Genomic DNA, 57671 nt, shown 5'->3' with positions numbered 1-57671 from the left:
ATATAAGGCAGTAAATAAAAAGCAGCAAAACTGCTGCTTAGCGACGTTTTTTCACAATATTGCTAGCTTGTTGCTCAATACTGTACGGCAAGCTATTAGGGTAACAGGTAATAGCGTTATTATCAGCCAGTCTGTGTAAATCTTCAGAAGTAGTGTCGTTGTTAAGTACGGCGATAAACCATGTTTCGCTCTCTAATGCCGCCACTTTAATAACTTTACCGGCAACGCGCCAATTATCCCCCAGTTGCTTTTCTAGGCTGTCTCCGGGCTTTACAGAGACATGTCCTTTAAGCTTAAAACTGTACGCGGCTCGCTTGTTTTTGCCTAAAAAGCGGGTTCTAGCAACGACCTCTTGACCCATATAGCAGCCTTTATCAAAATCGATACCGTTGAGAGCCTGTACGTTGATCATTTGCGGAACATATTCGCCTATTGCTTCACTATCGAGCATAGGATGCACGCTTTCAATTTGAATTGCGTCGAATACAGTGTGCGAAAAACAAGGAAGTGAGTGGGCACCTATGTTTTCTTCAAACCGGTCAATCGCGTCTTTAATTAGAATCAGTACAAAGCCCTCGCGGCTTGTATTTGCAGTGAATATCACGCCTTGTTCACTTTCTACTTTTTGAAGTGTACTTGCTTTGCTCTGACTTGAACCAAATAGTTTTTCTAGTTCATCAGTTACAAAAAGCTCACTAAGCAATGCTTGCGTATTGCTGTTTTTAGCTGCGTCAGCCGAGAGAAAATAGCCATTATAGCGAGGCGTGTCGTCTACTATATCGACTTTGGAAAAGACGCCATATTTATTGAGTTGCGCCAAAGATTGGTTACCCGCATCGGCATTAGTAAGTAATAACAGCTTGCTTGCATGTCTAGTCACATAGCCTGTCGCCCACGTTTTACCCTTGTTGTCACAATGGGCAAAATGCCTCGCTGTCACCTTGTCCAGCTTGTTAATATTCACTGTGATTTGACCGTGCAGGTAGCTGTCGGCTTGCTCACCTTCAAGAGAAATAATCATTGAGCCGGAAAGCTCAACCATAAATTCGTTAGGTAGGTCGTTTAACGATGCGATAGAGGTCATAGTCACCACTTATAAAATTTCGAGTCTGTTTCCAAAGTATGGCATAACCACCATTATTCAAGGGCAAGGCTACTAATTCTGTATAGATTAAGTTCTATTTAGTTTTCGCATCAGACCAAAAGAGCAGTGATCCCCACACTCTCGCCATGGTATTATTGTCAGTAAATAATAAGTGGTAAGGATGACAAATGTTTGAACCAAAAAGATTAGCGAGATTAAAATGGGCTTGCCGTCGGGGTATGCTGGAACTAGATGTGCTGCTACTACCTTTCGTTGAAGAGGCGTTTGAATCTCTTAGCTACGATGAGCAAGAAACATTTGAGCGGTTACTTACAAGCGATGACCCAGACCTATTTGCATGGATAATGGGTCATCAAAAGTGCGAAGATCCCGAGTTAGCCGCTATGGTCGCGACCATCGTAAATCGTGTCAAAGTATAGAATAAACATAACCTCTAACAAATATAGACCTTTATTGGGGGAGGCATGTGTAGTGCTTGTTTTTTGCGCAGCATTGTTTAGTCTCCCTTACAATATCTCAACCTGGGTTAACCTTACTGCTACTTTTGCAATTACCGCTGTAGCGACGCTTATTTGGTTGTCATGGCGTCTTTGGTATGCGCTTAGTAATAACGATAATCCTGTTCAATACGCTATCTCTCTCACAAACGAAGGCGTTATTCGGGTTATCGATGACGAGAGAACTACATTACCAGGCGCCGCTCACCAAACCTTCGATAACGCGGGAACTGACGGTATTTCGATGAAAATTCATCATACTTCACAGCTTTTTTCTTGGGGGCTCTGTATTAAGGTACTTCGTCGTAAGCGTAAGTGGTTTGAAAAAGACTACAGTCACTTAGGTTGGATATTGAAAGGAGAATGCTGCGAAGCAGATTACAGGCGCTTAGCAAGAGCTATTATTTTTGCTAGAAAAGCAACGAATTCAAGGAATTAATAGATGTTTCGTGAGTATACAAAAGCGTTGTTTAAACGCGTGGATGCACGACAGTTAATGCAATTTAAGCCGCCAACGCTGCCACAGCGTATCTACACCAATACTCTTAAGATAGATAATGCGCATTACTGTGCGTTTTGCCAAGAGGTAGACTGGCCGGCGAGTGAACATCCTCACCCCCTCTACTTGCAGATGTTGTCGCTGCCGTTGCAAATGCAGTGCTTATTAGACAAAAAAAGTCCATTTCCTTTGCTAGGCCTCATTCATGCGGCTAATAAAGTGTCAATTATCGAGTACGTCGATTTAAGCGAGCCTGTTGAATGTCGCGTACGCTTTCATGACGTAAGGCCGCATAATCGCGGATGGGAAGTCGACGTTATGCTTGAGGCGCTCCAATCTGGGCAACTTGTGTATAGGTCCATAAGCAGTTATTTAGTCAAAATAAAAGCTGTTCATGTTGCGCCATTGGTGGCTAGAAAAGAAGTACATGATGACTGTGACATGCAAGATAGAGAGCGTATCGAAGCACTTAGTGTAAATGCGAATACAGGCCGTCGATACGCTAAATTATCAGGTGATTATAATCCCATTCATTTATCCCGTATTTCAGCAAAAGCGTTTGGTTTTAAACAGTCTATAGCACATGGAATGTGGACATTATCCCGTGCAATATCATCGTTCGTTAGTCATCAAGAAAACGTAGAATCTCTACAAGTGGAAGAGGTGACCTGCCGCTTTAAAAAACCTGTTTTCTTACCAAACGAAATTCATATTCATCAACATTGTAGAACCCAAACTCATGCGTTGCTTGATGTTACAGACCGCGATGATAACAACACACATTTATCGGCAAGTGTAAGTTTCTCTGCTAAGTCTTAGCTGTTCGTCGGACAAGGCACTTGGTAAAGCGTGTTGAAGACGTGTGCGTCGCATTTAGAGATACCGACAACCGCCTTTACCATAAAAATAAACGTAAATAGGTTTTATCGGGCGCAAATAAAAAGAGAGCACTATTTTGTGCTCTCTAGGGCATGAATACACTGGCGTGTAGTCTAAGCACCACGTCTTAAACGTGGTGCTACTTTATTCAGCGTCATTAAAGCTGTCTTGGGTAATTAACGAACCTACATCACTGCCTGAAAGCTGCTTTCTTGGAATCAGAACAGTAGGCTTGGGATTATCCAGTTGTTCAGGATGGTCTAGATTGAAGTGTAGTCCACGACTTTCTTTTCTCTCCATGGCGCATCGCACAATGAGCTCTGCGACAGTAACAAGATTGCGCAGCTCTAGTAGGTTATTGCTTACTCTAAAGTGAGAGTAGTATTCGGTAATTTCTTGCTCTAACAGTTTAATTCGTCGCATAGCGCGTTCAAGGCGCTTGTCTGTACGCACAATGCCAACGTAATCCCACATAAATAGCCTTAGTTCGTGCCAGTTATGTTGAATAATGACTTCTTCGTCAGAGTTAGATACCTGACTTTCGTCCCAAGGCGCGATGGATTCTTCGCAGTCAGCGCTTGGTAACTTCTTTAAAATGTCTTCAGCAGCGGCGCTAGCAAACACCACGCACTCTAACAGAGAGTTAGATGCCATGCGGTTTGCTCCGTGCAGCCCTGTGTAGGCTACTTCACCAATTGCATAAACATTGTTTAAGTCTGTTTTAGCGTTAAAGTCTGTCATAACGCCGCCGCAACTATAGTGGGCTGCTGGGACAACGGGGATGGGTTCGCGGGTAATATCTATGCCAAGTGAACGGCACTTCCGATAGATATTGGGGAAATGTTTAACGATAAAGTCAGCGGGCTTATGACTGATATCTAAGTACATGCAGTCAGCGCCCAATCGCTTCATTTCATAATCTATGGCCCGGGCTACTACATCACGAGGGGCAAGGTCGCCGCGCTCATCAAATTTGTGCATAAAGCGCGTGCCATCAGCGTGACAAAGGTTAGCACCTTCGCCCCGTAAGGCCTCGGTAATCAAAAAGTTGCGTGCTTGCGGATGATATAAACATGTAGGATGGAACTGATTGAATTCCATATTGGCAACGCGACAACCTGCGCGCCACGCCATTGCGATGCCATCGCCACTAGAAACATCTGGATTAGACGTATATTGGTAAACCTTACTGCCACCGCCCGTTGCTAATGCAACAAATGGCGCGCGAATAACCTCTACATGCTCTTGTTGCCTGTTCCAAACGTACGCGCCCACAACACTATTTTTCTCTTCTCTGGAAGGGATGAGGTCAATTGCATTATAGCGTTCGAATACATGAATATTTGGATGTGTGGATACCGCATCATTCAAGGTGATTTGAAGTGCTTCACCGGTTGCATCTGCGGCGTGAAGAATTCGTCTGTGGCTATGACCCCCTTCACGGGTTAAGTGAAAGCGCTCTTCACCCGACTCGTTTTTCTCTGTGTCAAACGGTACGCCATAACCAATCAGCCATTCAAGAGAAGACTTGGCTCGCTCTGCGGTAAATCGCACTGCCGGCTCCTCGCAAAGGCCTGCACCGGCTGCTAGGGTATCAGTAACGTGAGCATCGATGGAATCTTGCTCATCAAATACTGCCGCAATGCCACCTTGGGCATAACGTGTAGAGCCTTCGTTTCTGTCACTCTTACTCAGCACGATAACCTGACAATGGTCAGCAAGCTTGAGTGCAAGGCTTAATCCTGCCGCGCCGCTCCCAATAATCAATACGTCACAACGGTGTTCTATTGCATTTGATGTGGAAGTTAGTGAAGACGATACAGATTTCATGTATTTTTATATCAATCCAAACGAGCAAAGGTTCGGCAAGTCTAAAGGATGAAAAGCAAAACACAATCATTCTTGGCCTCTGTCTTAAGCATTTTTTCAAATATTTAATACTTTTACCGAACTTTTAAGAAAAGAACGCGTCTACACCCATGCTTGTTAGAGCTATGTGTAGTTGAAGTAGGGAGTAATGGCTCGAATGAGCGAGCAGATAACCGACCAGCAACTGGTTGAAAAAGTACAGCGTGGCGATAAAAATGCGTTTAATTTGTTGGTAACTCGTTACCAGCACAAAGTAATGCATCTCGTCTCTCGCTATGTAAAAAATACCGGTGACGTGGCAGATGTAACGCAAGAAGCGTTCATTAAAGCCTATCGTGCCTTACCTAACTTTCGTGGCGACAGTGCATTTTACACTTGGCTTTATCGCATCGCGGTAAATAGCGCCAAGAATTATCTTGTATCTCAAGGTCGTAAGCCACCGGCCAGTGATGTTGATGCCGATGAGGCTGACTTCTATGAAGGTAGTGACGCACTTAAAGAGCAGTCGACACCGGAGAGAAGTTTACTCTCTGAAGAATTAGAGGAAACGCTCTTTAAAGTCGTGGAGAAGCTGCCTGACGATTTACGTATGGCAATTACACTTCGCGAAATTGAAGGGCTTAGTTACGAAGAAATTGCAAATGTAATGTCGTGCCCTGTTGGAACCGTGAGATCGCGTATTTTCAGGGCTCGTGAAGCGATAGATAAAGTTATTCAGCCGTTGTTAGAGAATTAAAGAAAAAGAAAATCAAAAAAAGATGAACTTTCTTTTTTACAAGATGACTAACAGCTGTGTTAGGGTAGTTAATGATCAAATTGATCTGGAAATGAATATATGACGCAACAGCAAGAAAAATTGTCCGCATTCATGGATGGTGAGATAGAAGGCAATGAAATCATCGATGCAATAAAGCATGATGAGGCGCTTCAAGCCAAATGGAAACGTTACCATGTATATCGCGGTGCAATGCGTAAAGAAGCAAGCGTTGCTCCACAACTTGATATTACAGCAAGCGTAGCCGCGGCACTTGAAAACGAGCCAGCTATAGTGGCACCAAAACGCTCCCGTTGGGCATCAATACCTTTGATTGGAAACGTTGTTCCATTTGCAAAGCAATCTGGCCAATTTGCGGTAGCGGCTTCGGTAGCTGTAGCGGTTATCTTTGGTGTTCAATACTCCAATCAGGATGCACCAACAGAGCCGTTCATGACGGCGCCGACGATAGCCCCTCAAGGCGGTTTGGCACCAGTCAGCCTGGAGCAAACCCGTGCATTGCCGCGCAACGACATGAATGAAGTCCTTGAGAAAAAGCGTAAGATAAATGCGCTAATTGCTGACCATGAACAGCAAATAAAACTCAAGCAAGCGCAAGAAGACGAGAACGAAAGTAACGCGAGCGGCCCGCAGCGACCTCAATAAGTGAATTTAGTAAGCCAAATCGTGCATCATGTTTTTGATGCCGTTGCTTCTCGACTAGCGAGTCAGTCAGAGTATTTGGAAAAACGCGCTGTTGCGAGAGCTTGACTGACCGCAATACGGTTTTATATTTTAATCATACCAGCATATACTGCTGGTATGTTTGTTTTAAGGCGGGAAAAAATGCGCTTTAGTTCCATCCTTGCACTTTTTTTCATTTCGGGCGTTGTTATTCAACCAGCATTTGCCCAATCGGTTTCTTCCAACCAAGGAACTCAGTCATCTGATACTGTTACTCAACCTTCTCCATCGGAAATACTTGGTGAAGAGCCTAATAAGCAAAGCCTTCAAAACAACGAAGCGGATAACGGACGCGAAGAACGTCAACCTGATGAGCAAAGTGAGGCAGTGAGGCGAACAGACGTGTCACAATCGGCAAGCCAATGGCTCGCTGAGTTGCAGAACATCATCACTAATGCCAATTTTCAGGTGTCGTTTGTTCAAACAGTTGCTGGTAAGGAAACCATTCCTTATCTGTGGCGCCATGGAATTATGGAAGACGGTTCAGAACTAGAACAGTTAAATCTTCAAAATGGTCCGGGTAGAGAGTTAATTCGCGTTAATGACGTGGTAAGCGTGTTTGAACCTGATGTGCAACCATACAGTTTGCGGTCTAAACATATTAACGGCCCCATACCTAGCGCGCTTCTTTATCACCCAGAACAGCTATCAGACGCTTATGAATTTGTGGCGGTGGGAAGAGCAAGGGTCGCAGGTCGTTCGGCTCAGCAAATTCGTATAGTGAGTCGAGACAACACTCGCTTTGGCTATCAACTATGGCTAGACGAATCGTCAGGTATGTTGTTGAAGCTAAATATGCTCGATTTACAGGGTGGGCTTTTGGAGCAAATTCAAGTTACTGCATTTGCTATATCACCGTCTCCCGCAGAGTATTTTTCGCGAATTAATTCTGCGTCTTTACCCCCACCGATGGCCCTAAGCAACACGCCCATGCGTCCACACAGTTGGGATGTGACCTACTTGCCAGCGGGAATGAGAGAGATTAAGCAAGATACAAGACGACTGGCATTAACGGGGCAGGTGGTAGAGTATAAACTTTTCTCAGATGGTCTGGTCGATGTGTCTGTATATGTTCAGCCGGCCGATGACGCATTAGGTGAAACGTTGGCATTACGTAATGAAGTTAGTACGTTTCTAACGCTTACAGATGGCAAGGCGCAAGTGACTGTAGTGGGTGAGATACCACTTCAAACAGCTAACGCTATTGCAAATTCTTTAAGACCAGTCACAAATTAGCACCAGTATTAATGATTAAAGAAACAGCTATGGTAATTGCGGTCGATGGAGATAGTGTTACCGTTGAAGCAGCGATAAAATCTACTTGCAACGCTTGCCAAGCGCAAAGTGACTGTGGCACGGGAGTTATCTCTCGCGCCATTGCGCCGAAAACTCAACAGTTGACATTACGAACCCCGATGACGGTACATGTGGGGCAAAAAGTTATTGTCGGTATACCTGAAGCCGGTATCTTAAGTGCGTCGGCGTGGTTATATTTATTACCATTGATAACTTTTATGGGCGCATATTCAGCCTTTATGTCAGTGCTAAGCAGTACAGCTATCGCTCATGAATTGTGGGCGACTATTCCTAGTGCCTTCACCACCTTCGTAGTTTATAAGCTTATCGCATACAAGCTAAAACGGGTTGAAAGCACCAAGTATCAACCCGTATTGCTTGGAACATCAGACGTTTAATTGTTTATATGCTTTTTTTGTATCAGGGTACATCGGTCTGGAATCTGTGCATTTAGCAAGATGCTTGTTACTAAGAAAATGAGTGTTGTGTAGCGCAGTGTCATGCCTTTTTGGGTAAGTAACGCAGGCAGTTGCTATCTTTGGTGTTTGTTAATTTACGCATTCTTTAACCGTAGCCTACTAATTTTCTACATGGTGATTCGCTTTTCGCTTGAGAAATGGGTAAAATCCGCACGCGCTGCGTATAACCCTTGAAGCAAGGCAAGCAGCATTTTTTGTTTAATGAATTTTTCTGCAGGTAATTTCCAGCATTATGCAACAATCGCACATTCGTAATTTCAGTATTATCGCCCACATTGACCACGGTAAGTCTACGCTGTCAGACCGTTTAATCCAGCACTGTGGAGGGCTAACAGATCGCGAAATGGCTGAGCAGGTCCTCGACTCTATGGACCTGGAAAAAGAGCGCGGTATTACTATCAAAGCGCAAAGCGTGACACTGAACTATGAAGCGCGTGATGGTGAAACTTATCAGCTGAACTTCATCGATACTCCTGGGCACGTCGACTTCACCTATGAAGTTTCTCGTTCACTTGCCGCCTGTGAAGGTGCGCTTTTGGTGGTTGATGCTGGTCAGGGCGTAGAAGCGCAAACATTGGCAAACTGCTATACCGCCATCGAGATGGATATGGAAGTAGTCCCGGTGTTAAATAAAATCGACCTGCCACAGGCCGAGCCAGACCGTGTCGCAGAAGAAATTGAAGATATTGTTGGTATCGATGCTCTTGACGCTGTGCGCTGCTCAGCGAAAACCGGTATCGGTATTGAAGATGTACTTGAAGTTATTGTAAATAAGATCCCACCGCCAGAGGGCGACCGCGAAGCGCCGCTTAAAGCACTTATTATCGATTCTTGGTTTGACAACTATCAGGGTGTTGTCTCGTTGGTACGCATTATGGAAGGACAGCTGACCAAAAAAGATAAGATTCAAATCATGTCGAACGGGCAGACACACCAAGTTGATAAAATTGGTGTATTTACGCCTAAGCCTCTGGATACAGGTGTATTGAGAGCAGGTGAAGTAGGCTTCATTATTGCCGGGATTAAAGATATTCAAGGTGCGCCGGTGGGCGACACCATTACATTGGCTCGCGATCCCGCTGATGCCATGTTACCCGGGTTTAAAAAGGTCAAGCCTCAGGTTTACGCCGGTATTTTCCCAATAAGCTCGGATGACTACGAAGATTTTCGTGACGCCCTCGCGAAGCTTAGCCTAAACGATGCATCGCTTTTTTATGAGCCAGAAAGCTCTGCGGCGCTCGGCTTTGGTTTCCGTATTGGATTCCTTGGCATGCTACACATGGAAATTATTCAAGAACGCTTAGAACGTGAGTATGACTTAGGCCTCATCACTACTGCGCCTACGGTAATCTACGAAGTAGAAACGACAAAAGGCGAAATACTTACCGTTGATAGTCCAGCAAAGCTGCCGCCGGTTAATGATATCGCTGAAATTCGAGAGCCTATGGTTGAAGCTAATATTCTTGTACCGCAAGAATATTTAGGTAACGTCATTACCCTTTGTATTGAAAAGCGCGGTATGCAAACCAACATGACATACCACGGTAAACAAGTAGCAGTAACTTACGAACTGCCTATGGCTGAAGTGGTACTTGATTTCTTTGACCGCTTAAAATCGACCAGCCGTGGCTTCGCGTCATTAGATTACAATTTCAAGCGCTTCCAGACATCAGACATGGTGCGTGTAGATATTCTTATCAACGGTGAGCGCGTAGACGCACTCGCAGTGATTACCCATAGAGAAAACTCTCAAGGCCGTGGACGTGAGTTAGTTGAAAAGCTTCGTGAGCTTATTCCACGTCAGATGTTCGATATCGCTATTCAAGCGGCTATTGGTAACCACATTGTTGCAAGAAGTACAGTAAAGCAGTTGCGTAAGAACGTTATCGCGAAGTGTTATGGCGGTGACGTAAGCCGCAAGAAGAAGCTACTTCAAAAGCAGAAAGAAGGTAAAAAGCGAATGAAGCAAGTGGGTAATGTTGAATTGCCACAAGATGCGTTCCTTGCAGTTCTTAAGGTAGGTAAATAATGGCAAATTACTTCTCTTTGATTTTGGTGGCACTCACCTTAATAACAGGATTAATCTGGCTAGTGGATAGCCTGGTGTTTGCGCCAAAGCGAAAAGCACGTTTACAGGCTGCGGCTACCGCAGAAGGAGCGGGCTATGGAGAAGACCCTCAACTGCCGTACTTAGTTGATACCTCACAACAGATTTTCCCTGTTATCGCGTTCGTTTTGGTATTGCGCTCATTTTTGTATGAACCGTTTCAAATCCCTTCAGGCTCAATGATGCCCACGCTATTGGTGGGTGACTTTATTTTGGTTGAAAAGTTTGCCTACGGCGTGAAAGACCCGGTTTTCAGAAGCAAGCTCATTGAAACCGGTGTGCCAGAACGCGGCGATGTAGTGGTTTTTAAATACCCTGAAGACCCGTCAATTGACTACATCAAGCGAGTAATTGGCCTACCAGGTGATACCGTGGTTTACCAAAATAAACAGGTTTATATCAAACCTAAATGCGAGTCTGGTAACAACTGTGCGAAACTTAAGGCAGTACCGCTTACGTTCCAAGAACGAGGTGAGTTTGTACAAGATATGGCGCAGTTAATGCGTTACACCGAAGATTTAGGCACAGTAGAACACGACATTTTACGCCACCCGGTGCGCGAGATATCACCGGTTAATTTTTACACTCAGCCGGGCACGCGGAGCAACGAGTGGATTGTGCCAGAAGGTCAATATTTCGTGCTGGGTGACAATCGCGACAATAGCCGTGACAGTCGTTTCTGGGGGTTTGTACCCGATGCGAATTTGGTCGGAAAAGCGGTAGCGATCTGGATTTCATTTGAATTTGAGCGTAACCCTGCAGATTTCTTACCGACGTGGGTGCCCACAGGTATTCGATTTGAGCGAGCAGGTGGCATTCATTAATGCAGGGAATTGATAAATATCGTCGTCTATATAAGGCGATAGGCTATACGTTTAACAATGAAGCTTTACTGGAGCAGGCGCTCACTCATCGAAGTGCGGCAAAGCAGCACAACGAACGTTTAGAATTTTTGGGCGATGCCATCCTAGGTATGATTGTTGGGGAAACCTTGTTCAAACGTTTTCCAGCGGTGCCTGAAGGAAAGCTTACCAGAATGCGTTCAACCTTGGTCAAAGGGGAAACGCTAGCGGAGTTAGCTAAAGAAGCGAGCGTGGGAGAGTTGCTGAACCTTGGTCCTGGCGAGCTTAAAAGTGGTGGGCACAGAAGAAGTTCTATCTTAGCTGATGCCGTTGAAGCTATTTTAGGGGCCATTTATCTCGACTCTGGTATGGATGAGGTCCGCAGCGTAATTGACAGACTGTGGGAAAGCCGCATCAACAAATTAGATCCTAACGCGCACCCTAAAGACAGTAAAACACGCCTTCAAGAATTTTTGCAAGGGCGTAAGCAATCGCTACCAACCTATGAGGTTCTGTCTATTTCAGGTAAAGATCACGCGCAAACATTTGAAGTAAGCTGCAAGGTAGAAAGCCTTTCTGAAGCAGTCGTGGCGTCTGGCAATAGCCGTCGTAAAGCAGAACAAGAAGCTGCTCGTTTAACATTGGAGAAGCTTGATGACAACGCATAATGAATCAGATTTGCCAGAAATGCCAGATATCCAAACACGCTGTGGTCTAGTTGCTATTGTTGGTCGCCCAAACGTGGGTAAATCAACCTTGCTTAATCGTTTGCTGGGCCAAAAAGTAAGTATTACTTCTCGCAAACCACAAACTACCCGACATCGTATCCTAGGCATTGACACTGACGGAGAGTATCAAGCGATATATGTTGATACGCCAGGGCTCCACCAAGACGAAAAACGCGCCATTAATCGCTATATGAATCGTGCGGCATCCAGTTCACTTGCCGAAGTTGGTCTTGTATTATTCGTCGTAGAAGGCGACCGTTTTACTGCCGACGATGAAATGGTGTTAAACAAAGTGAAGCAATCAAATCTTCCTTGCTATCTTATCGTAAATAAAATGGACAAGGTGGAAGATAAAGAAAACTTCATGCTCCATCTTAAAAAACTCGGCGAAAAGCACGGGTTTGAGCATATGATCCCGATTAGTGCAAAACAGAATAAAATGGTCGACGAAATAAGAGAGCTTGTTGCCAAATCTCTGCCAAAAAGCGAGTTCTTTTTTCCTGAAGACTACATCACCGACCGTTCTAGTCGCTTTATGGCGGCTGAAATAATCCGTGAAAAACTCATGCGGTTTACGGGCGACGAATTGCCATACTCAACTACCGTTGAGATAGAACAATTTAAGATGGCTGAAAATGGGGTGTACCGCATAAGTGGCCTTATTCTGGTTGAGCGTGAAACGCAAAAACGCATGATTATCGGAAAAGGCGGAAAGCATTTGAAAACCATTGGTGAGCATGCCCGTAAAGACATGGAAAACTTGTTTGACAACAAAGTGTTCCTAGAGCTCTGGGTTAAGGTTAAGCAAGGCTGGGCAGACGATGAACGTGCTTTGCGCTCGCTTGGTTACGGCGACGACAGCAACTTCTAGTTTAAGATTATACTGACTGTATAACGCTAGTCGATTGTAACTGGCGTTGGATTAGAACGTATAGTCAGTCAGCATTTTTGTTTAGCGGAATGGCTTTTGGCAACTACCTTAGTAAAATGCGCTGATGTGAGCATTTACACGGTTATTTACTTATTCGGTTTTAAAAGCACTCGCAGGCGTAATAACCTTTTTTCAGGAGCGGTATATGGCAATTTCAGATATGCGCAGGCAGTACTCAAAGGGCAGTTTGAGTGAGTCAGATATTACTTCAAATCCGTTTACCTTATTCGATAAATGGCTGAAAGATGCTATTGACGCTGGTATTCCCGATCCGACAGCAATGACGGTTGCTACTGTTGATGCAAGTGGTCAGCCCTCTCAACGTATTGTCCTTTTGAAAGATGTGAGCGAAAAAGGTTTTGTATTTTTCACAAATTTAGGTAGCCGCAAAGCACAAGAGTTATCGGCCAATCCGAAAGTATCATGCCATTTTCCATGGTTTTTTATGGAACGGCAGGTAAGAGTATGCGGAAGTGTCGAGAAGCTTTCTGTATCTGAAAACGCAGCGTACTTTTTCTCTCGGCCTAAAGACAGTCAGCTTGCCGCCTATGCTTCAAAACAAAGTAAGCCTATTGGCAGTAGAGAATTACTGCTTACCCAGTTCAAGCAGCTAAAAGATAAATTTGCCAATAAGGAGCTTCCTGTTCCCGATTTTTGGGGCGGCTTCAGAATTGTGCCTCACCAAATTGAATTCTGGCAGGGTGGGGAAGACAGGCTACACGATCGTTTTGAGTACAATAAAACTCAAGAAGGCACGTGGGCTACACAGCGTTTAATGCCATAAGCGAGAGGTGCGCAAGGCTTAAGCGCTATGAGGCTTACCTTGAGGTATTCATGTTATGATAGATAGTCACTGTCACCTAGATCTACTCGCCTCGCGTAAAAATCTAGAAGTGGTGTTGGATAGCGCTGTATCCAATGGTCTATCGAGGATAATGGCGCCAAGTGTTCATCCTGAATCTTGGCGTGAGCTTCAAAACATAGCAGATCAATATCGAAACATTCTCCCAATCGATAGTGCTCTTGGACTTCATCCTTATTTTCTTGACGCAAACGACGCTCTTCCGTCAGACAAGGTTATATCGCATCAACTATCTCTACTTGAAGAAGCAGCGTTAGCTCGTCATGCATCGGTAAAAGCTATTGGTGAAACAGGGGTTGATGGACACGTTGATACACCCGTAAAGCTGCAGCAGCAGGTTTTTAATGCTCACTTGGCTCTTGCCGAGCGAGAGTCCTTACCCGTTATCGTACATCACAGGAAGAGCCATCACTTACTGCTTGAATGCTTCAAGCAATCTAATTATCAAGGTAGTGGCGTAATTCATGCGTTTTCTGGCAGTGTAGAAGTAGCAAAAGGCTATATCGAGCGCGGTTTTTATTTAGGCATTGGTGGCACTATTACCTATGAACGGGCGAAGAAAACGCGCGAAACGTTGGGCTATTTGCTGGAGCACCACATTGACAAACTACTTCTTGAGACAGATGCGCCGGATATGCCAATGTGCGGACGTCAGGGAGAGCCCAACGAACCTGGTTATCTCACAGACGTGGTAGACGCGATAAGCAAACTCTATAGCGTAGAAAAAAGTGAGGTAATAGCAGCCACAACACGCAATTATTTTCGCTTATTTGGATAGCACTTATTTGAAGAACACTTATTCTCTGATTTTCACATGCTTCTTTTTAGATTCTATGACTTGGATAAACCAAGGTCTGGACTTGTAAAAAGCCCTTGTGAGATAAACGCCTAATAGCAGCGCGAGAAACACTAAAATACCTGCGATAAGTGCCAGCTGATATCGCAATGTGAGCGGGCTTTCCAATACGGCCTGAGTATCGATATGGATATTTACATAGCCTAGCAAGTTACCTTCTTTATCTGTAATCATACCAATGTAAGTAAGCGGCGTAACGCGCTGAGATTGGCTTAATTCAACCACGCTGTTTATTTTAGGTAAGGGGGCAATATAACGTCCGTCCTTATCAAAAACAGCCAAGGCCAATATATGCGGCTCATCAACCAACACTGAGGCAACGGCCTCTATATAGTCTCTTTGGTTTTGAGAAGCACCGACAAGAGACGCAGAATTAGCTAGATCTTCAGCAATAAATGCCGGCTGTAAAAGTTTTGCATATTGTCTTGCTATACTTTCACCAGAGTAGCGGGTTTGAACGGTCAACCAGTCGCTTTGATATTGCTGAAACAACAGTAGCAATACAACAATTAGCGCAAACACTGTGCTTACTATCAACGTGTGAAAAAGTCTTTTTAGCGCGGTATATAAAGAATGCGCATCATTTTTCTTGTAAGCTGCCGCCTTATTGAGCACGTCGTCCAATTCATCTTTCCATAAAGTCTTTGCGTTTGCCTAACAGTAGGGGAATTCTAAATAATTTAAAAGATGATATTTTATTACTTAGCCTAATTGGGTAGCATTAGGCCACCATTTGCTTACTATTGCGGTTTCTGTTTTCGCTATGAAAAACACGCTTTTCTCGACGCTCAATGACCAAGACCAGCACATTGCCTCTTCGCTTTCACAGATTGTCGGCTCTTCACACAACAGCACGACGTTTACCCACACACTAACTATTATAGGGCAAGCCGTTACGCCTTATTTAATAGAAGGCGTACTTAGTAAACTAAAAGACGTGTTTACCGCGACAAGTTTAGCTTTTCATCACCTACATCAGAGTTTGGGTGATGACGTCATCGAAATTCGCGGTACGCTCCCTAGCACCGAACATGAAAATATCAATATTAAGCCACTTTTAGGTGACGTGTCCTCTTCCTACAATCTAGATATAGGTCTACAAGCATCTCGTCCATCTCTTTCTATCCCAGGTTTGTTAGTAATGGATATGGACAGCACAGTGATTGCGATTGAGTGTATTGATGAAATAGCGAAACTGGCTGGTGTAGGAGAACAGGTTGCGGAAGTGACCGCGAAAGCCATGCGCGGAGAAATTGCGTTTAATGACAGTTTGACACACCGCGTAGCGTGTTTAGAAGGGGTGGCGGTTTCCCACCTTGATCAAATCCGCGATAGCATTCCAATTATGCCTGGGATCCAAAGCTTGCTGACCGAGCTTAAGAAAAATCATTGGAAACTCGCTATTGCATCAGGAGGATTCACATTTTTCGCAGACCATTTAAAGCAAAGGCTCGGTCTCGACTTTGCAATCTCGAATACGCTTGCCATTGAGAATGAAAAGCTAACGGGTAAAGTAGAAGGCGAAATCGTTAACGCTGACGTAAAAGCCAGGACGGTTAAGACCTTGGCTGAAAAGTGGGAAATTCCAATTTCTCAAACCGTCGCTATGGGTGACGGCGCTAACGATTTAGTCATGATGGCTGAATCAGCGTTAGGTGTGGCTTGCCACGGAAAGCCGCTGGTTAACGAAAAAGCGGATGTGGCTATACGCATTGGCAGTTTACACAGTCTGCTTTACTTCCTAGATAAATAGGGCGCTGGTGATTTTTTGCTGGTTTTGCGTTTTTGTTCTACAGAGCCAGCTGTAGGACAAAATAGCAAACTACGGGTCCTTCAGTTGGAACAACTAGCGAGCACACAGCAGTTAAATAAAATAGCAAGCGTGCCCTTAGGCATTGCTCAAAATAACCTGCTCAGGAGTTACGCTCTTTAAGGTTTTATTTGCGGTAATGTCTTCTCTTGAGAAGCCATATCTAATTAGCACTTCGTCTGTTACATCGACAAGGTGAGAGCAGGCAGCAAAACTCCATAGCTTTTTCTCTAGTTCACGAGCGCGATGCACGGCATACATGGTGACATAGTTAATTTCAGTTTGAAGCAAACTCATATCAGGTTTCCCCGTAGTCGTTAACATCACGTGAATCGCTATGAACTGGCCACGGGTCATAGCATCTCGTATAAATGCCCGACGCTGCTCGTTGCTTTCAAACTTATCAGAGTAGCGAGGAATTATTGCCATGCGAGGGTCTTTTTGGGATGCATCGAAGGAAATAAAAAGCTCCTGGCGTAGCGGCATATTTTCAAGCTTAACGGCTTTAATCCCACTTTGTACGAAAGGCGAGTCTTGTTTTCTATCTCTGAACAAAAACTCTAAATTAACTTTGCCTCGCTCGGCATATTGCGTGGTTAAATTTGTAACCCTCTCATCTTGCTTTCCAATTATGCAAGCCTGAGGTGTATAGCGAACGCCCTCTTTGCTCATCAAAAAAGATAGAGAAGTTGCATTTCTAGCGTTGATGCAGCGAAGAGCTTGACCAATACCTGGGACTATTTCTTCATCACTCTCAACTTTTAAACTGGCTTTGTTCTTTTTAATGAGTTCTTCAAAAAAAGCGCGAGCGGATTTTCCTTCGTCGCCGGGCATGGTTTTTAAATGCAAAATGTTCTTATCTACGTTGTGATAAATAACTTCATATTGCAGGTGCATTACGTCGAAAGAGCTAGCAATTTCTTGGAGGCGAGGGAAGGCCACTTCTACCTTACCTTCTAAGTTTCCTTTATATTCTTTGCTCAGCTCAATTCTTAAACCTAAACCGTGAACTGAAATATCTTCACTGACACCAGTGTGAACCGTATCTTCATCGTTAAAGCGAGCTTCAACTTGGGTTCTTAGTTGATATCGGCTTTCAATGCGTTGTTCTTCGTATTTAAACCGTACTATTTGAATATTAGATGGGGCGCGATTACGTGGATGACCGAAATGACGCAAATGAGTAAGATCGCTACGGTTAAACTTAAACTCATTGTAAGTTTCTTGACCGGTCACCGAAGTCACGTCCGTGATGTGAGCCAAATAACGTAAACTTTTAAGTTTTGACATCAATCTCGCCGAAGGCGGTGAGTTAAGTTTTTTAACTTTACTACCTACCGAATCCGGAATTGAAAGAGGAATATGAGCCTGTTCGGGATTCATGTCGGTCAGTGTAACTTTGAACACTCGCCAGCTCGCTTTCCTTGAGCCAAACCCCAGAAAAACGCGAAAAAGCATATCTTTTTGCATGAGCTCTTCAAAAGAGGCTGAGTAAAAATAAACTTTCTCGCTATGCAAATGGGTAAAGCTGAATATGAAAATTTCACGAGCTTCTTCAGACATGCTGAGAAGTCGAGCAAGGCGCTCTTGCGTTAAAAGAAAATTCAATCTGCAGACGCCTTCTTCATCTTGCCAGTACTGAACGGTTTCTCTATTCACTTCGTTGGCCATGGCAAAGCGTGGTATAAGCGAATTATTTATCGCATCTATGAATACAGGAAGCGTTGGACTGCGCGGAGAGAAAAATTGTTCACACGTTTTACTGGTGATCGCCTCAACGGTATTGTTCATATTCACTTTATATCGGCGTTTATTACCGTGAATAAAGCTTTCTAGAAATTTATCGAAAGCAGGGTTTGGAAGTTCTTTATCTCTTTGTAGCGCTAAATAGTTGATATCGTTTTTGGCTATTATTTTAACGAGCTTATAAGCAATGCCATTTTTCTTATCCATGGCAAACTCGTTTTCCAAACCTCTGAAATAGATAAAAAGCTTTTCGCCTGTTTTGAAAAACGCGTCTTTTGAAAGCTTTATTTGTAGCCCTTCAAGTGAAATATCAACACTCAAGCCTCGCATCGACTGATTTGCAGTGTTGAAAATTTCAACGGCCACAGCAAAGTTCATTCGCTCCGTGTTGCGCTGACTGTAATCTAGAAGATTGACGGTGGGGACTTTAAATTGTTCTAACACGGCAGAGCGTTTTTTGGCTGTAGGGTTATCTTTGTCTGCGATTTCCTGTGCTAACTCTTTTTCCCGCAACAATCGAAAGTTGTTTTCAGTATTCTGGACCGCCTCGTAAACGCCATAAGTGTAGCGACCAAACACGCGCAGTTGCTCTTCGAACTTATCGACAGCAAGATCATCCATGTAGTGGCTTCGACCTTCATGCACATACTTTCTGCACTTGCCATCTACATGCCCTCTCAAATCAATGGTGCGCATACATGGCTTTGCTAAACGCTTCACTTCCATTTTTACTAAAAAACGTTTTTCCTTGGGCACATCTGCGGCAATTTGAAGCAACACTTGGTTAAACTCAGGCTCGTTAACCATGGGCTTTAACTGTTCAATTATATCAGCGTATTGCTTTAAATCTTGACTCATGAAGGCGCAACTTTACTCTTAGTTTTCATTATTTTAGTTTTTATCGGCCAATCAGAAAAACACATTAACCCATAAAGTTATAATACTTTTGGCTAAAATCATGAGTATAGCTAGGGGTTAGGTTTCTGATTAATTCCCTTTTATAGCATGTTAGAATACTCTTTTTAGTCTTTGGATAATACTGGAATATGGCAAAACGTAAAACTGCTTATGTGTGTTCTGATTGCGGGGCAGAGTTTCCTAGATGGCAGGGACAATGTTCCGAGTGTAAAGAGTGGAACACAATAAGTGAGTTTGTGGTCGCAAGTGCGAAAAGTGTCGCTCGACAAACCACGTCTGGTTATGCAGGGCAAACCGCAGCTAAAATTGAAACCCTCAACGCAATTGACTTAGAGTCACTTCCGCGATTTTCTTCAACGTTTAAAGAACTCGATAGAGTACTCGGTGGCGGTATAGTTCCGGGAGCTGCTATGTTGATAGGTGGTTCGCCAGGTGCAGGTAAGAGCACGCTGCTTCTGCAAGTAATGTGTCAGATGGCCAAAAGCGAAACTGCGCTTTATGTCACAGGGGAAGAATCGCTTCAACAAGTTGCTATGCGGGCAAAGCGTTTAAACCTTCCTGATGACAAGTTGATGATGTTAGCTGAAACAAACGTTGAGACAATATGCGACTTAGCGTTGACGAAAAAACCTAAAATCATGGTTATCGACTCGATTCAGGTTATGCATGTTTCAGATGTCCAGTCTGCTCCGGGAAGCGTTTCGCAGGTAAGAGAAAGTGCTGCGTACTTAACGCGTTTTGCGAAACAAAATCACATTGCTATGTTTATTGTGGGTCATGTTACAAAGGATGGAAACTTAGCGGGTCCAAAGGTCCTTGAGCACTGCATCGATAGCTCCATGATGCTTGAAGGAGAAAGTGACGGGCGATATCGCACGTTGCGCAGTCACAAAAACCGTTTCGGAGCGGTCAATGAACTTGGTGTATTTGCTATGACCGAAAGGGGATTAAAGGAAGTCAGCAACCCATCTGCCATTTTCTTAAGCCGAGGTGATAACGAAACGCCCGGGTCTAGTGTGATGGTAATTTGGGAAGGTACGCGGCCTTTGCTGGTAGAAATACAAGCACTAGTAGATTACTCACAAATGTCTAACCCCAGGCGCATTGCGGTTGGTCTTGATCAGAACCGGCTTTCAATGCTGTTAGCTGTGTTGCATCGTCACGGCAATGTACAAATGAACGATCAAGATGTATTTGTTAACGTGGTTGGAGGCGTGCGTGTTTCGGAAACAAGCGCTGACTTAGCGCTATTGTTAGCTATGATTTCCAGCTTTAGAAACCGCTCATTACCTAAAGAACTGATCGTATTTGGAGAAGTGGGGTTGGCGGGTGAAATACGTCCCGTTCCTAATGGAACAGAGCGCATAGTAGAAGCAGCAAAGCATGGTTTTAAACGTGCAATTGTGCCAAAAGCAAACGCACCTAAACAGCCTATTAATGGTATGCAGGTTGTGCCGGTGGCACGACTGTCTGAAGCATTAGATGCGTTAGAGTAAAGTTATTCGCATGGCCTGAAATACTGACGTTCTAGAGCAAACAAGTTATTTTGTTTGGGTAAAGTGCGCTCAATAATATGCATACGAGGCTAACAATGATTTATAAGTCGTCTTTCAGTCTTGTTCATTACAGCCGCAAGCTAATGGGCGTCTTGATAAACCGCATTAACTAGCGCGTTTAAATCTTTTTCCTCAATACTCGCATCTTCGCTGTTTAAAGTAATGAGGCGGCGAAGAGCGCTAATACTCTCTACGTCCATACGCTCAACTTTGCAGCCAAGAGATACACGCTCTTTCCTGCTATCGGCATGGCGGTATAACTGTGAGATATAAAGGGTAATAACAGGGCTATCTTCGTTTGCCTGAAAAGTAGCGACGTAGGGGTCGTGGCTATCGAAAGGTAAGTTTAACAAGGCTGTTTCAGTCGCCTGAAGCTTGATGCCCTGAAGCGACACATCACTGACTATCACGTCGATACTCGTATCGTTATGTGTTAGCGTGCCGTTAACATCTAGTGATACACGTTGAAATTGGCGCTTATCTGTCATTACTTTCTCACTTGGCTTTTGTTTCCGTTGTCAGTATTGGCTAATTTGCGCGCCTTCGCAACGAATGCCACTAAATAAAAAAGGCCTAAATCACTGATTAAGGCCTTTCATATTATTGGGATATAGGTGAAACCTATCTCATTTTTCTATGGATTATTTCGCCATGCGCTTATATTTAAGGCGGTGTGGCTCAACAATATCCTGTCCGAATTCTTGCTTCAGCCAGCCTTCATAGTCTGAATAGTTACCTTCAAAGAAATTGATGTTGCCTTCATCACGATAATCCATAATGTGTGTAGCAACACGGTCAAGGAACCAACGGTCGTGCGAAATAACCATGGCACAGCCTGGGAATTCCAACAACGCATTTTCTAAGGCGCGAAGTGTTTCAACATCAAGGTCGTTGGTTGGCTCATCCAGTAGCAATACGTTACCGCCCGCTTTAAGCAGTTTCGCAAGGTGAACACGGTTACGCTCACCACCCGACAAGTCCTTGATAAATTTCTGCTGGTCAGTGCCTTTGAAGTTGAATCGGCTGCAATATGCGCGGCTATTTATTTCAAAGTTACCAATGCGAATGATATCTTGTTCGTCAGAAATTTCTTTCCATACGGTGTTGTTTTCGTTCATGTGGTCACGGAACTGTTCTACCGCAGCAATTTGAACAGTTTCACCTAAATCGATGGTTCCTGAATCTGGTTGCTCAGCACCAGTAAGCATTCTGAACAAGGTCGATTTACCCGCACCGTTAGGACCAACGATACCCACAATGGCACCCTTTGGTACTTTAAATGTCAGGTCGTCAATAAGTACGCGATCGCCATAAGACTTTTTAAGGTTGCTCACTTCAATAACCTTGTCACCTAAGCGCTCACCTGGTGGGATGAAAAGCTCGTTGGTTTCGTTACGCTTTTGGTAATCGCTGGTGGAGAGTTCTTCGAAGCGGGCCATACGGGCTTTACTTTTAGCATGACGACCTTTTGGATTTGAGCGCACCCACTCAAGCTCCTGCTTCATGCTCTTCATACGTGCAGTTTCAGTACGCTCTTCTTGTTCAAGTCGGTTTTCTTTCTGTTCCAACCATGAAGAGTAGTTACCTTCCCATGGAATACCTTCACCACGGTCAAGTTCTAAAATCCAACCCGCTACGTTATCAAGGAAGTATCTATCGTGGGTAATGGCTACCACAGTACCTTCGTAATCGTGAAGGAAGCGTTCTAGCCACGCAACCGACTCTGCATCCAAGTGGTTGGTAGGTTCGTCAAGAAGCAGCATCTCAGGCTTTTCTAAAAGCAGGCGACATAGCGCTACACGACGCCTTTCACCACCAGAGAGCTTACTTACATCAGCATCCCACGGCGGAAGGCGTAGGGCATCTGCTGCTCGCTCTAGTGCATTTTCCAAGTTATGTCCGTCTTTGGCTTGAATGATGGCTTCTAGCTCGCCTTGCTCTTTCGCAAGGGCGTCGAAATCGGCATCCGCTTCTGCATATGCAGCGTACACTTCGTCAAGGCGAGTGAGCGCGTGCTTAACATCAGCAACGGCCTCTTCAATATTGCCGCGAACATCTTTTGTTTCATCAAGCTGCGGTTCTTGAGGAAGGTAGCCTACCTTAAGTCCAGGTTGAGGACGCGCTTCACCTTCAATATCAGTATCGATACCGGCCATTATACGAAGCAAGGTTGACTTACCTGCGCCGTTTAGACCTAGCACACCAATTTTGGCGCCAGGGAAGAAGCTAAGTGAAATGTTTTTAAGAATGTGTCTGTTTGGTGGGACGATTTTGCCCACTCGGTGCATACTGTAAACGTATTGAGCCATGCTTATCCTCGCTGAAAAAGCGGTGAAAAATAAAAATTTCTAAGGCGTGTTGAACTGCAATGCACGAAAATCGGCAATAAAGTTCAACACGTCCTAACTGGTGGCATATTCTACTCGTAACAGGGTAGTTTGTGCTAGTGACTTACACAAAGGTAGTTCGTGCCTGTGGAAATTTTGAGCGCTTGGGGTAAAAAGGTGAATTTATCCATCGGTCGATGAGACGATTTAATGTAAACTTAGCGTTATAAATCGAGAAGAGTTGATCCGTTGCCTGCGTGATAATCAATCGCAAAAACCTTCAGAATCAACACTCGATACCATCAAACATCCGAACAGGTAATAAAGATGACCGCCATGAATAAACGCACATACAGTTTGGACGAATTAGCTAAACATGTTGGTGGGGAAGTGCAGGGTGATGGAACTATCACGATTTCTGCAGTGGGCACGCTATCTGGTGCGGCTTCGCATCAAATTTCGTTTCTTACAAACCCTAAATATAAGCCGCAGTTAAAAGACACAAAAGCCGGTGCGGTAATTCTGCACGAAAGTTTAAAGGGTGATAGCCCTGTTCCTGCGTTAGTTGTGGGTAACCCACATGCTGCATTTGCACTTATAGCTCAGTTATTTGATACCACGCCATCAGTAGCCACTGGTATCTCAGAGTCAGCGGTAATCGCTCCTTCTGCTCGAATCGGTAGTGACGTGTCTCTTGGACACAACGTCATTGTTGAAGAGAATGTCGTTTTAGGTGATCGTGTAACTGTTGGTGCCAATACCGTTATCCGCAGAGGCACGCACATTGGTGAAGACTGTATTATTCATCCTAATGTGACCATCTATCACGATGTGGTCATCGGTAAGCGCGTGACTATCCATAGCCAAACAGTTATTGGCGCGGCTGGCTTCGGCTATGCAAACGATAAAGGGGTCTGGATCCCAATTCCACAGACTGGTTCGGTTCGCATTGGCGACGACAGTCAGATTGGCGCAAGCAGCAGCATTGACCGCGGCGCCATGGAAGATACGATTTTAGGCACTAACGTTATTATCGATAACCAAGTACAAATTGGCCACAACTGTATTATTGGTGATCACTCATGCATTTGCGGCGCTACAGGTATTGCTGGTAGCTGTCATATCGGCAAGCACGTTATTATTGGCGGTGGAGTGGGCATAAATGGCCACATTAGCATTTGCGACAACGTTCAAGTGACGGGTTACACAATGATAGTTCAAGATATTACCGAGCCAGGTGTATATTCGTCGGGGCAGCCAGCTCAAACCAACCGGGACTGGCGCAAAAATACAGTTCGCCTTGCTAAAATTGGTAGTTTATTCGACCGTGTTAAAGCCCTCGAAAAACAGGTCTGATCTCGCTCAAGCGCAGGTTTTACGTTAAACCTGCGCCATTTATATTAATTTGGTCATAAAGCGGTATACAAGCAACTCAAAATGACTAGAATATGGCTCGAATTTGAGCAATCAGTGCGTAACGCCGTATAAAAACCGCAGTTAAGGAGCCCCCATGTTTTCTCGCGAAATGAATATAGCTGACTTCGATCCTGAATTAGCCAATGCCATGGCTAAAGAAGTTGAGCGTCAAGAACATCACATCGAACTCATTGCCTCTGAGAACTATTGTAGCCCACGTGTAATGGAAGCTCAGGGTTCTCAGCTTACGAATAAGTATGCTGAAGGCTACCCTGGTAAGCGTTATTACGGTGGTTGTGAGCACGTAGACGTTGTTGAACAACTTGCTATCGACCGTGCAAAGGCACTATTTGGTGCGGACTACGCGAACGTTCAACCGCACGCTGGTTCACAAGCTAACTCTGCCGTTTTCATGGCATTACTTGACGCAGGCGATACAGTTCTTGGTATGAGCCTTTCTGAAGGTGGTCACCTTACTCATGGTTCACACGTAAACTTTTCTGGTAAAACATACAACGCTGTACAGTATGGTCTGAACAAAGAAACCGGCGAAATTGACTACGCACAAGTTGAAGCTCTAGCAAAGGAACACAAACCAAAGATGATTATCGGCGGTTTCTCTGCGTATTCAGGTATTGTTGACTGGGCAAAATTCCGCGAAATCGCAGATAGCGTAGGTGCTTATTTGCTTGTAGATATGGCGCACGTTGCTGGTCTTGTGGCTGCTGGTGTTTATCCAAACCCACTTCCTCACGCACACGTAGTAACGACGACAACTCACAAAACCCTTGCGGGTCCGCGTAGTGGTCTAATCCTATCTTCATGTGGCGACGAAGCGATTTACAAAAAGCTTAATAGCTCGGTATTCCCGGGTAACCAAGGCGGCCCGCTTTGTCACGTGATTGCAGCTAAAGCAGTAGCTTTCAAAGAAGCATTACAGCCAGAATTTAAAGTGTATCAGCAACAGGTAGTGGCTAACGCGAAAGCGATGGTTGCTGTTATGCAAGAGCGCGGTTACAAAATCGTTTCTGGCGGAACAGACAATCACTTGTTCCTACTAGATCTTATTGACAAAGACATTACTGGTAAAGATGCCGATGCAGCACTAGGTGCAGCGAACATCACAGTGAACAAAAACTCAGTGCCAAACGATCCACGTTCACCATTTGTAACCAGTGGTCTTCGTATCGGCAGCCCGGCCATAACGCGTCGTGGTTTCAAAGAAGAGCAAGCTCAGCAAGTTGCAACATGGATTTGCGACATTCTAGATAACATGGGTGACGAATCTGTTATCAAACGTGTTCAAGAAGAAGTGGTTGCACTTTGCGCACAGTTCCCTGTTTATAAATAAATAGGTTTGTGTTTTATTGCGTACTTTGGTACTAATGCTGGACTATCTAGTCTAGATTAAGTTTTACGCGCCTAAGTACGCAATAATTAAGGATTATTCATGTTTTGCCCTTTTTGTTCAGAACAAGAAACAAAAGTTATTGATTCTCGTTTGGTTGCAGAGGGGCAACAAGTGCGAAGACGCCGTGAATGCATGGTGTGTCATGAGCGCTTCACCACCTTTGAAAGTGCAGAGCTTGTGATGCCCCGCGTTATAAAACGCGATGGCTCTCGCGAACCCTTCAACGAAGATAAACTTCGTGCAGGCTTGCAACGCGCGTTAGAAAAACGCCCTGTTAGCACAGAAAAAGTTGAACAATGTATTCTTTCACTCAAATCTCAGCTTCGCGCAACCGGCGAGAGGGAGGTGAGCAGTGAATTGCTTGGCAACTTAATTATGAAAGCCCTCAAAGAACTCGACAAAGTTGCCTATGTTCGGTTCGCCTCAGTTTATCGTTCCTTCGAAGACATTCGTGAATTTGGAGAAGAGATTGCACGCTTAGGGGATTAGGGTCAGTAAACCTTAAACACTTAGGGCTACAACAGGAATCCAAGTGAACCACGCTACGGTTAAAAATGACTATTTTTGGATGGCAAAAGCCATTCAACTTGCCCAAAAAGGGCGTTTCACCACCTCACCTAATCCTCGTGTTGGCTGTGTGGTTGTTGATGAAAACAATCAACTGCTCGGTCAGGGGTATCATGTCCAAGCGGGCACGCCCCATGCCGAAGTTCATGCACTCAGACAAGCTTCAAATGCTCGTGGCAACGGCGCTAAAGGTGCTACAGCATACGTAACCCTGGAGCCTTGCAGCCATTTTGGCCGCACGCCCCCCTGCGCTAGCGCGCTCATTGAAGCGCAGGTAGCACGCGTTGTAGTGGCAATGACAGATCCTAATCCAAATGTATGTGGTAATGGCATAAACATGCTGCAAGCCGCAGGTATCGAAGTCGTCAGTGATGTGATGGCCGCCGAAGCCGCTGCGCTTAATCCCGGATTCACCAAACGCATGCTTACGGGTAAACCTTTTGTAAGGGTTAAATTAGGTATAAGCCTTGACGGTAAAATTGCGCTTCAAAATGGGGTGAGCCAATGGATAACTGGGCCTGAAGCAAGACGTGATGTGCAGCGCTATCGCGCGCAAAGCTGCGCAGTGTTAACGGGTTCAGGTACTGTTGCGGCGGATAATCCCAGTCTTTTGGTGAGGGAACAAGAGGCAAAGCTCGAAAATTATCCCCTTGAGCATATTCGCCAACCTGCTCGCATCGTTGTGGATAGTCAGAGCAAACTAAACCGCGATTTTAATTTATTTAACGACGGTCACGCTACCTTTACTGCAACGTTACAGGCCCACCCTGATACTTCAGTTGGTCACTACATTCAAGTTGATGAAAAAGATGGCAAGGTCGACTTACATGGGTTGATGTCAGCGCTAGGTGATAAACAGTATAATGAGGTATGGGTAGAGGCAGGCCCTGGTCTTGCCGGAGCCCTATTGCAAGAAGGCCTTGTGGATGAGCTTATTTGCTATCAAGCACCCAAGCTATTAGGCGATAAAGGCGTGAGTATGGTCAATTTGCCAGCGTTCACCGCTTTAAATCAATCTATTTCACTCTCTCTTATTGAAAACCGTCAGGTGGGTAACGATATTAAGCTTATCTTTCGTCCTGATGTTAGCAACACCTGTCGTTAAAGCGACTAAAGAGGAACTTTATGTTTACTGGAATTATTCAAGCGTTAGGTACAATTAAAAAGCTTGATAACCGTGGCAACGATATTCGACTTACCGTTTCATCGCCTACGCTTGATATGTCTGATGTCGCTTTAGGCGATAGCATTGCGACCAATGGTGTTTGTTTGACAGTGACAGACATGGGGGCAGACTATTATTGCGCCGATGTTTCTGCTGAGACTATTAAGTTAACAGGGTTTGCACACTACAGTGCAGGGTCTACCGTGAATCTTGAAAAAGCGATGCGTCCCAGCGATCGTCTAGGTGGACACATTGTTTCTGGTCATGTTGATGGTGTGGGCCAAGTAACTCAGATTATTAAACATAAAGACTATGTAGAATTTTGGGTGAAAGCACCTGATGCGCTGGCTAAATATATTGCCCACAAGGGAAGTATCACCGTTGATGGCATAAGCTTAACGGTGAACGAAGTGAATGGTGCAGAGTTTATGCTTTGGATTATTCCCCACACGTTGCAAGAAACAATTATGGGAAGCTATAAAGTAGGCACTGCGGTGAATTTAGAGGTTGATGTTATTGCGCGCTATTTAGAGCGATTGATGCTTGGCGATAAAGCCGCTGAGCCGACAAGCAAGGGCATTGACATGGCATTTCTTGCCGAGAACGGATTTTTAAAAAAATAACCCTACAAGAAGCACACAATATGGCATTTAACACTACACAAGAAATAATTGAAGACATTCGTCAGGGTAAAATGGTTATCCTGATGGATGATGAAGACAGGGAAAACGAAGGCGACCTCATTATGGCGGCAGAGCACGTGACACCTGAAGCTATAAATTTCATGGTGACCCACGCTCGCGGTTTGGTTTGTTTACCAATGACGCAAGAGCGCTGTCGCACGCTTAATCTTCCGCTAATGGTGGATAAAAACGAAGCGCAGTTTTCAACCAACTTTACCGTATCCATTGAAGCGGCAACTGGCGTTACAACAGGTATATCGGCTGCCGATAGAGCAACAACCATAAAAGCTGCTGTTGCGAAAGACGCGAAAGCGACAGACATTGTACAACCTGGTCATATCTTTCCGCTAATTGCAAAAGATGGTGGTGTTTTAAACCGAGCTGGTCACACTGAAGCGGGTGTAGATTTACCGCGCCTTGCTGGTTTAGAGCCAGCTGGGGTTATTGTTGAGATTCTTAATGAAGATGGCACCATGGCGCGCCGTCCAGAATTAGAGAAGTTTGCTGCCAAGCATAATCTAAAAATAGGCACCATTGCAGATCTTATTGAATACCGTAACCTTAATGAAACGACTATTCAAAAAGTAGCTCAGTGTAATATGCCCACAGAATACGGCGATTTTGAGCTTCATACATTTAAAGATAGCATCGACAATCAGCTCCACTTCGCTCTTAAAAAAGGCGATATCAAAGAAAACGAGCCTACGCTTGTCCGTGTACACCTTCACAATACGTTTAGTGATCTTCTCGGCTCTACTCGCGGTATTCATCGCTCGATGACACTAGCCGATGGTATGCGAAAAATCTCAGAAGATGGCGGTGTGTTGGTGCTGTTAGGTAAGGAAGAGCACATAGAAAGCCAGGTACGTCGGTTTGCCGCAGAAGACAGAGGTGAACGTCCAACGGGAGCTGACTGGCAGGGCTCGTCACGCACTATCGGTGTAGGTAGTCAAATTCTTGCGTCTATGGGCGTGCACAAAATGCGCTTGCTTAGTAAGCCAATTAAATATCACGCACTTTCAGGTTACGGCCTTGAAGTAGTGGAGTACGTTCACGATTAGTGCTTAGCTGTAGGGCGGAGTAAAAGTGGAGAAGGTTTGCGACGAGCATTTCCTTCCCGCATTGAGTCAAGCTAACGTACCAGCTTATGAATAGTTGAAGTTACAGAAACAATCGATTTAGTTTGGGCGCAGTTGTGGTATACTTCGCGCCGTTTTTTCTCGAGGAATTAAACCATGCAGGTAATTGAAGGTAATATCAGAGCAACCGGTAAAAAGTTTGCTATTGTTGTAGCTCGCTTTAATAGCTTTGTTGTAGAAAGCTTACTGGAAGGTGCTTTAGACACGCTAGAGCGTCACGGTGAAGTAAATGAAGATGACATCACAGTGGTTCGCGTGCCTGGTGCCTACGAGTTACCTGTAGTAGCTAAGAAATTAGCTGAGAAAAAGTCATTTGACGCTATCATTGCACTAGGTGCAGTTATTCGTGGTGGTACGCCCCACTTTGATTTTGTCGCAGGGGAGAGCAATAAAGGCCTTGCACAAGTATCACTTGAATACGGTATTCCAGTTTCATTTGGCGTAATCACCACAGATTCAATTGAACAAGCTATCGAACGTTCAGGTACTAAAGCGGGTAACAAAGGTGCAGAAGCTGCATTGGGCGCGCTTGAAATGGTTAACGTTATCGATGCTGTTGAAAAGCTTTAAGGTAAAAATTAAGTGAAAGTTTCAGCTCGTCGTAAAGCCCGTGAATTAGCCCTGCAAGGGATATATTCATGGCAAATGAGTCACAACGATATTCAGCAAGTTGAACTGGCGCTAGCCACCAGTAACGACATGCAAAAGGTGGATATGGCATACTTTCAAGCGTTGTTACGAGGCGTTGCACATAACGCGAGTAAGCTTGATACTACCATTAAACCGTATCTTGGTCGTCTGCCTGAAGAGTTGGACCCAATAGAAAAAGCGATCTTGCGCATTGCGACGCTGGAACTGACTGAGCGCATTGATGTCCCTTATCGCGTAATTATTAATGAAGCGATTGAGCTTGCTAAAGCATTTGGTGCTGAAGAAAGCCACAAATTCATTAATGGTGCACTAGATAAAGCAGTGCGCACGTTGCGTAAAGACGAGCGCGACTAACCTTACCGTGGCGGCATGGATTGCCGCTAAAGGGTTTAAAAAATACTGTGAAAGAATTTGATCTTATCGGCCGCTATTTTTCAAACAGTGGCCATCGACGTAAAGACGTTGTTATTGGTATAGGCGATGACTGTGCTGTAACAACGGTTCCTGAAAATCAACAGCTAGCCGTTACCACTGATACTCTTGTTGCAGGTGTGCATTTCTTAGAAGATGCGCCAGCGAAATCTGTGGCATACAAAACAGTGGCCGTTAACTTAAGTGACCTTGCTGCGATGGGCGCTGAGCCTGCGTGGATTAGCCTGTCGCTATCGCTTCCAGAAGTTGACGAGCCGTGGCTTGACGACTTTGTTTCAGGCCTATATGAGCTTACTCAATACTATTCAGTACAGCTCATTGGTGGAGACACGGTGAAAGGGCCAATGGCCATGACGATTACCGCACAAGGTTTTATACCGCCAGGTTCTGAACTAACCCGAAGTGGAGCTAAGCCAGGGGACTGGGTATATGTTACCGGTACTTTAGGAGACGCTGGCGCGGGCTTAGATATCCTCCAAAATAAACTTAACGTAAGTGGTGAAGCCAAAGACGTGTTAGTGAACCGTCATTACTTTCCGACACCGCGCGTTGCAGTTGGTACCGCTATTCGCCGTATTGCTACCTCATGTATCGATATATCTGATGGTTTAATTTCAGATTTGAACCACATTCTTAAAGCGTCCAACTGCGGTGCCACTGTGCATGTTGAGCGTTTACCTCTTTCTCGTGCTCTAACAAGCGCTGTGTCGCCAGAGCAGGCAATAGAATACGCATTGTCTGCTGGTGATGACTATGAGCTTATTTTCACCGTTAGTGAAGAGCAGCGAGGTAGCCTTGAAACCTCTTTAGCGAGCACTAATGTAAAAGCGACATGCATTGGCCAGCTGACAGGCCACAGCGGTACACTTTCATTGTTGAAAGATAATGAGAAATACACGCCAGTTACGTCTTCTGGTTACGAGCATAGCTTTTAATTGAAAGCGTTAACAAAGATATAAGATAGAGGACGTTACATGCAGGCTGAGTTTCGCGCTAGAGTAAGTATGAAAAAACCAACCCATTTTCTCGCGTTAGGGTTCGGTAGTGGCTTAATTCCATTCATGCCGGGCACATTTGGCTCACTGGCCGCAGTGCCATTGCTTATAGCGTGTAGCCAAATTTCTATAGTTTCCTTTATTGCGCTCACTCTGATATTTTCAGTGGTAGGTATTTACCTTTGCGGCAAAACCGCAGATGACATGCAGGTTCACGATCACGGCTCCATTGTATGGGACGAAATTGCAGGTATGTTCGTGACCTTTCTTTTTGTACCCATCAGCGCCTCTTCATTGCTCGTTGGGTTTGTACTATTCAGGCTTTTTGATATTTTAAAGCCCTGGCCAATTGGTGTCATCGATAAGCGTTTGCACGGTGGTACAGGTATTATGCTTGACGATCTACTAGCGGGGGCTATGGCCTGTGGCTGTTTGCATTTGCTTATGGTGTTTTGGCCAGCGGCGCTGGCATTGTTTTAGTACAACGGTTGGCTTACCAACCTAACCTTTTAAATTGAAAAGCCCGCAATACATGCGGGCTTTTCTATGTTTAAACGACGATGCCTTAGTCAAGATGCATTAGTCACATTACAAGACAAAGTTAGCTCGCAACGGATTAAACGAATGTTTTGAGAGCCACTAACGTTTGGTGAGGCTGGTGGCCGCAGCAATAATACCTTCAGCATCTAAGCCGTGCTCTTTGTACATTTCCTGCTGAGTGCCTTGTAATATAAAGCTATCAGGCAGACCCAACATCTTCACTGCCTTAAGAACACCATTTTGCTGCAAGTGTTCAAGCACCGCACTGCCAGCACCACCCATAATACAACCGTCTTCTAGCGTGATAAGCGCGATGTGTTCACTGGCTGCTTTTAATACCGCGTCGCCGTCTAACGGCTTAATGAAACGCATGTCAATAACGGTAGCGTCAATCGCCTCTGCAGCTTCAAGCGCGTAGGGCAGTAGGCAGCCAAAGTTTAAAATGGCGATACTTTCAGACTTGCCTTTTGATGATTCTCGACACGTACGAGATTTACCAATCTCAAGCTCTTTCATGGCTTCGTCAGGCGTGACTCCCATGCCAGCACCACGAGGGTAACGAACAGCGGCCGGCTTTTGTAGCTTATGGCCAGTGTAAAGCATTTGGCGGCATTCATTTTCATCAGAAGGTGCCATAACTACCATATTTGGAATACAGCGAAGGAAAGCGATATCAAACGCCCCTTGGTGAGTTGGGCCATCTGCGCCCACTATGCCGGCTCTGTCTATCGCAAATAACACCGGTAAGTCTTGTATAGCTACATCATGAATGAGCTGATCATAGGCACGCTGCAAAAATGAAGAATAGATCGCGACAACCGCATTCATACCGTCTTTAGCGAGCCCTGCGCCGAAGGTTACGGCATGCTGCTCAGCAATGGCTACATCGAAGTATTGCTCAGGGAAGCGCTGAGAAAATTCTACCATCCCTGACCCTTCTCGCATGGCAGGGGTGACTGCCATGAGTTTTGGATCTTGTTCTGCCATATCACACAACCACTGACCGAAAATGGCCGAGTAAGTGGGGGCAGAGGGTTTAGATTTAGGCAGTGCATTGTCCGCTGGGTTGAACTTCGGTACTGCATGAAATTTGATAGGATCTTCTTCGGCTACCGCGTAACCCTTCCCTTTTTTGGTCACAACATGTAATAACTGAGGACCCTCAAACTTACGCATGTTGCGAAGGGTATCAACCACTGCATTTACGTCATGGCCATCAATCGGGCCAATATAATTAAATCCAAGCTCTTCAAAGATAGTGCCGGGTACAACCATCCCTTTTAGGTGCTCTTCTGCTCGGCTTGCAAATTCTTTGATAGGAGGAACGTTACTTAGCAGTTTTTTGCCGCCGTCACGTATAGAGTTAAAAAAATTACCTGTTAGCAAGCGTGCCAGGTGACTGTTGAGGGCGCCTACGTTTTCAGATATCGACATTTCGTTGTCGTTAAGTACAACAACCATGTCTTTTTTTATATCGCCCGCGTGATTAAGTGCTTCAAACGCCATACCAGCAGTCATCGCACCGTCGCCAATGACAGCAACTACCTTGCGATCCTTACTTTCTTTTTCTGCCGCCACAGCCATTCCTAGCGCTGCGCTTATCGACGTCGAAGAATGACCGACAGCGAAAGTATCGTACTCACTTTCAGGTGGCCACGGAAATGGATGGAGACCATTTTTTTGACGAATGGTGCTCATGCGCTCTGCGCGACCCGTAAGGATTTTGTGAGGATAGGCTTGATGGCCGACATCCCACAACAGTCGGTCGAATGGAGTGTTGTAAACGTAGTGAAGTGCTACCGTAAGCTCTACTGTTCCCAACCCAGAGGCAAAGTGACCGCTGGTTTGACTCACACTGTTGAGTAAGTACTCACGTAACTCATCGGCAAGTTCGCGTAATTTTTCTTGGGGCAGTTGCCTCAACTTGTCAGGTGTTTGCGCGAGCGCAAGCGTTGGGTAATGTTGGAGATCTAAACTCATGTACTTATTATCTTTTTCAACATGGCGCGTGGCTAATGGTCGCGTTTCACCAAAAGCTCGCTAAACGCAATTAAACTGTCAGTATTGTAGGGTAAACGCGCCAATGCTTGAAGTGCATTATCGTGAAGCTTTGCTAATTCTCTCTTGGCACCTTCCATGCCAAGCTTAGCTGGAAAGGTATTTTTCCCAAGTGCTTCGTCAGAACCTGCGGGTTTCCCTAATTTTTCGCTACTGCCCACAACATCTAAAATGTCGTCTTGTACTTGAAAGGCTAAGCCAATATCCGCTGCATATGCCATTAAGTCAATTTTAGTCTGAGGTAAAAGACCCTCACTAACGATGGCTACCATTTCTACGCAGGCTTGCAATAGGGCACCTGTTTTCAACTTATGAAGCGCTTTTAGCTCGTCTATTGAGATAGTTTTACCCGTGCTCGCTAGGTCGATGGCTTGGCCGCCACACATTCCAACATAGCCCGTACTTTTAGCTAACACAGATAGTAACTGGCTTCGTTTCGATTCTGCGAAAGAGCTCAAAGGCGCGTCGGCTAATACGGTAAATGCAAGTGCTTGTAATGCATCACCTGCTAGAATGGCAGTTGCTTCATCAAATGCGATATGGCAGGTAGGCTTGCCGCGGCGCAAGTCATCATCATCCATTGCCGGTAGGTCGTCATGTACCAGCGAATAAGCGTGCACGCACTCAATAGCCATACTAATGGCCATTTGGTCTTTTTTGGGGACGTCTAGCGTATTACCCACTACCTGAACGAGCAATGGACGCATGCGTTTACCGCCTGCAAGTAGCGCGTGACGCATGGCGTCTTTAAGGCGCGGCGCGTAATCCGGTAAATCATCAATTAGTTTAAGAAGAGATGCATCAGTTTGCTGTTTGACTTGCTGATGCAAAGCAGAAAAATTCATAGATTGCCTGTAATGTAAAAATGAACCTCTTAAGGGTGTTCACTTTCAGGTAGAGATTGAAGTGTTTCTTCGCCTTGTTCGTTAAGCAATATTTTTACTTTTTGCTCAGCGTTTTCAAGGGATTGCTGGCCTTGGCGAGAGAGTGCAATACCGCGTTCAAATTTTTCTAGCGCTTTATTTAACGGTAAATCACCGTTTTCCATTTCGTTAACGATAGCTTCTAATTCCGATAACGTTTCTTCGAAAGACGCTGATGGTTTTTCCGTCGTCATAAAAACACTCAATATAAAGGCTAAAATACGTATACCGCGCACATTAACCGAGGGTTGCACGAGGGTCAAATGGTTTGTCTGTATATCGCTAATAACATCATCGTATCGCTTTTTTTTCATTCAAGTCAAAAATCAGCATAGTGTTAAATTGTGCTATATTCGATGCTATCTTAGTAACCATAATTCCAGCCTCAAATAATAGCGCGTCGCGCTTTAATGCGAATAAAATGGTTTCCGAGTAAATAAAAAGGTAGGAAAGCGAGATAAAGCGTTATGCTCTAATTATAAAAATTAATAAATGTGATATTTTTCAACAATGTTGTTTTAGTATTTCTGTCTATTGCCGATAGAATGTCTGTAGATTAACAGCACTGACTGCGTTTAAATGGGGAAGAGTGAGTGGATTTAGCAACCGTCATAGGTATGTTGGGCGCCATTGGTTTCATAGTTATGGCTATGATCCTGGGCGGCAGCTTGAGCATGTTCATCGACGTGCAATCAATACTTATCGTATTTGGGGGCACCTTATTTGTCATTTTATCACAATTTACGTTAGGCCAGTTTTTTGGTGCGGGTAAGATTGCTGGTAAGGCATTCATGTTTAAAATTGAATCGCCCGAAGAACTTATTGAGAAGATTGTCGAAATGGCAGATGCTGCGCGTAAAGGCGGGTTTCTGGCGTTAGAAGAAGCAGAGATCTCAAACGAGTTCATGCAAAAAGGCGTTGATATGCTCGTAGACGGCCATGATATTGAGGTAGTCAGAGAAACCCTTTCCAAAGATATTTCCATGACATCAGAGCGCCACGATTTCGGAGCCTCGTTCTTTAAAGGTATGGGTGACATCGCTCCCGCGATGGGGATGATCGGTACGTTAATCGGGCTGGTAGCCATGCTTTCTAACATGGATGATCCGAAAGCCATCGGCCCTGCAATGGCGGTTGCACTACTTACTACTCTCTACGGTGCATTCTTCGCTAACGTTATCTGTCTGCCGATTGCTTTTAAACTATCCGTTCGTGCCGGTGAGGAAAAACTCAATCAAAGCTTGGTGCTAGATGGCATTGTTGGTATTGCCGATGGCCAAAATCCCCGTGTAATTGAGGGGGTGTTGAAAAACTATCTTGCAGCGAGTAAACGCGGAAGCGCAGAGGAAGAGTAATGGCTGAAGAAGAATGCCCAAAATGCCCCCCAGAGGGGCTGCCAGCTTGGATGGGGACCTTCGCCGACTTAATGTCGCTGCTGATGTGCTTTTTTGTACTTTTACTTTCGTTTTCTGAAATGGATGTACTTAAGTTCAAACAAATCGCGGGCTCAATGAAGTTCGCTTTTGGTGTTCAAAATAAAATTGAAGTTAAAGATATTCCCAAAGGTACTAGCGTTATCGCAATGGAGTTTCGCCCGGGTAAGCCTGATCCGACCCCTATCGAATCGATTCAGCAGCAGACCAACGAGATGACGCAGCAAATGCTGGAATTTCAGGCTGGTAATGAAGACTCAGCCGGTGGGCGGCAAAAGCAGCGCGGTGAGCAGCGAGGTGGTCAATCACAACAGACTGCGACAGAATCGTCTTCTTCCGCAGAGCAAAGCACTGACCAGTCACAAATGGCTGAGTTAATGAAGAAAGTGGCGCAGCAGCTCGAAAAGCAAATTCTAGATGGTTCGGTAGAGATGGAGTCGTTAGGGCAGCAGCTAACTATTCGTATACGTGAAAACGGCTCGTTTTCAGCAGGGTCTGCTTTTTTACAGCCTCAGTTTCAGCCTGTATTGAGAAAAATAGGTTCACTTTTAGCTGATGTTCCGGGAGAAATTGAAATTTCAGGTCACAGCGATGGTCAGCATATCGCTAACGAACTTTATCGTTCGAACTGGGACTTGTCTTCACAGCGTGCGGTAGCTGTAGCGGAAGCGATGCGTACAGCACCAGGCTTTGATGAAAGTCGCATGTCTGTGGTAGGTAAAGCAGATACGGTTCCTATTGTCGAGAATGCAACGACATCTAGTGATAGGGCGAAGAACCGCCGTGTGGAGATTAATATTAATCAGGGTAAGCCGATGATATCCAAACCTATTTCTGTGGTAGACGATTAACTGACAAGCATACAAAAACGGCGCTATTAGAGCGCCGTTTTTTATTCAACCCATTGGTACCACTTAACGATTAACACTATACTCGCGCGAGCTCTTGTCGATAGTGGGGTTTAGAAATAACCAGCTGTACGGTACTGATGGTTCTTTCTAAAAAGCCACCTTCACAATATTTTAAATAGTAAGTCCACATACGCATGAATCGCTCGTCATATCCGTCGTTTAGCAATTCATCTTTGGCCGACATGAACGCTTCATACCAATGATTAAGTGTCTTTGCGTAATCAACACCAATGTCGTGGAGGTCGCGAATCATCATATTAGTATATTTCTTCAGATGAGCATTTAACTGGTGTTGAGAGGGTAAAAAGCCACCGGGGAAAATATACTTCTGAATAAAATCTACACTGTTTGAGTAGCTGTCGTAACGCCTGTCGTCGATAGTGATAGACTGAAGCAACATAAGACCATCGTCTTTAAGAAGCGAAGAGCACTTTTCAAAAAAGTTCCCCAAATATTGTTTACCAACGGCTTCAATCATTTCGATAGATACCAGCTTGTCATATTGACCTTCAAGTAAGCGGTAATCTTTCTTCAGCAAAGTAATCTTGTCTTCAAGTCCTTCTTTTTTTATCCACTCCTTTGCCCAGGCGTGTTGCTCTTCCGAGATAGTCGTCGTTGTTACTCTACATCCGTAATGTTTAGCCGCGTAAACTGCCAGGCCACCCCAACCAGTACCAATTTCAATCAAGTGATCACTTTCTTGCAGCTGCAATTTATCGCAAATAGCTTTTAGCTTGTAATTTTGCGCTTCATTAAGCGACGCATTCGGATCTGGGTAGATAGCGGATGAATACATCATAGTAGGATCGAGGAAGCGAGTATAAAGCTTGTTGCCCAAATCGTAATGCGCTTCGATATTGCGCTTGGCTTGATCTTTTGTGTTTCTGCGAGCGAAATGTTGTATTTTATTGATGGGCATGGTGACCCACTTAAATTTGTTTTCCCACTCATCAAGGGTGGGTAAGTTTCTTGCAAAAATTCTCACTACTGCCGTAACTTCGTCACTGTCCCACAAATCGTCCATGTAGGCTTCACCCGCACCAACGCTTCCACCAAGTAAAAGGCGACGGTAGGCTTTTACATCTTTAATGTTTACCGTTGCTCGCAACTCATCGTCTTCTTTGCCAAAACGAGCGATAACGTCGCCATTTTCTTGAATAGTTAAACTGCCAAATGGCAGCTGTTTTAGGCATTGTAGAAACAACGTTCTACATACCTTATCTACAAAAGAGACCTCTGATGTGGTCAGTAGTACAGATTCACCGAAAGACATTGTTATTGTTCCTGACTTTTTTCTGGGTGTGTATACAGTGGCGTTCTTTTAAGCAATAGTTTAAACGCGTGCCAATAAATTCCGGCCACAGTTTTTATTGTCATACTGGGTATACGTTTAAGTGCTTGAGTTAGATTCGCATTATCTAAAGTATATTTTGTAAGATTTATCCCAGCACTGAACTCTTTGTCGCTTCGCACACAGTCCATCGCTAGAGAAAGTCTAGTAGAAGGCTGGGAAATTGACCATTTGTATGTCATGTCCATTGGATTAAAGGGCGATACATGAAACGCTTTTGGGGTATCGTCTTGGGTGTCTAAATTAACGAGATAGTGATGACGTTCGTTCCAAGGTGTGTTACTGACTTCGGCCAACATGTGCGTAAATTTACCGTCTGTATTGCGAAGGTAGTAAAAGTTGACGGGGCTGAAATACCAGCCCCACATTCGTAACTGTCCCAACATAAAAACGTCACCGGAAAGGGGAGTGCCATCATTAAGCTCAATCATTCTATTAAGCACTGCCTGACGAAGTGAGTGCGATGGATCGCCCAAGTAATCTTCTCGTTTAAAACGGACTCTTGCTTTTCCTTCGGCGGAAAAATATTTCAGCTCGTGTGACAAGGTTGTAAGCTCTTCTTCATCAAGCTTCAGCCAAAACAAGTAAATGTCATAATCAAATTTATGCTGGGTAGGCTTAAACCTTTGGTGATAAACCTTACCTTTGTAAATGGCACTCTCTGTCACAGCGTTTCACCAAAGCGAGCGCATACATCCAGTGCGCTTTTTACACCGTCTTCATGGAACCCGTTGTACCAATATGCGCCGCAAAAATGCAGGTTGTCTACACCGCAAATCTCATTTCTTCTCGCTTGAGCATTAACCATTTTCGCACTGTATTGCGGGTGAGCATACTGGTAGGTGCCCAATACGCTAGAAGGCTCAATTTCGGCGGAGTTGTTTAACGTTACGCAGTAAGTGTTTTCGACGTCTAACCGTTGAAGGATATTCATATTGTAGGTCACGGATGCAGGTCGTGACTCTTCACTGACATCTTCTTTGAGACGATAATTCCAACTTGCCCACGCTAACTTTCTTTTGGGGAGTTGGTTTATGTCTTTGTGCATCACTACGTCATTTTCGGCATAAGGAATGTTACCAAGGATGTCCTGATGCAGTGAATTAGGCGCACCCAGCATCCGTAATGCTTGATCACTATGGCAGGCAAAAACGACGTGGTCATATTGCAGTTTATCACCGGTCGAATCAGTAACTTCCCAGACATTGTCAACTTTCATAACGGATGTGACAGCGGATGAAAGCTTTATTTTCGATTCAAACGGAGCAATCAAAGGAGGGACATACTGGCTAGAGCCTCCTTTGATTGTGTACCACTGAGGTCTGTCGGTTATGTTGAGTAAGCCGTGGTTATTAAAGAATTGGAGAAAGAACGTAAGCGGGAACTTTCGCGTTTGCTCCAGGCTGCTTGACCAAATAGCCGCACACATAGGAAGTATGTAATAACGAGCAAAATCGTTGCTTAGACCCAGCTCTTTGATAATGTCTTCAAGGGTAAGAGCTGATGTATCCCGTCCTTCCGCGACCATCGCTTTACACGCTTTATTAAACGCAAGGATGTCTCTTACAATACGCCAGAATTTGGGGCGTAGAATATTGCGGCGTTGTGCGAATAGACTGTTAAGATTATTGCCGTTGTACTCAAGGTTGGCTTTTCTGCTCATCACAGAAAAACTCATTTCTGTGGGCTGATAATCTACATTAAGCTGCTTCATAAGTTTGATGAAATTGGGGTAGGTCCAGTCGTTAAATACAATAAACCCCGTGTCGATACTGTGCACTGCGCCGTTGTCGGTAATTTGTTTTGTAGCAGTGTGGCCGCCAATATAGTCGTTAGCTTCGTAAACCGTAATGTCGTTCTTTCTATTAAGTAGATGTGCGCAGGTTAGCCCTGATATTCCGGTGCCTATGATGGCAATCTTATTCGTCATTCGTTTGTCTCTTATTGTTTTTTTCGCATCGATAAAGATATGCGCTTCTGTAGCAGTGTTGGAAGTATGTGCATAAATCGGAGAATAAAGCCAAAAATTCTTGGGAAGAACACTGTCTGCTTATCATTCTCGATGCCAGCAAGCATAGCTTGTGCTGCTTCTTCTGCGCTGATTTTCATCGGCATTTCAAAGTCGTTTTTATCCGTTAAGGGCGTTTCGACGAAACCAGGCGATACCGCCTGAACTTTTATTCCTTTATGGTGAAGGTCGACTTCAAGTGATTTTGTAAAATAATGAAGGGCGGCTTTACTTGCGCCATAAGCTTGAGATTTGGTAAAGGGTAGCAGGCGCGCCATGCTATCTACGATAACAAGCTTATCTCCCTGCTGTAATTTAGGTAAGAGTGCGTCAACACAATTAACCACGCCGAAGAAATTAGGTTCAAATACTCGTCTGAACATGTCGGGCTCGAAATTATCGATATCAACATATTCGCAAGTTCCGGCGTTGAGTACTGCAATATCAAATTTTACTGCGGATAATGCACGGCGAGCGTCCTCAAGGTCGGTTACGTCAAATTGACACGCGTCTATATTGCTATTACTACTCAATTCATCTAACGCATCTTTGTTTCTACCGCACGCTATTACGCGATAACCTTCTTTAGCTGCGTGAATGGCAAGTGCTTTACCAATGCCTGATGTTGCGCCAGTAATTAAAATTGTTTTCACGATGCAAGCTTCCCTTTAATTTTTTTGATAACAAAACCTAAGATGGGTACGTGCTCGTAGACCATTTCGCCCAAGTCATAGTAATCTTTGTGGTAAGCAACTCTGTCATCTACAACGTTTAGTTGAGTAGTGCCGTCTAGCGTGATGTGCTTATTATTTCCTTTTAGCGTCAGGTGCATTGTCCAATTAACTATGTGTGTAACTTGAGTTCTCGCAGTATTGTTACCGTCACAGTCAAAAACGTCTGCAATGTCAAACCTGCAGCTTTCGGCCTGTGTTAGCAAGTTTGAAAAGTAATTTTTTACCGCGTCGATGCCGCGATGTGTTGTTATGGGGTCGACAAATACAACGTCTTTTGCGTAGATACTTTCAAGATCATCTGGAGATATTTGACATATATCCGTGTAAATTTTACAAAACCGCTCAATTACGTCCATCTATGCCCCTTACGTACATTCTGTCAGCGCACCTAGTTTAAGAAGTTGAATAGTTCAAGTAGTCATATCGTCACTTCCTAAACTTTTAACTACAAGTCTCTGATCTTGTTTTTGTTAATAAAGTTTTACTAAAACTAACTTACAGCAAATGAAGTGACTAAGATCACGTATTTGTACTTACCTGTGAAAAAAATTCCCATTCGATCCTATTTGTTCCCACTTGCGTAAGTATTTTCATGTTTTCGGAAGTGTCAATTATGAGTTTAGAACGATTTCCATTATTTCCTTTATCTGCCCATCTTTTACCAGAGGGTAGAATGGCTTTGAGAATTTTCGAGCCACGATATGTGCGCATGGTCAAACAGGCATGCGCCGAAAACAGTGGCTTTGTGATGTGTATGCTTAATTCAAATGGCGACAAGGAAACAAACAAACACATTCATAAAATCGGTACATACGCGCAGGTTGTAGACTTCGATATGCTCGATGACGGTTTGCTTGGCATAAAGGTTGCTGGTTCTCACTTAGTTGAGGTAAGTAATATTGAAGCCGAAAAAGATGGTCTTCGCACTGGCGATTGCAAAACAATACCGCAGTGGCAGTGTGATTTAGCACCTCAGCAAATAGCGCCTATGGACGAGCGACTTAAAGAAATATTCGGGAGCTATGAAGAATTGGCTGCGCTTTATGAATCACCTAAGTTCGACAACCCTAACTGGGTTTTGAACCGCTGGTTGGAATTACTTCCAGTAGATGGTTCGCAAAAGCAGCATTTTTTAGCTCAGAGAGAATGTACCAGTTTATTAAATTATCTCTCAGGTTTGATTGGATAGCCTTGGTAACTGACAGAGCTACATTACAAAATCGTAACTGAATATTGGCGAATTTCGCATACGCTTTAAGTCACAACGTCGTAGAATGATACAACCAAAACAGAAAAGCGGACGAATCTTATGTTAGTTGGAATTCCACTAGAACAAAGTAACAGCACAATCAAACCAAAAGAGTGTGCTACCGAAATGTCTGATTACTTGGTAGCGGTTGCAGATACTCGATGCAAACGTTCTTTTGCTAGAGTGTTTAATTATTTTGCGCCACGTCTTCGCTCTTATGCGTTGAAACAAATGGGCAACGAAGCCCTAGCGATGGAGCTAGTGCAGGATACAATGTCTAACGTGTGGCAAAAGGCTCATCTTTTTAATTCTGAGAAAGGCTCGCCCTCTACTTGGATTTTTACGATAGCGAGAAATATTCGCTTCGATATGTTACGCAAGCTACAAAACAGAAAAGAAGACGTTTGTTCTGATGATTTGTGGCCAGTGTTGTGCGAGCAAACAGCAGATGCGAATGAAACTTCGCTTGACGAGCAGGTTACATTAGAACAAATTGGATTTATGTTTGAATCGCTTCCAGCTAAGCAAAAGGCTGTGGTTGAGGCTATTTATATCGACGGTAAGTCACAACAAGAAGTCGCGGATGAGCTTTCTATCCCTCTTGGTACGGTAAAATCGAGAACACGTCTTGCGCTTCAACGGTTAAAGGTCATGCTGAACGACAATGATTAAGTTTCATCCTAGTGCCCGTCAGTTGTCTGATTTTGTTGAGGGCACGCTTTCACCTGCTATATCGTTGATGGTTTCTGCGCACTGCGATATGTGCGAGAAGTGTCAACGCCGAGTTGAAATAGAAACCGAAAGTCTTGCGGCTGAAATGGTTTCTTCAGTTAGCGCCAAAATGGATAACACTATCGACACGTCTTTCCAATTTGGCGACATGCTCTCACAGATTACGGCACTACCTTCAGGTAAACAGTCTGACTTTGGCAGCTATTGTGAAGTCGAGTACCAAGAGCCCTTCAAAAAAGATAGCAGCCGACGTCTACAAGCGAACGTGAGCACGATAGAGTTAGACGGGAGGTCATTTACGTTGCCGAGAACTCTGCATCGTTACATTGACAAAACCGGTAACTGGTCAAGCCTTGTAGGGAAATTGTGGCAGGCGCCTGTAGACTTAGGCAACCAAGGGGTTGCGAATTTTATTTTTATGGGGAGCGGTGGCAGTGTTCCAGAACATACTCATCGTGGTACCGAATACACATTAGTTATTGACGGCGAATTTAGCGATGGTTTAGGGCGTTATGATACCGGCGACTTTATTTTTATGGATGGTGAGAAAACGCATACGCCAAGAGCCGAGGGTAAAGAAGGGTGTTTAGTATTTAGCATAGTTGATCAGCCGCTACACTTTACGTCTGGTCTAGCGCGTCTTTTAAACCCGTTTAGCCATTTGTTTTTTAGGTAGCTCCCCAAAGGTATTGTTTCTAAAGGGTTGAAGCAAAGACGTCTTGAAAGACAAAAATGAAAAAACGCACGTTAGGTGCGTTTTTTGTTTTTACTGATAATAGCTATTTTGCTTAGCTAATGAACTCACTATCTGGATAGTTTAATTTCAGTGTTTTCATTGCATTGTTACGCAACTCTTCCAAACCAAGTTGTTCATAACTCGAAACCATAATTTCAAGCGCTTGTTGAACCTGTGTTGTATTCGGGAAATGCTCAATAACATAACGTCCGCGATTAGCAGCTGCAACGTAAGCCTGACGTCTCATGTAGAAACGGGCAATAGCAATTTCATAACGCGCCAAGCGGTCTTTAATATGCACCATACGTTGTTTTGCGTCCGCAGCATATTTACTGTCTGGATACTGCTGAATTAGCCTACGGAAATCTTCAAATGCCGCGCGAGACTTCGATGGGTCCCTGTCTGTACGGTCTATATTCATTAACTCTTGGAATAAATTGCTATCAGATTCCATGTTAGTTAATCCACGCATGTAATAGGCGTAATCAACATCTGAATGGTTTGGGTTTAGACGAATAAACCTGTCGATGGTGGCTAGGGTTTCTTCGTTTTTGCCCGATTTATAATAGCTATAAATCAAGTCAAGTTGAACCTGGTGAGAAAGTGGTCCAAAAGGATATCGAGAGTCTAGCGCACTTAATGTTTGCGCTGCAGCACTAAAGTTACCAACTTCCATGCTTTGTTTTGCTCTGTCGTACAGTTGCTGCGCGCCCATGTTTGCTAAAACAGCTTTCTCTTCATTATTTGAAGAGCTACATCCTGCGACAGACACCATAGCACCAAGTAAAACGGGTGCCAGTAGACGAAATGATTTCATAATAATTCTATTTTCCTGCTAAACAGTTTTAGTACTTCGCTGTCTAAGCCCATGTGTTAAACAACAACACTTTAATTGCATTCTAACGTACTAACGGTGAGAAAAACCATACAAAAACGTAAACAAGGCAGTGTACAGCGTCAAACCTTGTTATAATACCCTTTTTTAGACGTAATCAATGGTGTTATGACAGAGTCGCCCAACACAATACAATTAGAAGCTTCAACGGAAGCTGCCCATTTTGGTTTACGGTTAGATCAGGTTTTGGCTGATTTGTTCCCTGAATATTCCCGTTCTAAGCTAAAAACTTGGATTCAAGACGGTAATGTGGCGGTAAACGGTGAGGTAATCACTATTCCACGCCATAAAATGCAGATGGAAGAGGTTGTTACCGTTTGCGCCGAGATGGATGTTCAAGTTACAAGTGAAGCGCAAGATATTGCCTTGGATATTGTCTATGAAGACGATCATATCTTAGTAATAAACAAACCAGCCGATTTGGTTGTGCACCCTGGTGCAGGTAATCCAAGTGGTACCGTGCTCAATGCGCTTTTAAATCACGTACCCGAAATTGATAAGGTTCCTCGCGCAGGTATTGTTCACCGCCTCGATAAAGATACGACGGGCTTAATGGTGGTAGCAAAAACTATCCCAGCGCAAACTCATCTTGTCGATCAGCTTCAGCGTCGAGAAATGAGTCGAGAGTACGAAGCGATAGCTTTAGGTACAATGGTAGCGGGCGGGATCGTTGATGAACCCATAGGAAGACATGCGACTAAGCGAACTCACATGGCGGTGCGCGAGTCAGGTAAGCCTGCAGTTACGCATTTCCGCGTTATCGAAAAGTTCAGGGCTTACACCCATTTACGTCTTAAACTAGAGACGGGCCGTACTCATCAAATACGTGTGCATATGGCTCATATAAAGCATCCCTTATTGGGTGATCAAGTTTATGGCGGGCGTCCTCGTTTACCAAAAGGTGCTTCTGAGGAGTTTATTGCTGCTCTTCGCGGTTTCAAGCGTCAAGCACTTCATGCGGCTCAACTTTCTCTATTTCACCCAGATACTGAAGAGTGGATGACGTGGAAAGCGCCTTTACCTCAAGATATGCAGGACATGTTGAAATCGGTGAAAAAGGACAGCGAAGAAAACCCTCAAGACATGCTCTAAGCGGGTGAGAGGCCTATGCAAAATTCACATCAAGACATATCGACGTCAGCGACACTCAAATTGATCACGCCCGAGTGGACTTGTCCGTCTAACGTTGTGGCTTACACGACGACTCGAGCGGGTGGCGTTAGCATGGGGGATTTTGCAGGCTTGAATGTTGGGGCTCACGTAGGCGACGACTTACTTTTGGTTAAAGCCAACAGAAGTCTTCTGCCTAACGGAGACAAAATCACATGGTTGGAGCAGATACACAGCAACCGTGTGGTTTCACTACCCAGCTTAGATACAACCGCAGATGCGGCTTATTCAACGTCAAAATCTCATTTCTGTGCAGTAATGACCGCAGACTGTGTACCTATCTTATTATGCGATGTGAAAGGGCGAGAGGTAGCGGCTGTTCACGCTGGCTGGAAAGGTCTTCACACTAATATTATCAAAAACACGCTTTTAAATTTTACCTGTCCGAGAAATGAAATTATGGCGTGGATTGGGCCCGCTATTAGTCAGCCCTGCTACGAGGTAGATGCAGAAATAGCGGGTTCGTTTCTTCATATTCAAGGTGTCGTGATACCAAGTAGCAATCAAGACAGATATTTATTGAACTTACCCAAGATAGCGCAGGCTCAACTCGCGCAGGCAGGTGTCGAGAATGTAACGCAAAGTAACTTATGTACTTATTCTGATGAACATCACTTTTATTCTCACCGTAGGGCGACCCATCAACAAAAGCGGACTACAGGTAGAATGGTCAGCGTGATTGGTATACGCTAATTTCAGTGTTTGCTCACCTCTAGATGGGCTGGTAAAAACTCGGTCAACCAAATCAAAGTTTGCGCTATATCAAATCCTCATTAGTCTTTTTCATCTTTTTGGCTATCTTTTAGCGCTTATACTTGAATCACAATTCAGCTGCCTACATAACTAGACTATAAATAATTGTTCATTTTTTAGGTTGAGATTATGAGACTAGATAGATTTACCAGTAAATTTCAGCTCGCGATTTCCGATGCTCAATCACTCGCATTGGGGCGAGACCATCAATATATTGAACCTGTTCACCTTATGACTGCCATGCTTAATCAGCAAGGTGGTTCAGTTCGTCCACTGCTAGATCAGGCCAATATTAATGTAAATGCGCTGCGCTCAGCATTGAGTCAGGCTATTGAGCGTTTACCCCGCATTGAAGGTATAGGTGGCGATGTTCAGTTAAGCAAAGACAGCGGTATATTGCTTAACCTTTGCGACAAAATTGCGCAGCAGCGAAAAGATGAATACATCACATCAGAAATTTTTGTTCTAGCAGCATTACAAGATAAAGGCCGATTGGGTGAGATTTTTAAAAGCTTAAACATCACCAAAGAAGCCATTGAAACCGCGATAGACGACATGCGTGGTGGTCAGAAGGTGACAGACCCGAACGCGGAAGACGTGCGACAAGCCCTTGAGAAGTACACGACAGACTTAACCGAACGGGCTGAGCAAGGCAAGCTTGACCCCGTTATTGGGCGAGATGATGAGATTCGACGTACCGTGCAGGTACTGCAACGTAGAACCAAAAACAACCCTGTGCTTATCGGTGAGCCAGGTGTGGGTAAAACCGCGATTGTTGAAGGTTTAGCTCAGCGTATCATTAATGGTGAAGTGCCAGAGGGGCTCAAAAACAAGCGCGTGTTAGCTCTTGATATGGGATCGTTAGTCGCTGGCGCCAAATATCGCGGTGAGTTTGAAGAGCGTTTGAAGGCCGTGCTGAACGAATTGGCGAAAGAAGAAGGACGCGTTATTTTATTCGTTGACGAGCTACACACCATGGTCGGAGCAGGAAAGGGCGACGGTGCAATGGATGCGGGGAATATGCTTAAACCTGCGCTGGCCCGTGGTGAGCTTCACTGTGTGGGCGCAACTACGCTAGACGAATATCGTCAGTACATTGAAAAAGATGCAGCGCTAGAGCGTCGTTTCCAAAAAGTCTTGGTTGAAGAGCCAAGCGTTGAAGACACCATCGCCATCTTACGGGGGCTTAAAGAGCGCTACGAGCTTCATCACTCGGTGGATATCACTGACCCTGCCATCGTTGCAGCCGCCAGTTTGTCCCATCGCTATATAAGCGACCGTCAGCTACCGGATAAGGCCATTGACCTTATCGATGAAGCGGCATCTAGCATTCGTTTGCAAATAGACTCTAAGCCGGAAGAAATGGACCGACTAGAGCGCCGTATTATTCAGCTGAAGTTAGAAGAGCAGGCGCTTGCGAAAGAAACGGACGATGCAAGTCATAAAAGACTTGAAATGATTGAGCTAGAGCGTGAGCAAGCGGAAACCAAATATTCAGAGCTCGAAAAAGTATGGCTGGATGAAAAAGACGCCATGCAGGGTACCCAAACTATTAAGGGCGAGCTTGAGCAAGCCAAACTAGATTTGGAAATTGCGCGACGGGCTTCTGATTTAAATCGCATGTCGGAACTTCAGTATGGTCGAATTCCTGAGCTTGAGGCCAAGCTTGAGCAGGCGGCTGAAAATGAAACCCGAGAAACAACCTTACTTAAAAACAAAGTAACCGATGCTGAAATTGCAGACGTGCTTTCACGGTGGACGGGAATTCCAGTGGCAAGAATGCTGGAAGGTGAGCGCGAAAAATTACTTCGCATGGAAGACGTTCTTCATAAACGCGTGGTTGGTCAAGAAGAGGCCGTTGAGGCCGTATCAAATGCAATACGTCGCTCTAGAGCCGGTCTTGCGGATCCAAATCGTCCAATTGGTTCCTTCCTTTTTTTAGGGCCAACGGGGGTAGGAAAAACTGAGCTGTGCAAAGCGTTAGCTGGTTTCATGTTTGATACTGAAGACGCCATGATACGCATCGATATGTCTGAATTCATGGAGAAGCATTCTGTGGCGCGTTTAGTTGGCGCTCCTCCAGGCTACGTTGGCTATGAAGAAGGTGGTTATTTAACTGAAGCAGTGCGCCGTAAGCCTTATTCAGTAATATTGTTGGACGAAGTTGAAAAGGCGCATCCTGATGTATTCAACATTCTGCTTCAGGTGCTTGATGACGGCAGGCTTACTGACGGACAAGGACGCACTGTAGATTTTAAAAATACCGTTGTGATCATGACGTCTAACTTGGGCTCAGACATCATTCAAGATAAGCATAACGAAAGTCAGTATGATGAAATGAAGGGAATGGTAATGAACGTTGTAGGGCAGCATTTCAGGCCCGAGTTCATTAACCGGGTGGATGACATTGTAGTATTCCATCCACTTGGGAAAGAGCAAATTAAGTCTATTGCTAAAATTCAGCTTGCTTCTCTTCGCGCAAGATTGGCAGAAAAAGGGTATAAACTTTCGTTGTCTGCGGCCGCCATGGACAAGTTGGCCGATGCGGGCTTCGACCCAGTGTTTGGCGCACGTCCGCTTAAGCGAGCGATACAAGTGCAGGTGGAAAACCCGCTTGCGCATCAGTTGTTAGCAGGGGAGTTAATACCCGAATCAACAGTGCGCATAGATGCCGACGACAGCGGGCTCTTTATTGTCAGCAACTAAGACGTATTGAGATTAACTGCTTCAAAGGCACTGGAAACAGTGCCTTTTTTATTGCCTTATTACTGCTTTTTCCTTTAGTTTACCAGCTAGAGCAAACTTAGCGCAGGTGTTAGGAGTTATTCATGCAAACAGCCCCAATTATTGACGCATTTAAACGCGTACTCGGGGAAGGTAATCTTGCCGTTGGTAAACGTCAAACCGAACATTACCGAAAAGGGTGGCGATCGGGCGAGGGCGAAGCATTAGCGGTACTTTTTCCACAAACACTAATGCAATATTGGGAAGTGCTTAAGGTTTGCGTTGAATATAACTGTATCATCATTATGCAGGCCGCTAAAACGGGTTTGACTGAAGGTTCTACACCAAGCGGAAATGATTACGATAGACCTGTGGTGGTTATTAACACCTTAGCCATGGATGATATCGTTCTAATAAACGATGGTAGGCAGGTGTTGAGTTTTCCAGGGGCAACCCTGTTTAAGCTGGAAAAAATGTTGAAGCCACTAGGGCGCGCGCCACATTCGGTGATTGGGTCTTCGTGTTTAGGGGCGTCTATCGTTGGTGGCGTAGCAAACAATTCAGGTGGCGCGCTTGTCAAAAGAGGGCCTGCGTATACAGAGCTATCCTTATTCGCTCAAATAGATGAAAACGGCGAGCTAAAGCTGGTTAATCATTTAGGGATAGACTTGGGTGAAACACCTGAAGAAATTATCGGAAATCTTTCTTCTGGTAACTTTTCAAAATCACTCCCAGAAACGAGTAAGAAAGCGTCAGCCAGTGACTATGAAGAAATCGTTCGAGATGTAAATGCTGATACGCCGAGTCGTTTCAATGCCGATCCAACAAGGCTTTATGAAGCCAGTGGCTGTGCGGGCAAAATTGCCGTTTTTGCCGTGCGCTTAGACACATTTGAAGTACCTAAAAAAGAACAAACGTTTTACATCGGCACGAACGATGCTGCTGTACTTACCCGCATCCGCAGAGATATTCTGTCAACGTTTGATAATGTTCCTGAAGTAGGTGAATACCTGCATAGAGAAATATTTGATATTGCAGATATGTATGGCAAAGATACGATATTAAGTATTGAACGTTTAGGCACAGATGCACTACCTAAAATGTTTGCACTTAAAGGGCGGGTGGATGCTGTGCTCAAAAAACTGCCTTTTATGCCTCGTTACCTAAGCGACAGAGTTATGCAGTTTGGGAGTAAGCTTTTCTCTGACCAAATCCCCGCAAGCTTAAGAGCCTACCGCGACAAGTACGAGCACCATCTTATCCTTAAAATGAGCGATGAAGGTATTGAGGAGGCTCGCAGACTTATGACCAAGCTGTTTAAGGAAGAGAAACTAGACGGAGACTACATTACTTGTAACGAAGAGGAAGCATCTAAAGCCTTTTTACTCCGCTTCGCAGCGGCAGGTGCCGCAGTGCGTTATCAAATGATGCATCACGAGCAAGTAGGCGAAATTCTTGCCTTAGATATCGCATTACGTCGTAATGACGAGTTTTGGGTAGAAAAATTGCCTGAGCATATAGCCAAACATATTGAAAAGCCGCTTTATTACGGTCATTTCTTTTGCCACGTTTTCCATCAAGATTACATACTTAAAAAAGGCAGCGACCCCAAAAAAGTAAAGGCGGATATGTTGGCACTATTAGATAGCCGAGGCGCTAAATATCCTGCCGAGCATAACGTCGGCCATTTGTATGAAGCTGAGAGTACTCTACAAAAGTTTTACAGAGGACTAGACCCTACCAATATCTTTAACCCAGGTATTGGTAAGATGGAAAAGCACAAACGCAATTGTTCGTGCTGTGTTTAGTTGTGGATTGTTAGAACGCTATTACAGGCTTTCTAGTAACGCTTTAGCTTGTGGGCGCTTAAAGAAAGGGCGCTCAACACCAACTGCATACTCTAGTTCTTTTTTCGCTTCCTCAATTCTATTCAATTTTGCAAGGGTGTAGCCAAGGTGGTAGCGAATGTTAGGGTCGTTAGCGTCCCTTGCGAAAGCGTCTCTAAGCATTTTAAGACTACCCTCATAATCTCCCTGCAGAGCTTTAATGTGCCCGAAGGTGTCTAGTATTTTTGATGAATTAGGCTGTAACTCGTAGGCTTGCCGTGCATAGTTTTTCGCGGTAACGAGAGACTTTTCTATATGCATGATGGCTAGGCGGTTAAAAGCTTCAGCTGGGTTGAGAAGATTCGGCTCTTCAACAAGTTCTTTGTATAGTGCTATGGATTCGTCAAACTCTTGAATAAAGAAAAGGTACTGTGCCAGCAAGTTTTTCGCCAGCAGGTTGTTTTCATTTTCGTTCACCAATTTGCGTGCAGTATTTAAAAATACGTCAACAAACTGTTCGTTTAAGGCGTAGTTGTAGATCGCAACAAAGGCCTGGGCAAAAGAAGCGTCGACTTCTAGCGCTTTTTCAAAAGCGTTAATCGCACTTTCATTATTGCCTTTATTTGCAGCTAATCTTCCTTTCAAAAAATGGTAAACCGGGTTTTGTTGCTGGTTTGTAGGAATGGTCGCTAACAACGACTGTGCTTTATCGTTTTTCTGCAAATCTAACAATAAGCTGGTATAGCGCAACGTAACAAATGTACTTGTGTCGGCTATTTCGTACGCACGAGCCATGGCGTCTAACGCACTCTCATTATCACCAATATTACGGGCTTGGTCGGCATAGGCAATTAATTTACCCGCGTCATCATTAATAAAATTTCTTACAATGCTTAGCGTTTTTTCGGCGTCGGCACGTTGATTACTAGCAAGCTGAAGGGCAGCTTTACGAAGAAGGTAGTCAGCATTGTCGAAGTCATCTTTTATTAGCAGGTCTAAGTGATACAGTGCACTCTTGGTATCGCCTTGTTGCTGATACAAAGAAGAAACGCGTTCCCTAGCACCGATATTCGACGGCGTAAGTGTTAGTAAATCGAGATAGATTTGCTTTGCTTCATCTACCTTGCCTGCTTTGGTCAAATTAAACGCTTTTAGCATGAGCGTTTCATTATGCTGTGGTGACAAAGTAAGAAGTTCTTCAATCAATTGATTAGAAGTTTCTACGTTGCCCAAGCGACTTTCTGTAGCCGCCAAATTGAATTTTGCAGGAAAGAGAGTAGGGTTCTGCGCCAGCGCTTTCTCGATATTATCTTTAGCTTCTTCTAATTGCCCCTGTCTAATCAAGATGCCAGCTTTAAGGTTGTATACTTCAGCTTCGTCAGGATAAAGTTCACTCAGCAGGTTTGCACCTTTTAATGCATTGTCAAACTTCTGCGCCTGTAAATTCATTAATGAATAAGTGAAAAGAAAACCTGCGTTATCTTTGTAGTTAGGTAAATTAGTTTCGAGGATCGAAAGTGCTTCGTCCTGTTTCCCCCTCGCTGCCATCAGTTTAATTTTAAAAAGCTGAAGCTTATTTTCACTTGGGTACTTATATTCAAGGTTTTGCAACAGTCGTTCAGCTTTAAAGGCCTTGTTTTGGCGAATAAATAGGTCACCTAGAAGAAGTGCAGAATCAGGATCTTCCATTAACGCATCTTGATGACGCTCAAGCAGCGCAAGCGCTTGTTTGTCTTGCTGTGTTGCCATATAGACTTGGCTTAGCATTAATACTGCCTGCAGGTCATCAGGCTCCTGCTGTAAATAGGCATTAAAATCTTTTGCGGCTGTTTCCATGTTGTTATTAAAGAAATTCGTTAAACCGCTTATGTACAGCAACATGGGTTGAGAGGTTATCAGCTCAGGGTCGAGCTGCGCCATGAAATCGTTAAGCTCTTTTAGCTTTGCATTATCAATAGCTTGCTGGTTGTCTCTACTTTGTAGCCAGCTGTTGAGTAATATGGCTAGCGGATCGTTAGGCGTGTCTTCAATAATTTCATCCACGAAAAGCTTAGCCGTATCATAGTCTTTCGCTTCTAAATACAAGTCCACTAGGTTACGCAGGGCTATAGGGTCATCGCGGTTAAACGTTAGTGCTTTTTGTAAATGCGCGGTTGCTGCGACGGTATCACCTTGTCGGTAAGCAAGCTGGCCCTTCAATCGCCATGTGATTGCGTTTTCTGGTTCTAAAGACATGGCTTTATCGATAAGAGAATTCGCTTTTGCTAAGTCTTCATTTTGAAGGGCAATAGAGGCTAGGCCGTTTATAGCTGGCACGAAGTTAGGTGTGCGTGAGACTATAGTGTTGTAGTCCCGTAGGGCGCATTGCTCATCTTCCAGTCTAGTGCACGCAGTTGCACGAATCATTAACCACTCGCGCTCTGCTTCACCCGACAGCTTGGTTAAATCAGCAAAGTCGACAATCTCCTGATATCTGTTCAAAAACAACCAAGTGTTGCCGAGAGGCTCTGCCAGAAGATTAATATCGGCACCCATTTCCAGCGCTTCTACAAACTCCATCTCGGCCGCAGTAAGATAGCCATTAATAAGCAGTATTTCGCCCATGAGGATTTTTGCAGCTAGGTTTTCAGGGTCTTTCTGTAAGCTATTTTTTAGGTGGATATAGGCTTCGTCGTACTCGTTTTGATTAAACGCAGTAAGCGCTTTTTCATAGTCCTCTGAGGTGGTAGCGAAACTGTTAAAAGCGATTAATGATGAGGCAACTGCGGAAACGAGTGTGCGTTTCACGATGCCCTTTTTATTATTAAAGAAATCCATATAAACCTTCGATACATAGCCAAGCTGATGGCTGAAAAATAGCATAAAAAAAGGTGGCCTGAGCCACCTTTTAAAGATACGTGCTTTTTACGCGTTTTTAAACAATTATACGCGACGCTTACGTCTGTAAAGCACAAGCCCCAAACCTAGACTCATCAGTGCTAGAGCACCTGGCTCGCTGACTTCAGTTGGAGGTAGAGTCGTTTCATTTTCTAACCCAACGGTAAGTGAAGAAAGTTTAAAACCTACGTTATTGATAGAACCGCTCGCGCTCTGGTCGAATACGGTATTGTAGGCGCCAACAAGCCAATACTTAGCGGCGGTTAGATTCTTTGTGAATGAAGATTCGTAATAGTTCTCTGAATTTTTTGTTTCGCTAATGTCAAAATGGCCAAGTGCGCCAGTAATTACAGTGTCACTTACATCTGACCACGTAAAGTCACTAGTGCCGGTAAACAAAGCGTTAGCGCTATTATAATCGAGACCTGCAACAGTGACATCGTTCTCTTCGCCGCCATCATGGTAATTTGCAGAAAAAGTTCCGCCAGTTAAGACCACTTCTTGGTCAAACGAAAGTAGGATCATGTCAAAGTCTCTTGAACCATGATCATTGAAGTTGTCAACAGAATGGCTGTCTCCCCAAGGCACATAATTTCCATTACTATTATTATACCAAACTTGATCTTGGTTCGTCATACCGTAACCGTATGCTCGTGTGCCAGATATACAATTTCCATAGCTATTGATGCTGCAGTTTGTGTAATCGACCAGAGTCGCTTCTTTCACAGACTCATCTTCTGTACCTTCATCCCATGTATTGGTGTTGAAGTCATAGGTCAGTGCCTTACTTCCTGTGTCACTCCATGCAGAAACAGAAACTTTTACGTTAATGCCGTCAATCATAATACCTTGAGAAGCATCGGTACCCGAAAAGATATTGGTAGTACGGGTACTTCCAACACCGTCAACAAGCGTGTAAATTGCTTCATCTAATGCTCTGTCGCTAGCATAAATGCTTGTACTAAACGGAAGGAATAAAAGAGGAATACTTAAAAATTGCTTCAATTTCATTTTTGGACCACAACGACTATGAAAATATTTCCATGTCTAATGCATTTAATGTGCCACTTTCTAGGTGTATAATTTTATTGTTCTTTTTTGTGGGTTTGATTGGTTTGAGTAAAAAAAACTGACAGGTTGGACCACCTGTCATTGATCTAAAGTCTAATTTTCTTAAATGGATTTTTTACGGCGCCACATGACGAATAGAGAGCAAGTCATTAGTAGGCCGATAGTTCCAGGCTCAGACACTTCGGTTGTATCCGGTGTACCCATTGTTTCTGTGACAGAGAAACCAATATTGGCAAGTTTGAACGCGTCGTTACCTATTCTTCCGTCGGTTTCACCAAATACAGTGTTGTACGCTCCCACCAACCAATATTGGGCCGACTCAGTGAACGTAAAGTCAGCGCGGTGATCTAAATATTCACAATTTTCTATGTCAAACGATGCTGAAGTTAGTGCATCTGCAACTATATCACTCCACGTGTTAACGCCAGAAGTTAATTTCGCCGTATTGCCAAGCGCTGCTACAGAGACTTGACTGTCGTTACTATTGTATAGCCAAGAAAAGCTAGCGCCGGTAAGCGTTACCGCAGAATCGAACGATAGCAACACAAAATCATAATCCCGTTCTACGTTTGTGAATCTGTAGTAGTCCGAGTTATCGCTACCGCTGGAAAAGTAGTTTAGATTATCAATGGCATGGTCTGCACTGCCACGGTAATTTGATTCATCATTATTAGTAACACCATAAGCCCATTTATCAGATATTTTCTCTAGCTTCGCGCCGACTACGGTTTCTCCAGTAATTCCCTGCGTATCAGAAAAGGCAGACATGTCTATATTTAGTCCGTCTATTTGAACAATGGCATTATCTGTTGGAGAGTTCTGAGTTACTTTGTTATCTACCAAGTCATAATTGTATTCACCTAACGGTGAATTGCATACTTTGCTTTGTTCTGATGTTTGACTTGACGAACCGCAATGTGAATAACTCTGCTTGGTATAATAGTAGGTGGCATATGCTGAATTAGCACTTAACGTGGATAGCAAAGCCGTGGAGACTAGTAATACAGACTTCAAAGAAAAGTGTTTTGGAAGTAATAGCATAATTGCTTTCCTATAAAAGAAGCGCTTTTCGCTTCTAGTACATACTAAGATAGCGTTGCACCTTTCTATTGGCGCACACTTAGTAGGTACCTAATTTCAACATGGACTTGTATGATATATGAACGGTGACCTATTTAAGGTATGTTGCCGTATACCTAGTTATTAGTCTTAGTTGATGGGATACGTCAGTCGACGAAGGTTTCTAGGGGTAGCTGCAAGCAATGTCGGCGGAAAATATTGACGGTTCTTTGTTGACCACGTTGCTAGATTGAAGCTGCGTAAGAATGAGTGGGAAAAGACACTGGATTCTTACTATGCTATGCGTTCACGCATATCTATGAAATAATTAACGCAATTGTATATGTAGAAGTACGAGGACATATGTCTGAACAAAAACGTAAAGGGATATACTTACTTCCCAACTTGTTGACAACAGCCGGATTGTTTTCTGGTTTCTTTGCTGTTGTTTCGTCAATGAACGGCCGGTTCGAAGCCGCAGCAGTGGCTATTTTCGTCGCTATGATTTTTGATGGCTTAGATGGGCGCGTGGCAAGGATGACGAATACTCAAAGCGACTTCGGTGCTGAGTATGACTCTATGGCCGATATGGTTTCTTTCGGTGTAGCGCCTGCACTTGTTGCTTACAACTGGGGGTTGACCGAGTTGGGCAAACTAGGTTGGTTGGCTGCCTTTATATATGTAGCTGGTGCAGCGCTTCGCTTGGCTCGTTTTAATACGCAGGTGGGTGTTGCTGACAAGCGCTTCTTCCAAGGGCTTGCAAGTCCTGCAGCAGCAGCTGTTGTTTCTGGCCTTGTATGGGTTGGTGTAGAATACGACGCTGTGGGTACTGATTACGGTTTCATTGTCGCTGCAGTAACTGGCTTAGCTGGGCTATTGATGGTTAGTAACTTTAAGTACAATTCTTTTAAAGAGGTAAACTGGCACGGCAAGGTTCCATTTGTTGGGCTGCTTTTAGTACTACTTATATTTGTTGTTGTGGCAACAGAGCCAGCATTAGTATTGTTCTTAGTGTTTGCTTTGTATGCACTAGCTGGGCCTATCAATACTTTTCGTACCGTTGATAAGGTAACCTTAGATGATGTAGTCGGCGATCACGAAGAAGACGCAGACTTTAATACTGACAAAAAGAAGCAGAGCGAAGGTGAAGACGTTTCTAAATAATAACTGATCAATTATATGCCTCTAATAAGAGGGTAAATCTTCCCTTATAGTTACAGAGCAAAACATATTTCAGTTATTCTGCCCGCTAAATGAGCTGGTAGTATAAAAAGCGACCGAAAAGTCGCTTTTTTTATATTTATTTCAAAAAACAGTTGACGTGAGCGCTCATTTCCCTAAAATTCGCATCCGCTTC

Annotated in this window: 53 protein-coding genes; 35 read left to right on the top strand and 18 right to left on the bottom strand. The window is 44.3% G+C overall.

The window, feature by feature from the left end:
• Positions 1 to 37: 37 nt before the first annotated feature.
• Entirely contained in the window at positions 38 to 1084 is a 1047-nt protein-coding gene (gene ygfZ, locus GVO62_RS17120) for a CAF17-like 4Fe-4S cluster assembly/insertion protein YgfZ (RefSeq protein ID WP_159120285.1), read from the bottom strand.
• 188 nt (positions 1085 to 1272) lie between these two features.
• Here ygfZ and GVO62_RS17115 point away from each other — a divergent pair, with 188 nt between their 5' ends.
• From GVO62_RS17115 to GVO62_RS17105, 3 genes are read left to right on the top strand one after another with little or no spacing between them, the layout of a single operon-like run.
• On the top strand, positions 1273 to 1524 hold the full coding sequence (locus GVO62_RS17115; RefSeq protein WP_159120284.1) for an FAD assembly factor SdhE: 252 nt from the start codon (positions 1273 to 1275) through the stop codon (positions 1522 to 1524).
• 52 nt (positions 1525 to 1576) lie between these two features.
• Positions 1577 to 2041 carry a hypothetical protein gene (locus tag GVO62_RS17110; protein WP_236547217.1) on the top strand — a complete coding sequence of 155 codons (465 nt, stop codon included), beginning with the start codon at positions 1577 to 1579 and terminating at the stop codon, positions 2039 to 2041.
• A 3-nt stretch (positions 2042 to 2044) separates the two neighbouring features.
• Positions 2045 to 2920, top strand: a complete 876-nt coding sequence (locus tag GVO62_RS17105; RefSeq protein ID WP_159120283.1) for a MaoC family dehydratase — start codon at positions 2045 to 2047, stop codon at positions 2918 to 2920.
• 204 nt (positions 2921 to 3124) lie between these two features.
• Here the strand turns inward: GVO62_RS17105 and nadB are convergent, their stop codons facing one another.
• Complete coding sequence (nadB, locus tag GVO62_RS17100) at positions 3125 to 4810, bottom strand: L-aspartate oxidase (RefSeq protein ID WP_159120282.1); 1686 nt, start codon at positions 4808 to 4810, stop codon at positions 3125 to 3127.
• A 196-nt stretch (positions 4811 to 5006) separates the two neighbouring features.
• Between nadB and rpoE the strand changes: the two genes are divergently transcribed.
• The 10 genes from rpoE (at position 5007) to GVO62_RS17050 (ending at position 14370) form a co-directional block, all read left to right on the top strand.
• Positions 5007 to 5585, top strand: coding sequence for an RNA polymerase sigma factor RpoE (gene rpoE, locus GVO62_RS17095; RefSeq protein WP_105931700.1), 579 nt, complete (start codon positions 5007 to 5009; stop codon positions 5583 to 5585).
• Between the two features lie 99 nt (positions 5586 to 5684).
• Positions 5685 to 6269, top strand: a complete 585-nt coding sequence (locus GVO62_RS17090) for a sigma-E factor negative regulatory protein (RefSeq protein WP_159120281.1) — start codon at positions 5685 to 5687, stop codon at positions 6267 to 6269.
• Positions 6270 to 6449: 180 nt separating this feature from the next.
• The gene (locus GVO62_RS17085) at positions 6450 to 7583 is read left to right on the top strand and encodes a MucB/RseB C-terminal domain-containing protein (protein ID WP_159120280.1); all 1134 of its coding nucleotides are present in this window, start codon (positions 6450 to 6452) and stop codon (positions 7581 to 7583) included.
• An 11-nt stretch (positions 7584 to 7594) separates the two neighbouring features.
• Positions 7595 to 8041, top strand: a complete 447-nt coding sequence (locus GVO62_RS17080) for a SoxR reducing system RseC family protein (RefSeq protein WP_159120279.1) — start codon at positions 7595 to 7597, stop codon at positions 8039 to 8041.
• Between the two features lie 313 nt (positions 8042 to 8354).
• Positions 8355 to 10151, top strand: a complete 1797-nt coding sequence (gene lepA, locus GVO62_RS17075) for a translation elongation factor 4 (RefSeq protein ID WP_105931704.1) — start codon at positions 8355 to 8357, stop codon at positions 10149 to 10151.
• Positions 10151 to 11053: a signal peptidase I gene (gene lepB / locus GVO62_RS17070; RefSeq protein ID WP_159120278.1), complete on the top strand. Its 903-nt coding sequence runs from the start codon at positions 10151 to 10153 to the stop codon at positions 11051 to 11053. Before lepA ends, lepB begins: the two co-directional genes overlap by 1 nt.
• On the top strand, positions 11053 to 11739 hold the full coding sequence (rnc, locus tag GVO62_RS17065) for a ribonuclease III (RefSeq protein WP_159120277.1): 687 nt from the start codon (positions 11053 to 11055) through the stop codon (positions 11737 to 11739). The genes lepB and rnc overlap by 1 nt, the downstream gene beginning before the upstream one ends.
• 19 nt (positions 11740 to 11758) lie before the next feature.
• Positions 11759 to 12670 carry a GTPase Era gene (gene era / locus GVO62_RS17060; RefSeq protein WP_159120297.1) on the top strand — a complete coding sequence of 304 codons (912 nt, stop codon included), beginning with the start codon at positions 11759 to 11761 and terminating at the stop codon, positions 12668 to 12670.
• 205 nt (positions 12671 to 12875) lie between these two features.
• Positions 12876 to 13514, top strand: coding sequence for a pyridoxamine 5'-phosphate oxidase (pdxH, locus tag GVO62_RS17055; protein WP_105931707.1), 639 nt, complete (start codon positions 12876 to 12878; stop codon positions 13512 to 13514).
• Positions 13515 to 13569: 55 nt separating this feature from the next.
• On the top strand, positions 13570 to 14370 hold the full coding sequence (locus tag GVO62_RS17050) for a TatD family hydrolase (RefSeq protein WP_159120276.1): 801 nt from the start codon (positions 13570 to 13572) through the stop codon (positions 14368 to 14370).
• A gap of 18 nt (positions 14371 to 14388) precedes the next feature.
• Here the strand turns inward: GVO62_RS17050 and GVO62_RS17045 are convergent, their stop codons facing one another.
• Positions 14389 to 15063 (bottom strand): hypothetical protein, encoded by a 675-nt coding sequence (locus GVO62_RS17045; RefSeq protein ID WP_236547219.1) that lies wholly within the window; start codon positions 15061 to 15063, stop codon positions 14389 to 14391.
• A 148-nt stretch (positions 15064 to 15211) separates the two neighbouring features.
• Here GVO62_RS17045 and serB point away from each other — a divergent pair, with 148 nt between their 5' ends.
• Positions 15212 to 16201 carry a phosphoserine phosphatase SerB gene (gene serB / locus GVO62_RS17040; RefSeq protein WP_159120274.1) on the top strand — a complete coding sequence of 330 codons (990 nt, stop codon included), beginning with the start codon at positions 15212 to 15214 and terminating at the stop codon, positions 16199 to 16201.
• A 135-nt stretch (positions 16202 to 16336) separates the two neighbouring features.
• Here serB and GVO62_RS17035 read toward each other — a convergent pair whose 3' ends face one another.
• A complete protein-coding gene (locus GVO62_RS17035; protein WP_159120273.1) occupies positions 16337 to 18862 on the bottom strand; it encodes a PilZ domain-containing protein in 2526 nt (841 codons plus the stop codon).
• A 188-nt stretch (positions 18863 to 19050) separates the two neighbouring features.
• On the opposite strand from GVO62_RS17035, the gene radA reads away from it, so the two are divergent.
• Positions 19051 to 20418: a DNA repair protein RadA gene (gene radA / locus GVO62_RS17030; RefSeq protein WP_159120272.1), complete on the top strand. Its 1368-nt coding sequence runs from the start codon at positions 19051 to 19053 to the stop codon at positions 20416 to 20418.
• A 140-nt stretch (positions 20419 to 20558) separates the two neighbouring features.
• On the opposite strand, the gene GVO62_RS17025 is transcribed toward radA, so the two are convergent.
• Both GVO62_RS17025 and ettA read right to left on the bottom strand, forming a co-directional pair.
• Positions 20559 to 20966 (bottom strand): PilZ domain-containing protein, encoded by a 408-nt coding sequence (locus tag GVO62_RS17025; protein ID WP_159120271.1) that lies wholly within the window; start codon positions 20964 to 20966, stop codon positions 20559 to 20561.
• A 153-nt stretch (positions 20967 to 21119) separates the two neighbouring features.
• Positions 21120 to 22787 (bottom strand): energy-dependent translational throttle protein EttA, encoded by a 1668-nt coding sequence (gene ettA / locus GVO62_RS17020; RefSeq protein ID WP_159120270.1) that lies wholly within the window; start codon positions 22785 to 22787, stop codon positions 21120 to 21122.
• 345 nt (positions 22788 to 23132) lie between these two features.
• Between ettA and lpxD the strand changes: the two genes are divergently transcribed.
• The 10 genes from lpxD (at position 23133) to GVO62_RS16970 (ending at position 31744) form a co-directional block, all read left to right on the top strand.
• Positions 23133 to 24161, top strand: a complete 1029-nt coding sequence (lpxD, locus tag GVO62_RS17015) for a UDP-3-O-(3-hydroxymyristoyl)glucosamine N-acyltransferase (RefSeq protein ID WP_159120269.1) — start codon at positions 23133 to 23135, stop codon at positions 24159 to 24161.
• 154 nt (positions 24162 to 24315) lie between these two features.
• Positions 24316 to 25572, top strand: coding sequence for a serine hydroxymethyltransferase (glyA, locus tag GVO62_RS17010; RefSeq protein WP_105931715.1), 1257 nt, complete (start codon positions 24316 to 24318; stop codon positions 25570 to 25572).
• Positions 25573 to 25671: 99 nt separating this feature from the next.
• Entirely contained in the window at positions 25672 to 26121 is a 450-nt protein-coding gene (gene nrdR / locus GVO62_RS17005) for a transcriptional regulator NrdR (RefSeq protein ID WP_012517538.1), read from the top strand.
• Positions 26122 to 26164: 43 nt separating this feature from the next.
• Positions 26165 to 27304, top strand: coding sequence for a bifunctional diaminohydroxyphosphoribosylaminopyrimidine deaminase/5-amino-6-(5-phosphoribosylamino)uracil reductase RibD (gene ribD, locus GVO62_RS17000; protein ID WP_159120268.1), 1140 nt, complete (start codon positions 26165 to 26167; stop codon positions 27302 to 27304).
• A gap of 20 nt (positions 27305 to 27324) precedes the next feature.
• Positions 27325 to 27987: a riboflavin synthase gene (locus tag GVO62_RS16995; RefSeq protein ID WP_159120267.1), complete on the top strand. Its 663-nt coding sequence runs from the start codon at positions 27325 to 27327 to the stop codon at positions 27985 to 27987.
• A 20-nt stretch (positions 27988 to 28007) separates the two neighbouring features.
• Complete coding sequence (ribBA, locus tag GVO62_RS16990) at positions 28008 to 29108, top strand: bifunctional 3,4-dihydroxy-2-butanone-4-phosphate synthase/GTP cyclohydrolase II (RefSeq protein ID WP_159120266.1); 1101 nt, start codon at positions 28008 to 28010, stop codon at positions 29106 to 29108.
• A gap of 174 nt (positions 29109 to 29282) precedes the next feature.
• Positions 29283 to 29756: a 6,7-dimethyl-8-ribityllumazine synthase gene (gene ribH / locus GVO62_RS16985; protein WP_105931719.1), complete on the top strand. Its 474-nt coding sequence runs from the start codon at positions 29283 to 29285 to the stop codon at positions 29754 to 29756.
• Between the two features lie 12 nt (positions 29757 to 29768).
• Entirely contained in the window at positions 29769 to 30191 is a 423-nt protein-coding gene (nusB, locus tag GVO62_RS16980; protein ID WP_159120265.1) for a transcription antitermination factor NusB, read from the top strand.
• A 47-nt stretch (positions 30192 to 30238) separates the two neighbouring features.
• A complete protein-coding gene (gene thiL, locus GVO62_RS16975) occupies positions 30239 to 31204 on the top strand; it encodes a thiamine-phosphate kinase (protein ID WP_159120264.1) in 966 nt (321 codons plus the stop codon).
• A 39-nt stretch (positions 31205 to 31243) separates the two neighbouring features.
• Entirely contained in the window at positions 31244 to 31744 is a 501-nt protein-coding gene (locus tag GVO62_RS16970) for a phosphatidylglycerophosphatase A family protein (protein WP_159120263.1), read from the top strand.
• Between the two features lie 159 nt (positions 31745 to 31903).
• Here GVO62_RS16970 and dxs read toward each other — a convergent pair whose 3' ends face one another.
• The 3 genes from dxs to xseB are packed head-to-tail and all read right to left on the bottom strand — an operon-like array spanning position 31904 to position 34979.
• A complete protein-coding gene (gene dxs, locus GVO62_RS16965; RefSeq protein WP_159120262.1) occupies positions 31904 to 33784 on the bottom strand; it encodes a 1-deoxy-D-xylulose-5-phosphate synthase in 1881 nt (626 codons plus the stop codon).
• 32 nt (positions 33785 to 33816) lie between these two features.
• Positions 33817 to 34707, bottom strand: coding sequence for a farnesyl diphosphate synthase (locus tag GVO62_RS16960; protein ID WP_159120261.1), 891 nt, complete (start codon positions 34705 to 34707; stop codon positions 33817 to 33819).
• A 29-nt stretch (positions 34708 to 34736) separates the two neighbouring features.
• Complete coding sequence (gene xseB, locus GVO62_RS16955; protein ID WP_159120260.1) at positions 34737 to 34979, bottom strand: exodeoxyribonuclease VII small subunit; 243 nt, start codon at positions 34977 to 34979, stop codon at positions 34737 to 34739.
• A gap of 399 nt (positions 34980 to 35378) precedes the next feature.
• On the opposite strand from xseB, the gene pomA reads away from it, so the two are divergent.
• Positions 35379 to 36140: a flagellar motor protein PomA gene (pomA, locus tag GVO62_RS16950; RefSeq protein ID WP_159120259.1), complete on the top strand. Its 762-nt coding sequence runs from the start codon at positions 35379 to 35381 to the stop codon at positions 36138 to 36140.
• Positions 36140 to 37069 carry a flagellar motor protein MotB gene (locus tag GVO62_RS16945; protein WP_159120258.1) on the top strand — a complete coding sequence of 310 codons (930 nt, stop codon included), beginning with the start codon at positions 36140 to 36142 and terminating at the stop codon, positions 37067 to 37069. The genes pomA and GVO62_RS16945 overlap by 1 nt, the downstream gene beginning before the upstream one ends.
• A 76-nt stretch (positions 37070 to 37145) precedes the next feature.
• On the opposite strand, the gene GVO62_RS16940 is transcribed toward GVO62_RS16945, so the two are convergent.
• The 5 genes from GVO62_RS16940 to GVO62_RS16920 are packed head-to-tail and all read right to left on the bottom strand — an operon-like array spanning position 37146 to position 41578.
• Positions 37146 to 38402: an SAM-dependent methyltransferase gene (locus tag GVO62_RS16940; RefSeq protein WP_159120257.1), complete on the bottom strand. Its 1257-nt coding sequence runs from the start codon at positions 38400 to 38402 to the stop codon at positions 37146 to 37148.
• 2 nt (positions 38403 to 38404) lie between these two features.
• A complete protein-coding gene (locus GVO62_RS16935; protein WP_159120256.1) occupies positions 38405 to 39148 on the bottom strand; it encodes a DUF1365 domain-containing protein in 744 nt (247 codons plus the stop codon).
• Positions 39145 to 40410, bottom strand: coding sequence for an NAD(P)/FAD-dependent oxidoreductase (locus tag GVO62_RS16930; protein WP_159120255.1), 1266 nt, complete (start codon positions 40408 to 40410; stop codon positions 39145 to 39147). The genes GVO62_RS16935 and GVO62_RS16930 overlap by 4 nt, the downstream gene beginning before the upstream one ends.
• 11 nt (positions 40411 to 40421) lie before the next feature.
• A complete protein-coding gene (locus GVO62_RS16925; protein ID WP_159120254.1) occupies positions 40422 to 41141 on the bottom strand; it encodes an SDR family NAD(P)-dependent oxidoreductase in 720 nt (239 codons plus the stop codon).
• A complete protein-coding gene (locus GVO62_RS16920; RefSeq protein WP_159120253.1) occupies positions 41138 to 41578 on the bottom strand; it encodes a nuclear transport factor 2 family protein in 441 nt (146 codons plus the stop codon). Before GVO62_RS16920 ends, GVO62_RS16925 begins: the two co-directional genes overlap by 4 nt.
• Before the next feature lie 257 nt (positions 41579 to 41835).
• Between GVO62_RS16920 and GVO62_RS16915 the strand changes: the two genes are divergently transcribed.
• From GVO62_RS16915 to GVO62_RS16905, 3 genes are all read left to right on the top strand, one after another.
• Positions 41836 to 42411 carry an LON peptidase substrate-binding domain-containing protein gene (locus GVO62_RS16915; protein ID WP_159120252.1) on the top strand — a complete coding sequence of 192 codons (576 nt, stop codon included), beginning with the start codon at positions 41836 to 41838 and terminating at the stop codon, positions 42409 to 42411.
• 120 nt (positions 42412 to 42531) lie between these two features.
• Complete coding sequence (locus GVO62_RS16910; protein ID WP_105931732.1) at positions 42532 to 43143, top strand: sigma-70 family RNA polymerase sigma factor; 612 nt, start codon at positions 42532 to 42534, stop codon at positions 43141 to 43143.
• A complete protein-coding gene (locus tag GVO62_RS16905; RefSeq protein WP_159120251.1) occupies positions 43136 to 43879 on the top strand; it encodes a ChrR family anti-sigma-E factor in 744 nt (247 codons plus the stop codon). The genes GVO62_RS16910 and GVO62_RS16905 overlap by 8 nt, the downstream gene beginning before the upstream one ends.
• A 112-nt stretch (positions 43880 to 43991) precedes the next feature.
• On the opposite strand, the gene GVO62_RS16900 is transcribed toward GVO62_RS16905, so the two are convergent.
• The gene (locus GVO62_RS16900; protein ID WP_159120250.1) at positions 43992 to 44756 is read right to left on the bottom strand and encodes an outer membrane protein assembly factor BamD; all 765 of its coding nucleotides are present in this window, start codon (positions 44754 to 44756) and stop codon (positions 43992 to 43994) included.
• Positions 44757 to 44942: 186 nt separating this feature from the next.
• On the opposite strand from GVO62_RS16900, the gene rluD reads away from it, so the two are divergent.
• From rluD to dld, 4 genes are all read left to right on the top strand, one after another.
• Positions 44943 to 45926, top strand: a complete 984-nt coding sequence (rluD, locus tag GVO62_RS16895) for a 23S rRNA pseudouridine(1911/1915/1917) synthase RluD (protein WP_159120249.1) — start codon at positions 44943 to 44945, stop codon at positions 45924 to 45926.
• A gap of 15 nt (positions 45927 to 45941) precedes the next feature.
• Positions 45942 to 46697 carry a peptidoglycan editing factor PgeF gene (pgeF, locus tag GVO62_RS16890; RefSeq protein ID WP_159120248.1) on the top strand — a complete coding sequence of 252 codons (756 nt, stop codon included), beginning with the start codon at positions 45942 to 45944 and terminating at the stop codon, positions 46695 to 46697.
• Between the two features lie 189 nt (positions 46698 to 46886).
• On the top strand, positions 46887 to 49463 hold the full coding sequence (gene clpB / locus GVO62_RS16885; protein WP_159120247.1) for an ATP-dependent chaperone ClpB: 2577 nt from the start codon (positions 46887 to 46889) through the stop codon (positions 49461 to 49463).
• Positions 49464 to 49585: 122 nt separating this feature from the next.
• Complete coding sequence (gene dld, locus GVO62_RS16880) at positions 49586 to 51289, top strand: D-lactate dehydrogenase (protein WP_159120246.1); 1704 nt, start codon at positions 49586 to 49588, stop codon at positions 51287 to 51289.
• 21 nt (positions 51290 to 51310) lie between these two features.
• Here the strand turns inward: dld and prsT are convergent, their stop codons facing one another.
• From prsT to xdp1 (GVO62_RS16865), 3 genes are all read right to left on the bottom strand, one after another.
• On the bottom strand, positions 51311 to 54169 hold the full coding sequence (gene prsT, locus GVO62_RS16875) for an XrtA/PEP-CTERM system TPR-repeat protein PrsT (RefSeq protein WP_236547216.1): 2859 nt from the start codon (positions 54167 to 54169) through the stop codon (positions 51311 to 51313).
• 60 nt (positions 54170 to 54229) lie between these two features.
• Complete coding sequence (gene xdp1, locus GVO62_RS16870; protein WP_159120245.1) at positions 54230 to 55195, bottom strand: exosortase-dependent surface protein XDP1; 966 nt, start codon at positions 55193 to 55195, stop codon at positions 54230 to 54232.
• Between the two features lie 162 nt (positions 55196 to 55357).
• Positions 55358 to 56296, bottom strand: a complete 939-nt coding sequence (gene xdp1 / locus GVO62_RS16865) for an exosortase-dependent surface protein XDP1 (protein WP_159120244.1) — start codon at positions 56294 to 56296, stop codon at positions 55358 to 55360.
• Between the two features lie 381 nt (positions 56297 to 56677).
• On the opposite strand from xdp1 (GVO62_RS16865), the gene pssA reads away from it, so the two are divergent.
• On the top strand, positions 56678 to 57478 hold the full coding sequence (gene pssA / locus GVO62_RS16860) for a CDP-diacylglycerol--serine O-phosphatidyltransferase (protein WP_159120243.1): 801 nt from the start codon (positions 56678 to 56680) through the stop codon (positions 57476 to 57478).
• Positions 57479 to 57671: the final 193 nt, after the last annotated feature.

Origin of the sequence: Alteromonas sp. KUL150 (assembly GCF_009811475.1) — a bacterium.
GTDB lineage: Bacteria > Pseudomonadota > Gammaproteobacteria > Enterobacterales > Alteromonadaceae > Alteromonas > Alteromonas gracilis.
Note: the sequence above shows the minus strand (reverse complement) of the source record. Positions and strands in the feature narration are given on the sequence as shown.

Excerpts from the sequence above, each read along its gene's own strand:
- ygfZ (WP_159120285.1), bottom strand. The coding sequence starts at position 1,084 with ATGACCTCTATCGCATCGTTAAACGACCTACCTAACGAATTTATGGTT.
- GVO62_RS17115 (WP_159120284.1), top strand. The coding sequence starts at position 1,273 with ATGTTTGAACCAAAAAGATTAGCGAGATTAAAATGGGCTTGCCGTCGG.
- GVO62_RS17105 (WP_159120283.1), top strand. The coding sequence starts at position 2,045 with ATGTTTCGTGAGTATACAAAAGCGTTGTTTAAACGCGTGGATGCACGA.
- nadB (WP_159120282.1), bottom strand. The coding sequence starts at position 4,810 with ATGAAATCTGTATCGTCTTCACTAACTTCCACATCAAATGCAATAGAA.
- rpoE (WP_105931700.1), top strand. The coding sequence starts at position 5,007 with ATGAGCGAGCAGATAACCGACCAGCAACTGGTTGAAAAAGTACAGCGT.
- GVO62_RS17090 (WP_159120281.1), top strand. The coding sequence starts at position 5,685 with ATGACGCAACAGCAAGAAAAATTGTCCGCATTCATGGATGGTGAGATA.
- GVO62_RS17085 (WP_159120280.1), top strand. The coding sequence starts at position 6,450 with ATGCGCTTTAGTTCCATCCTTGCACTTTTTTTCATTTCGGGCGTTGTT.
- GVO62_RS17080 (WP_159120279.1), top strand. The coding sequence starts at position 7,595 with ATGATTAAAGAAACAGCTATGGTAATTGCGGTCGATGGAGATAGTGTT.
- lepA (WP_105931704.1), top strand. The coding sequence starts at position 8,355 with ATGCAACAATCGCACATTCGTAATTTCAGTATTATCGCCCACATTGAC.
- lepB (WP_159120278.1), top strand. The coding sequence starts at position 10,151 with ATGGCAAATTACTTCTCTTTGATTTTGGTGGCACTCACCTTAATAACA.
- rnc (WP_159120277.1), top strand. The coding sequence starts at position 11,053 with ATGCAGGGAATTGATAAATATCGTCGTCTATATAAGGCGATAGGCTAT.
- era (WP_159120297.1), top strand. The coding sequence starts at position 11,759 with ATGCCAGATATCCAAACACGCTGTGGTCTAGTTGCTATTGTTGGTCGC.
- pdxH (WP_105931707.1), top strand. The coding sequence starts at position 12,876 with ATGGCAATTTCAGATATGCGCAGGCAGTACTCAAAGGGCAGTTTGAGT.
- GVO62_RS17050 (WP_159120276.1), top strand. The coding sequence starts at position 13,570 with ATGATAGATAGTCACTGTCACCTAGATCTACTCGCCTCGCGTAAAAAT.
- serB (WP_159120274.1), top strand. The coding sequence starts at position 15,212 with ATGAAAAACACGCTTTTCTCGACGCTCAATGACCAAGACCAGCACATT.
- GVO62_RS17035 (WP_159120273.1), bottom strand. The coding sequence starts at position 18,862 with ATGAGTCAAGATTTAAAGCAATACGCTGATATAATTGAACAGTTAAAG.
- radA (WP_159120272.1), top strand. The coding sequence starts at position 19,051 with ATGGCAAAACGTAAAACTGCTTATGTGTGTTCTGATTGCGGGGCAGAG.
- GVO62_RS17025 (WP_159120271.1), bottom strand. The coding sequence starts at position 20,966 with ATGACAGATAAGCGCCAATTTCAACGTGTATCACTAGATGTTAACGGC.
- ettA (WP_159120270.1), bottom strand. The coding sequence starts at position 22,787 with ATGGCTCAATACGTTTACAGTATGCACCGAGTGGGCAAAATCGTCCCA.
- lpxD (WP_159120269.1), top strand. The coding sequence starts at position 23,133 with ATGACCGCCATGAATAAACGCACATACAGTTTGGACGAATTAGCTAAA.
- glyA (WP_105931715.1), top strand. The coding sequence starts at position 24,316 with ATGTTTTCTCGCGAAATGAATATAGCTGACTTCGATCCTGAATTAGCC.
- nrdR (WP_012517538.1), top strand. The coding sequence starts at position 25,672 with ATGTTTTGCCCTTTTTGTTCAGAACAAGAAACAAAAGTTATTGATTCT.
- GVO62_RS16995 (WP_159120267.1), top strand. The coding sequence starts at position 27,325 with ATGTTTACTGGAATTATTCAAGCGTTAGGTACAATTAAAAAGCTTGAT.
- ribBA (WP_159120266.1), top strand. The coding sequence starts at position 28,008 with ATGGCATTTAACACTACACAAGAAATAATTGAAGACATTCGTCAGGGT.
- ribH (WP_105931719.1), top strand. The coding sequence starts at position 29,283 with ATGCAGGTAATTGAAGGTAATATCAGAGCAACCGGTAAAAAGTTTGCT.
- GVO62_RS16970 (WP_159120263.1), top strand. The coding sequence starts at position 31,244 with ATGCAGGCTGAGTTTCGCGCTAGAGTAAGTATGAAAAAACCAACCCAT.
- dxs (WP_159120262.1), bottom strand. The coding sequence starts at position 33,784 with ATGAGTTTAGATCTCCAACATTACCCAACGCTTGCGCTCGCGCAAACA.
- GVO62_RS16960 (WP_159120261.1), bottom strand. The coding sequence starts at position 34,707 with ATGAATTTTTCTGCTTTGCATCAGCAAGTCAAACAGCAAACTGATGCA.
- xseB (WP_159120260.1), bottom strand. The coding sequence starts at position 34,979 with ATGACGACGGAAAAACCATCAGCGTCTTTCGAAGAAACGTTATCGGAA.
- GVO62_RS16945 (WP_159120258.1), top strand. The coding sequence starts at position 36,140 with ATGGCTGAAGAAGAATGCCCAAAATGCCCCCCAGAGGGGCTGCCAGCT.
- GVO62_RS16940 (WP_159120257.1), bottom strand. The coding sequence starts at position 38,402 with ATGTCTTTCGGTGAATCTGTACTACTGACCACATCAGAGGTCTCTTTT.
- GVO62_RS16930 (WP_159120255.1), bottom strand. The coding sequence starts at position 40,410 with ATGACGAATAAGATTGCCATCATAGGCACCGGAATATCAGGGCTAACC.
- GVO62_RS16920 (WP_159120253.1), bottom strand. The coding sequence starts at position 41,578 with ATGGACGTAATTGAGCGGTTTTGTAAAATTTACACGGATATATGTCAA.
- GVO62_RS16915 (WP_159120252.1), top strand. The coding sequence starts at position 41,836 with ATGAGTTTAGAACGATTTCCATTATTTCCTTTATCTGCCCATCTTTTA.
- GVO62_RS16910 (WP_105931732.1), top strand. The coding sequence starts at position 42,532 with ATGTTAGTTGGAATTCCACTAGAACAAAGTAACAGCACAATCAAACCA.
- GVO62_RS16905 (WP_159120251.1), top strand. The coding sequence starts at position 43,136 with ATGATTAAGTTTCATCCTAGTGCCCGTCAGTTGTCTGATTTTGTTGAG.
- GVO62_RS16900 (WP_159120250.1), bottom strand. The coding sequence starts at position 44,756 with ATGAAATCATTTCGTCTACTGGCACCCGTTTTACTTGGTGCTATGGTG.
- rluD (WP_159120249.1), top strand. The coding sequence starts at position 44,943 with ATGACAGAGTCGCCCAACACAATACAATTAGAAGCTTCAACGGAAGCT.
- pgeF (WP_159120248.1), top strand. The coding sequence starts at position 45,942 with ATGCAAAATTCACATCAAGACATATCGACGTCAGCGACACTCAAATTG.
- clpB (WP_159120247.1), top strand. The coding sequence starts at position 46,887 with ATGAGACTAGATAGATTTACCAGTAAATTTCAGCTCGCGATTTCCGAT.
- dld (WP_159120246.1), top strand. The coding sequence starts at position 49,586 with ATGCAAACAGCCCCAATTATTGACGCATTTAAACGCGTACTCGGGGAA.
- prsT (WP_236547216.1), bottom strand. The coding sequence starts at position 54,169 with ATGCTATTTTTCAGCCATCAGCTTGGCTATGTATCGAAGGTTTATATG.
- xdp1 (WP_159120245.1), bottom strand. The coding sequence starts at position 55,195 with ATGAAATTGAAGCAATTTTTAAGTATTCCTCTTTTATTCCTTCCGTTT.
- xdp1 (WP_159120244.1), bottom strand. The coding sequence starts at position 56,296 with ATGCTATTACTTCCAAAACACTTTTCTTTGAAGTCTGTATTACTAGTC.
- pssA (WP_159120243.1), top strand. The coding sequence starts at position 56,678 with ATGTCTGAACAAAAACGTAAAGGGATATACTTACTTCCCAACTTGTTG.